The sequence below is a fragment of the Companilactobacillus bobalius genome (assembly GCF_009764355.1).
In genome coordinates this window covers 1-54,039 of sequence record NZ_LNUA01000058.1, presented here as the reverse complement: position 1 = coordinate 54,039, position 54,039 = coordinate 1, and the positions used below count along the sequence as shown (strand labels likewise).

Below are 54,039 nucleotides of genomic sequence, written 5' to 3'. Positions count from 1 at the left end.
AAAATGATGTTTCTGGTTATGAAGCAACTTCTACTTCAACCGATGCAACACATATAACAATCATTAATAAGCACACACCTAAATCAGTAACTCCTTCTGATAACAAACGTACCTTCACTGTTATTAAGAAATGGGCTGACGACAACAATGCCGATAGTACTCGTCCAAGTGAAATCAAAGTTCAATTAACTGCTAATGGTAAAAACGTCGGCGATCCTGTCACTTTAAATGCCAAAGGCGGATGGACCAAAACTTGGTCAGATCTTGATAAACAAGAAAACGGCAAAGATATTACATATTCAGTCAAAGAAATTAAAGTTCCTGGCTACACAACAAAGACTGTTACAAAAGATGGTCTTGCTACAATTACTAACACTTTGAATCATGTAACACCACCCGTTGATAACAAAACTAATTTGACCGTTACAAAGACTTGGAACGATAAAAATAACCAAGATAAGATTCGTCCCGATCAAGTTAAAGTTCAATTATTAGCTGATGGTAAAAACACTGGTGATCCCGTTATTTTGAATGCAGATAATGATTGGTCATACACCTGGAATAACCTTGATAAGAACGCTAAATATTCTGTTAAGGAAACTCCAGTTACAGGTTATACTACCGAAGTCAAACAAGTCGATGACAACAATATTTCCATTATTAACACTCATTCGACTAACACACCAGTAAATCCTGGTAAGCCAGGCAACCCTGACAAACCAACGACACCAACAAATCCTACAATTCCAACTACTCCAACAGAACCTGAGCAACCTACAGAACCAAGCAATCCTAATACTTCTACCGATACTGATTTGATTCCATCAGAATCTAATAACAATGAATCTACATCAACAGATTCAACTCCATTACTTCCTGACAATCCTCTCACACCGGCAAAAGCTAGTGATCCTAATACTTCAAACGAAGATGTCACGAAAGGTTTATTACCACAAACCGGCAATCAAACCACTTGGATACTTAGTTTGCTTGGTCTAATTGTTTTGATTGGTTTAGGATTTTATGAATTGATTAGAAAATTAGCTTAAACAAAAAGCTGACCGAAAACGGTCAGCTTTTTTAGTATGATAAAATCTATTCATTTTTTAAATCTACTTCTTTATTGTACTTTTCACGTAAAGCCTTAATTCTAGCTTCGACAACTTCATTATGATTGATTTTAGCAAATGCCAAAGACTCGCTCAATAATCCTTCAATTTCTGTGTGTGGCTTCTTTTCATTAATAGCAATCACAGCTGAAAGGAACTTTAACCTTGGTAGATAGTAAGTAATATGTTGTTCCGAACAAAGTCTTATTCCCCGTGAGATCAATTCATTACTCTTCTCGTAATCATTAACCTTTATATAAAACTCTGCCGTATAAAACACAATTGTCAAAATTCTTAAATAAATATTGATGCCATTTTTCTGAAAAGTTTCATCTTTGTGAACATCAATGTAATTCCAAACCTTTTCAAAGAAGAAACTAGCCTCTTTAATCAAACCCATTTTAGAATAAAAGATACCTAATCCTACATACGCTAAATGAGTATAGATAGTTTGATGTCTTTCGTCCAAATCTTCTAAAATTCGCGCAAAACAATAGAAGGCGTCTTCAAGCTTATCATTTGTTAACGCGTTAAATAATCCCCGTTGATAATAATATTGCATTTTTAGCGCATTATTATGAATTTCATCTGCGTTAATTCCAGATAAACTTTCTGAAACATTCGAATAATCTTCCATCATCAATTCACTTTCGGCTTTATCCAAAATTGATTTCATATGAGTTGTAGAAGCTATTGAATTCTTATACAGATCATCTACGGAAAGTCCCAATCTCTCACATAATTTACTTAAAATGGTCAACGAAGGTATTCGACCATTATTTTCAAATTTACTAAGAGTTGATTGCGTGCAAATGCCTTTACACAGTTTTACTTGGGATATTTTCAGCGATTTTCTCCGCTCAATAAATATATTAATATCCATAATCTCATCCTATTATTTTTAAATCCTAAAAATATTTTGTGCGGGATATCAAGGTTTTTGACCACCTTATATTCCGCACATTTTGAGATTTAAAAACTTCCTTTACTTATACACTATCATTATCTAATTTATACCTTAAATTGTAAATACATATCATTATATTTATATTGAATCACATTTAATTAATTTTTATTTTAAATTATGAATAACACAACTCATATTTCACCTATCCTATTCATATATGACAAGTAACTTACTTAGTGAAAAAATAAATGACAATTTCATTAATCTGCGGTATCATATAGTCCATGTAAAAAAAACATCTTTTCACATATTATGAACACATTGTATGGAAAGAAGAAGTGAAGTTAATATGGCAAAGAAAAACTTAAGTCGGAGTCTATCATCTAGACAAATGCAAATGATTGCCTTAGGTGGAACAATTGGAGTTGGATTATTCATGGGATCCGCTTCAACCATCAAATGGACCGGCCCCTCTGTCCTATTAGCTTATGGATTAGCCGGCGTCATCCTTTACATGGTAATGCGAGCTCTTGGAGAAATGTTATACGTTGATCCTTCAACCGGTTCGTTTGCCAAATACGCAACTGAATATCTACATCCCGTAGTTGGATATTTAACTGCTTGGAGCAATGTCTTCCAATATTTAGTAGTAGGTATCAGTGAAGTTATTGCGGTCGGAACCTATCTAGAATTTTGGTTCCCAACTATGCCAAAGTGGATAGCTGGTGTAGTAGTTGTTGTTACATTATGCCTGGCTAATCTTTCATCTGTCAAAGCATATGGTGAGTTGGAATTTTGGTTTGCCTTAATCAAAGTTTTAACAATTATTATGATGATTATTCTAGGATTCTTCGTTATCGTCTTTGGAGTTGGTAACCACGGTCATCCCGTTGGTATCAGTAATCTTTGGACTCATGGCGGTTTCTTCACTGGTGGATTAAAAGGATTCATCTTTGCCTTATCAATCGTTGTGGCTTCTTATCAAGGAATTGAAGTTATTGGTATTACAGCTGGTGAAGCTGAAAATCCTCAAGAAAATATTGTCAAAGCAATTCGTTCAATCGTTGGCCGTATCCTGATTTTCTATATTGGAGCTATCTTTGTTATCGTTGCGATTTACCCTTGGGACAAATTAGGTACAATTGGATCACCTTTCGTTGAAACATTTTCTAAAGTCGGAATTACTTTTGCGGCCGAAATTATTAACTTTGTTATGTTAACAGCCGCTATGTCCGGATGTAACTCTGGTATTTTCAGTTCTAGTAGAATGCTTTATACATTGGGACTAGAGAAGCACTTACCTAAATCATTCGTGAAACTGTCACGTCATAACGTTCCCTACATTCCTGTATTGGCTATTTCTATTGGTATCTTAATCGGACTAATTTTGAACTATTCATTACCCGTTTTATTACATACTTCCGGTGACGTCTTCGTTATTGTATATAGTTCAAGTGTTCTTCCAGGTATGGTACCTTGGTTCGTTATTCTCTTTAGTGAATTGAAGTTCCGTAAAATCAATAAAGATAAGATGAAGGATCATCCCTTCAAAATGCCACTCTTCCCCATCAGTAACTATCTAGCAATCATTTCTTTAGTGATAATTCTGATATTCATGTTCTTAAACCCTGAGACAACCGTATCGCTACTTGTAGGAGTTGTTTTCCTAGTTGTCATGTCAATCATCTATTTCCTAAAAGAACGCGGTAAAGTGCCTGTTGAAGACACTAAACCGGAGTCATTTTCAAACTTTGAAGAAAATGAAGACTAAATAAAAAAGCTCAATGCAGCTACTATCAACTAGTAGTGCATCGAGCTTTTTTTCGTTTTTACATAAAATCAGTAACATTTTTAACGTCATAACGAACAGACTTAGTATAGTCGCCTTCTGGTTTACCAATAGCAACGGCCGTAACTGGGATATATCTTTCACTATCCAAGCCAAAAGTTGAAGCAATTTTACCAAAATCATAACCTGACATTGGATTAGCCTCATAACCATGAGCACGAGCAACTAGTAGCAATTGCATAGCAGCCATACTACCGTCGATTGTAGCATCCTTTTCAAGGAAACTTCTGTCAGCATGTTCATACAAAGGTAAGAAAGTCTTGAAGACCTTATCGCGTTCCTCAGGACTAATTTGACCATTCTCACAAGCCTTATTCCAAACATCACGGTACTTGTAGTGTGATTGAGTATCACCTAAAACAAAGATGATAGCTGAACAACTGTCAGTCTGTGGGTAATTGAAAGGCATCATAACAGAATGAGCTTTCTTCTTACCCTCTTCATCATCACAGACAACAAAGTGCCATGATTGTAAGTTACAGGCTGAAGGAGCAGTAATAGTTTCTTCAAGCATTTCTGAAATTTCTTCACGAGAAATCTTTACATCACTTTGGAACTTTCTATATGAATGACGATCGAACATAATATCTTTAAAATCATTATTAACTAAATTCTTTGTTTCATCCATTAATCTTCATCTCCAAATATTTGTCATACTTAATTCTACCGCCTTAGTTGACCCTTGTAAATACTTTCACAAACGGTATGAATAAAGTAAGAAATATACTTAAATTCCCGTCCTCCGTAAAAATTGGGAATGCATTGGAACACTATAGGCACGATTTGAAACTAATTATTTTACACTTCGTGCAAAATAATGGATTTCCAAAGTCGGCCTTATTGTAACCGGCATAGCCGGTAACAATAATCTTATAGTTGAACGCATTCCCAATTTTTACTCCGGACTAGAGAGTGCTTCTATTTTTTAAACCAAAAAATGAAACACAATCTTAAATCCAACACTATCTTCCATCCAAATAAATATTAATCCACTATTCAATAATTCAAAAACATAAAAGACAAGAACAACACACCAGTCCGGAACAACAAGAAAATTAGCTCAGCCATGAAATTTGCCTTAGCAATTTATTGCTTAGGCAAAGGCCGAGCTTGAAGATCCATGATTTTGTGCGAAGTACAAAATTATTAGCTTCAAGTCGGCCCATGGCGTTCCAGCCAAATTTTCTTGTTGTGGAGGACGGCAAATTTCCACTATCTCCAATAGAACCATGGTTATAAAAAAGATCCAGCAACTCAACATCGAGTCACTGGATCTTTTATTTTAACTATTTAGTTTCTTTTGAAGCTTTCTTTTTCTTAAGATCGCCATGTTCACTCATTTCATGCCATTCGGCTAAACTGATCAAACTGGACATAGTCATAGGTAAGATGAAGACTAAGACAACTAATCCGATAATTACACCTAGAGCAACTTGAATCAAGGTTGTAACACCACTAGGAATCAAAGCGGCAAAGGTACCACTCAAGATAATAGCAGCACTGATAACAACCGCACCGATTGCTGTAGCAGCTCTTAACATCTGACTCTTCAAGTTAGCATCATCGTGATCATCCCTGTAACGAATCATTAAGAAGATACTGTAATCAACACCTAAAGCCATCAACATGATGAAAGTAAAGAATGGTGTATTCCAACTCAATAATGGTCTACCCAAGAAGGTTGCAGAAATCATTCTTGTTAAACTCATTGAAACAGCATAAGCAGTTAACAATGTACCAATAATCATCATTGGTTGCAAAATTGATCTAATAACAACAATCAAAGCAATTCCAATACCAATCAACATGATAATAGCTGTACGTTTAAAGTCACCATTAGCAAGAGTTCTCAAATCGTTATCTTGTGATGTTTGACCACCGATAGCAACTTTAGTTCCAGCTAATGCGCCATGTTTAACTTGGGACTTCAAATCTTTTTGCATACGTTTGAATTGGGTATTAGCTTTAGTTGAATTTGGATCACCCTTTAATACAACGGTTAGAGTTGTAATCTTATGATGATCTGCCATATATGTATCTAAGGCTGGCTTGAAGGCCTTTGACTTAATTGTAGCCTTAGGTAGATAGAAATCATCACCAATATATGACTTACGTAATTCAGTCAAATATTGATTCATGGTATCACTACCATCTGCCAAGGTTGTTAATCCATCAGAAGCACTACCAAGTCCTTGTTGTAATTGTTCAACTTGTGAAGACATTGATTGTAACTTAGTATTCAATGTTTGAACACCCGTATTAACTTGTTGACTAGCAGAGGCAACGGTACTTGCACCGCTATTCAAAGTAGAACTTGATGCATCCAATGTATTAGTACCACTAGCTAAAGTACTTGCCCCACTAGCAATTTGTGAGTTAGCACTGGCAAGACTGTTAGCACCTGATGACAATTGACCAGCGCCACTGGCAACTTGGTTAGTACCACTTGCTAGAGTTTGTGTACCACTAGTTAATTGACTAACTTGGCTTGTTAAACCAGGAAGTGAACCTGTAAATTGATTGATACCGCTATTCAAAGTACCGGCACCACTGTTTAATTGATTAATGCTACTTACTAATGTAGAAATTTGGTTAGCACTTAATTGACCACCGGTTGCTTGGCTAAGTGCACCACTACCTTGTAATTGAGCAAGCAATGGTTTTAATTGGTTAACTGTTGCAGTCAATTGATTCATTTCAGTAGCTAAAGTGTTGCTCCCTTGACTCAATTGTTGAACTTGACCAGTCAATGTAGGCAAACTAGCTGCCGCACTACCAACACTAGATGCTAATTGATTAGAGCCACTAGCAACTTGGTTAGCACCACTAGCCAAAGTCTGTGTACTTGAAGCTAAAGTATTAGCACCGCTGGCTGCTTGGCTACTACCTGAAGCTAATTGTTGAGCACCAGAGTTGGCACTTGAAACACCAGCTGTGTAGTTGCTGATACCTGATTGCAATTGTTGTGTACCAGATTGTAACTCTTGAGTACCATCAGCCAATTGTTGAACTTGACTCATGCTACCACTGATATTTGCATTACTTAATTGTGTATTAGCACTATCCAAACCTGATTTAATAGTATTTAAACCTTTTTTAGATGAGGCTAAACCTTTAGTAATAGTCTTCAATTGATCCTTCAAATACATTGAACCAATCTTACTACCACCTGGTTCAGTTGCAGAAGCGACTGTCTTAACACCATCTTCTTTTTGAAGATATTGTGTTAATTGATCGACAGCAGCTAGTTTAGATTGAGTATTCAACTTCTTATCGCTTTGAATATAAATTGTGATAGGAGCTGTCATACCTTTAGAAAAGTGCTTTTGAATTATCTCATATCCAGCTTTTGACTTATAGCTACTTGGTAATTCATCAGCATTATTAAAGTTCAAATCAGCGTTCATAGTCATGACAAATGGAATAGCTAAAATAACAATTACACCCAAGACAATAGCTGGTTGTGCCAAAGCTGTCTTAGATAATCCATGCCATAAACGACTTGAACTACTACCGTTAGAAATTTTACTTGGCCAGAATAATTTTGGACCAAGTACGGCCATGAAGAACATGTTCAATGTCAATAGAACTGGCAATAGAACAAGAACACCAATTGCGACAGCTGAAGCACTTTGATAGAACGAGAACTTAGCTAGCCACAAAACTGAAAATCCGATTAGAACTGAAATTCCTGAATAGAGAACTGTACGACCACCGTGTTTACGAGTTGACCTCATCGCCGAAACTGGATCCAGTCCCTCTGCCAATGCTCCCTTAAAGTAATCGTAGAGCAAAATATTGTAATCAGTACCAATACCAAACAAGACAACGACTAAGAAGACTTGGGTAAAGTTAGAGATTGGGAATCCGGCATGCTGTGCTAGATTCATGACAACACTCAAACTGGTAACAAAGGCTACACCAACGTTCAATAAGGAAATAATTGGTACGATTGGTGAACGGAAGACTAAGATCAAAACGATAAAGATGAAGATAACCGCAATAACTTCAGTCTTTTGAATACCTTTCTCAGTAACTGTTGAGAAGTCATCATTCAAGGCATCACTACCTGTGACGTAAGTATTAATTCCAGACGTCTTTAACTGACTATTAAGCTCTCTAACTTGATGCTTAACAGTTCCATTAGCTTTGACCGTAATCTGAGCTAACTGAGTAGTTTTGTCTTTAGAAACCAACTGCTTCTTTGTTTCAGCATTATCTGTTGGTCCCATAACATTTGTAATACTCAAACCTGATTCATTCTCTAAATCAGACAGAGTATCTTTAATTTTTTCGGTTTGATTGGAAGAAAGCTTTTGATTTCCATTACTAAAAACGGCTGTGTAGGTACGAACCGATTTATTGTTATTCGCTTTTTTCTGAATCTTATTAGCTACTTCACTCTCCACTGTGTTGGGTAGCTTTATCCCACCATTTTCTCTGACTAACTCTGAAACATTTGGCATAGCGACGATTGCAATCAAGATTACAACCAACCATACGATCAGTGCTGGCCACTGTTTACGACGAAAATCTTTCATAAAAATCACATTCCCTTAATCAAATTCAGTTATCCATACTTGGACAGTTGTAAAAATACAAATGTAATGATAAGGTTAATTACGAATTTGGGCAAGAGACAAGTCTTGTCATTTTGTCTAAACTTTGACATTTTATGAAAATTGTCCAGAATTGAGGCGCTTACATTTTGAAATACGATCCAAATATTAAACAATCACGTGGTATTGAACGCACCCAACGGGCATTTGCGACCGCTATGTTTGATTCCTTAGCCGAGAAACCTTTTGACAAAATTACAGTAAATGCTCTCTGCGAAAAAGCCGATTACCCGCGTGCCACTTTCTACAACTACTTTGATGACAAATTTGATCTCTTGAATTTCTGTTGGTTCAAATTAGGACAAGACACTCACTTGGATGTCAACAATACTCAAGAAAACAAATTAACTATTAAAGAGACCTTCGCACAGATTTATAAATTATTCGAAGATTATCAATCCCTACTATTAAGTATCATCGAGAATAATCCAATCGACAGCCCGCTGGTCAATCACTTTGTCCGCCACTTTACCGATGTCATTTACGCATCAATCAAAAATAGTGTTGATACCAAAGTTATTCATACTCCATCAGAATTAGTAGCTCAACATTGTAGTACAACAATTATCGAAATTCTGAAATGGATCTACTTAGGACAACATAAAGTAACCCTTGACGAAGCCGAAACTTACTTGACTGAACTACTCTCCGGACCGATTCATTTACAAAAAAATAAACAATAATTTCTCAATTTCACCACTCTTTGCAAAAAAGAGTACCATAGAAGTTATATTTACTATTGAAGGGTGTTTTTTATGGGCGTTTTCTTCTCAAGTATTCAAGGAATTCTAATAATCATAGGCCTTATTGCCGTTGGTTATGGTTTAACCCATTTAGGCTGGTTTTCAGAAAATTCAACACAGCTAATTGCAAAATTAGTTACACAAGTTGCTTTACCTACCTATATGATTTCAACCATTACTAAAGACTTTACTGCTGAAAAATTGATCAAACTCTTACCCGACTTAGCCATTCCAGTTTTGTCGATGACCATTTTGATCTTTGTTTCTATAATTTTAATCAAAGTTTTGAAAATTGATCCTAAACATAAGGGGTTATTTTCATCAATGTTTTTCAATTCTAATACCGTCTTCGTCGGTTTACCTGTCAATATGGCGCTATTCGGTGAAAAAAGTTTGCCTTACGTTTTAGTCTATTACATGGCTAACACAACTTTTTTCTGGACACTTGGTACTTATTTGATCCAAATGGATGGAGAAATCAAAGGTAAATTCAAATTGAAGACAACTCTTAAAAAGATTTTTTCACCACCATTGATGGGATTCATCATCGGATTGATTTTAGTCATGCTTCATATTCAATTGCCTAAGTTCTTAATGTCAGACTTTGAATATCTGGGTAATTTGACTATTCCTCTATCGATGATTTTCATTGGTATTTCTATCTATAACGCCGGTTTGAAGAATATTTCATTTCACAAAGACAATTTGGCAATTCTCTTTGGAAGATTCTTGTGTGCTCCATTATTAATGGCTGCTCTCTTCCTATTTATTCCTGCCACGCCTTTGATGAGACAGGTCTTCATTGTTCAAGCAGCTATGCCCGTTATGACCAATGCCCCCGTTGTAGCAAAGCTTTACCACGCCGATTCTAATTATGCTGCCATCATGGTTACTGAAACGACTCTATTGAGTTTGATCGTTGTGCCTATCATTATGGTTCTAATTAAATAACTTCTAGCTTGTCATTAATTTGGCAGGCTTTTTTTGTGAAATTTTATTTCTTCATTCTTCGAAAGGGCTTACAATAAAACTAATCAATTAAGAAGGAGTGAAGTATATGTTCTTTATCGATACATCTAAAAATGGAAAACCAGTTTATAATGCCATAGTTAATCAATCTTTGGACAATTACCTAGTGAATGATCTTCGTCTACCAGGCCATGGTTTGATCCTCTATATCAATAATCCTTCGGTCATCGTGGGTGTTCATCAAAATGCTTATGCCGAAGTTAACTTCCCTTACCTTGAAAAAAATAAAATTCAACTAGTCCGTAGAACTTCTGGTGGTGGTGCTGTTTATCACGATTATGGAAATCTAATTTTCGAAAATATCATTATTGGTGACGACGAACATTTTGGAGACTATGCTTATTTTGCCCAACCAATCATCGACGCTTTGCATGACATGGGCGCTACTGGTGTCGAAATGCGAGGTCGTAACGATATCGTTGTCGATGGTAAGAAATTCTCTGGTATGACAATGTTCAAAGTCGGTGATTCTTACGCCGCCGGTGGTACTCTGATGTTCGATTTGGACATGGATACTGCCAGTAAAGTTCTAACTCCTGAACAAGACAAGCTTGAATCTAAAGGTGTTAAGTCTGTTAATAAACGTATTACCAATATCAAACCTTATCTGGATGAACCTTTCAGAAGTATGAATGCCAATCAATTCAGAGAGGAATTGTTGAAACGAATCTACCATGTCGATAAACTTTCCGATATTGAAACTTATACTTTGAACGACCATGATTGGGACATTATCGATTCTCGTCTAGAAAATAAATATGACACTGACGCTTGGAATTATGGTAAGAATCCCGGTTTCACTAATTATGTTTCTAAGCATTATGACATCGGTACTGTTGCCTTCAATTTCTCTTTGAAAGATAACAAAATTTCCAACATCAAAATTTATGGTGATTTCATTACCGGTGGTGATATTACTTTGATTGAAAAAGCCCTTTTAGGAACCGAATTTACTAAAGAGGCTTTAATCTCTGCTTTTGAAAAGGTTGATTTAACAGCCAACCTAGGAAAAATTGAGCCAGCAACATTGGCTGACTTGTTATTATCTTAAAGGACATACTTTCATTATTAAAAAACAATAAAAAAGACTAGTGTAACGGCCACTTTTAATAGCTGCTGCACTAGTCTTATTTATCGTTATAACGATAAATTAATTTACAAAAGTCGTATGTTTAGCTTTCCAATCTTCCAATTTGATATTAACCCAAAATGAATAGATACCAATTGTAATGATCGACAATAAGAACCACTTAATCCAATTACCAAATAGTTCTAAACCAGTTCCATTAAAGTGCATTCGGTGGCCTTCAATTACGGTATGATTAATTTTCCATCCATAGACCAAACAAAGCGCCCAAGGATAAAGAATTCCAATCGTAAAAACTGTCATAATGAATCCGCCCAAACTCAGCAAGATCAATTCAAAAAGTCCCCCGTCAAAATACGAATATCTTCCAAACTTCATATTTTGGGATCTAGCTTGTCTCGTACTTGGTTGTTGTCCCTGATTATTCATATTTTCCCCCTGATACAAAATATATCCTGTAATTATTGTAAATCGTTTGTTCAGTTTCTTGAGCACCAGATAACATTTTTTACGGTAAATAAAAACAGCAACTATTTAGAAACATAAATACATACGTTTTATTCTAAATAGTTGCTGCTACCTTTACGAAAGACAGATTCTTTAAACAAATCTGAAAATTTATTTGTTATTTAACTGAATAATTAGGAGCTTCTTTAGTAATTGTTACATCATGTGGATGTGATTCCCTTAAACCAGCATTTGAGATTTGAACAAATTGAGCGTCTTGTAATTCCTTCAAATTATGAGCACCAACATAACCCATACCTGAACGTAAACCACCAAGTAATTGATAAATTACATCGCCAACAGCACCTTTAGCTGCGACACGACCTTCAATACCTTCGGGAACTAACTTATTAGCTTCGTTAACACCACTTTGGAAGTAGCGATCAGATGAACCATGTGACATGGCAGCTAAACTACCCATTCCACGGTAAGTCTTGAAACGACGACCTTGATAGATTTCAAATTCGCCAGGTGCTTCATCAGTACCCGCCAACATTGAACCAAGCATAACGGCGTTACCACCACCTGCTAAAGCTTTAACGATATCACCTGAGTACTTGATACCACCATCGGCAATGATTGTCTTGCCATATTCGTGAGCAACACTTGCGGCATCATATACGGCTGTTAATTGAGGAACACCGACACCGGCAACGATTCTAGTTGTACAGATTGAACCAGGTCCAATACCAACTTTAACAACATCTACTCCAGCATCGTAAAGTGCTCTTGTACCTTCAGCAGTAGCGACATTACCTGCGATTAGAGTTGCTTCTGGGAATTTAGCTCTGATTTCAGAAATCTTTCTTAAAACTCCGGCTGAGTGGCCATGAGCTGTATCAATAATAATGGCATCAGCACCGGCATCAAGTAAAGCTTTTGCACGTTCGAAAGTATCGCTAGTAACACCAACAGCAGCGGCTACTAACAAACGTCCATATTGATCTTTAGCGGCATTAGGAAATTCTTTTACTTTTTCAATATCTTTGATTGTAACTAATCCACCTAGGCGACCATTCTTATCAATCAAAGGTAATTTTTCGATCTTATGTTCTTGAAGGATCTGTTCTGCTTCTTTTAGAGATGTTCCAAGTGGTGCAGTAATTAATTCCTCACTTGTCATTACCGTACCGATTTTAACTGAGAAATCAGTAATGAAACGTAAATCTCTGTTAGTAATAATACCAACTAATTTCAAATCAGTTGTATTAGTTACAATGGGAACACCACTTATGCGGTAAGTACTCATCAATTTTTCTGCTTCACTAACTTTGTCATCTGCAGTTAAATAAATAGGGTCAATGATGACACCATTTTCAGAACGCTTAACTTTTGATACTTCATCAGCTTGTTGCTCAAAACTCATATTCTTGTGAATGACACCCAAACCACCTTGACGGGCCATTGCAATAGCCATTGGTGCTTCGGTAACTGTATCCATACTTGCACTCAAAATTGGTGTATTTAACTTAATATTCTTAGCTAGTTGAACTGATAAATCTACTTCATTTGGTAAAACATGACTCTCTGCTGGTATTAATAAAACATCATCAAAAGTGAATCCTTTTTTATCAAATTTTGTATCCCATGCCGACATGATCTTCCTCCTAATTATTTGTTTTACCTAAATATAGGTAAAATTTATAAACATGTTATCCGATTTTTCGGTGATAGTCAATCAATAAAAAGAGGCCATCGTCATAACGACAGCCTCATTCATACATTTTTATTGCTATAACTTTATAATTCCATAAATTTTGTTTTTTTAAATAAAAATCGAATCGACGTTTCTTTAAATACAATTTATATTGTATAACGTCGTTCTGTTTAGAAATATATTCATTAAGTCGATGTAGCTCGTGATTATTATTTCTCTTCAAATAGGAAGAAGTTTTCTCGTCCAAAGCGATATCATCAATCTTTTGACGATTAGCTAAGACATCCTTACAAGCAAACTCCATTCTTTTACGAATTAGGTCATTTAGAACTAGCAAAATAATTATAATTATCATTACTAGTAACAACAAGGCACCACATATTTCTGTTATCTCTACACTTGAAATACTCATAATAATCAACACTTTTATATTTATTTTAATTAAATAATATCATGATGATATTATTGTTATCAAATTCTCAGCTTCTGGACTTTTTGTGTGGTAAGATTCTTTTACACAACGTTTTAGGGGGAACTTACAATATGAGAAAATTGGTTCGGGACAAAATACCCACTATTATCAATGACGATTCTAAATTTGAAGTACTTTCAAACGACGATTACCGCCTCTCTTTACGTGAGAAAGTAGTTGAAGAAGCTACTGAAGTGAAAGCCGCTACCACTCGCGCTAACTTAGTCGAAGAATTAGGGGACCTGGAAGAAGTTATTCGCGCAATTCTTGATGATGCTTCAATTACTTATGAAGAAATGGATAGTCTTAGACACGCTAAAATCAATCAAAAAGGTAAATTTACTGAAAAATTTGCTATGATGAATACTAAAGAAGAATCATAAGCTTTTGATTCTTCTTTTTTGTTTCCATTGTATGATTTTTTAAAACAGGCTAATATAATACTTATACTTTTTAATATAGAAAGAAGATTAAAATGCAAATCTTAACTTTATTTTTAGTTGCACTAGTGGCCTTAGAACATATTGGTATTGCTGGTCTAGAAATGTTTGCTAAACCAGAACAACAAGCTAAGGCTTTCGATATGCCTCTAGACTTCGTTAAAAATGAACATGCCAAAACTGCTCTAGCTAATCAAGGCATTTATAACGGTGCCTTAGGTATCTTAATTCTCGCAATGATTCTTTTCTTCACTGGTACAACTTTGAAAATTATCATGATCTTATTGATGCTTTATGTCATCATCGTAGCAATTTACGGTGCTATGACAGCCACTAGAAAAATTATTTTTCTACAAGGATTACCCGCTCTAATAGCTTTGATTTTCGTACTCTTCTTTTACCGTTAACCAAAAGCTTCTATAATATAAGTAATTTTATAAAGAATGGATAAAAAAATGAAAAAAGATTCATTACTAAAAAGTTCCCTGTGGATTTCCATTAGTGGAATTATTTCTCGTATTCTAGCGGTTGTTTATATTATTCCCTGGAATATTTGGATCGGTCCGTTAGCTGTTAACGCGGCTAATGCCATGTACGGAAAAGTTTATAATATTTACAATCTCTTTTTGATTATCGCTACAGCAGGTATTCCTTCAGCTATTTCTAAAGAAGTTGCTGCTCACAATGCCTTGGGACGCTTTGATCAAAGTGAGAAACTCTTCAAGAAGTACAGTTTCTATATGACCTTAGTTGGTATTGGTTGTGCTGCAATTATGTTCTTCGGTGCAAAATATGTTGCCATCGTTTTAGCGGCTGGCGATATGCGTGTTGTAACGCCGATTAAATATTTGAGTGTTGCAATGCTAATTATTCCAGCTCTAGGTATTTTGAGAGGTTATATTCAAGGTTATGCCTTTATTTCCTATTCAGCCTTTTCACAAGTTATCGAACAAATTGCCCGTGTTGCTTATATGCTTTATGCCACATACACAATTATGATTTTACAAAAAGGTAACTATATCTCAGCTGTTAACCAATCAACACTTGCTTCATTTATCGGTGCCACATTGGCTTATATCTTCTTACTTTGGATTCGTGTCAAAGTCAGACGTTCAGTAACAATTGATGATATCAAAACAAAAGATGATTTACCTACCGATGAAACTATTGATATCAATTTTGGTTCGATGTTGCGTTCGGCGATTCCATTTTTGCTAGTCGATACTATCATGACTGTCTTACAATTATTCGACCAAACAACTTTCACATGGATCTATCAATTAATTCTTCATGCTAGTGAAAAAACAATTGATAATCTCTATGCGATGTTCGGATTCCAGGCTAATAAGATTATTATGGTCCTTGTTTCCCTTGCCATTTCCGTATCTGCTTCCGTTATTCCAGCTCTGTCAGCTATGGTCAGCAAGAAGGTTTCCAACGAATATATTCAAAACTTCATGCGTAAAATTGTGCAATTCACGGTCTTCATCATTCTTCCAGCTACTTTCGGAGTCATGGCTATCAGTCGTCAACTCTGGACCGCTTTTGTCTTCTACGATCAAAGTATCCTCGGTTCAAAAGTTCTGATAGTTTCATGTTTTGAAGCCTTCTTCTACTGTCTATTTATGATTTTGGAAAACATTCTTCAAGTTACTCATCATATGAAGAAATCAATGATTTATCTAGCAATCGCTTATGTACTAAAGATTGTGCTTCAATTACCATTAACTCTGGCTTTAGGTGTTTACGGACCAGTTGTTGCAACAACTATTGCTTTTGTAATTATGAGTCACTTCGCATTTAGACTGATCAACAAGCAATTTGAAATCGTTGATAGGGAATTAGGTAAGAAATTAATTCGTATCCTTATTGACGGTGTAATCATGTTAGTAGTAGTAGTAGTTGCTAACTTATTAATTGTTCACGTAATCTCTGACGCAACTAAAGTTGGAGCAATTATCGTTATTGCTATTTGTGGAATCCTCGGTATCTTAGTTTATGGTTTCCTCAGTTACAAAGATGGTTCACTCAATATTCTTAAAGATATTCGTGATACTAAGATTTACTAATTCAGATTAAAAAAGGAAAACCGCTAATGGTTTTCCTTTTTTATTTTTCTAAGCTGAGTCTACCATTTGCCACGTTATGGTTCCGTTATAGTTACCTGACTTAGTATTGCTATCCATCTTTATTTTCCAAGAACCGGCTCCGATATACTCTGATAAATCTAAATTATCTTGTCCGCCTGAGAAGCTCTCTGACTGAATTCTTGTTCCGTTTGCCAAAATTGGTTGCCACGTTCCGGAATCAGTGACGCTTGTTTGGCGTTGACGGAAGAATAAAATATTTCCCAAATCGTTGCTTAAAGTGTCACCATCACTATTCTTCATCCGTAAGTCTGGATCAGTATTATCGTAGGATACGGAAATCATGAACGGATTATCTGTCGGATGATTAACGATCAGCTCACCGTCAGTCTTAACATTATTTGCTTCCAAACTAGAACCTGCAAAGTTATGCGTTCCAAAGTCAATCATTTGTGGAACTGACGTAATACCGTCAACATTTTCAATTGAAACTTCAGCGTTATTAGAAATTAGATCATCCAAATCTTTATTGGCTACGACTCCACCTTTCAAAGTAGCGTTAGTCGTTATCTTACCAACTGCTGCCGAAGTAACTTTGGCCTTATTCTCGACAATAACTGACTCGCCAGCTTTTACTTCTCTAACAACTCCGGTATTGGTACCACCTTGCGGATAACTGTTTCCATCAGCTCCTGTAACGGTAATATCATAAGGTGTACCCAAACTGCTTGGTAAAGTACTAATCATATTGGTAGCACTAGTTAGTGGATGAGAACTATCACTTGCCACTTCAAATTTTGTCTTATAACTGATGACATCTCCCACTTTAGCAGTTGTTTGATCCGCATAATATGTTTCTTTATTAGTTTCATTTTTAACTTGGCGTGTAAAGTTATAATTGAAAGCTAATTTCTCAATTGGTACGTCGATTGAAGCTAAATATTTTTTCTGTGTTGCTCCAGATACTTTTTGATCAGTTCCAAAGAATTGTGCTGTATTTTTAATTGTTGTACCAGCACCACTTTCAACAACAGCTTCAAAAGTTATCGTTGCAGCATCGTTATCCTTTAGAGAATAACCTGGCATAACAGTTAAAATTCGATTTGTATCATCATAACTACTGGCTGGAACTGCGGTAAAGTTGGTTCCATCGTTGGATTTTTTTATTGTTGAAGTATCTATTTGCAAACCTTCAGGAATCTCATCAATCAATTTATCGTAAGACCACTCTGATCCATAACCATCATTAGTTACTTTCAACGTAAACTTCAAACGATCTCCAACTTCATTTTTACCTGTAGAATTAGTTTTATTAGTATAAGTTTTTGAAACGGATGGTGAAGCAGAAGATTGCGGCATTGCTCCCATGGTTGAAACAAAGTGAGCTGTCTGTCCCGGTTCCAAAGTAGTAGGATTCCATTTCAGTGCATACGCTGTATCAACGACTCTCGGCGAACCATCACTAGTTTTGAAAAGTGAAGTTCCGTAAGCATTATTGTCTTTCTCAGCTCCTGAACCATCAATACTACTTTGATTCTTGCTGTTCTTGAAACCATCCAACCAATTAGTCGGATTAGTTAATAAATCTCTAGCGACTCCCGTATACTGGTCAAATCCATCCTTAACTTTATTAGTAATTAGAAGAGTATATCTATCTGAGGAATCAGCTCTAGAAGTTATAATCAATCCACGACTTTCACCCATATCATAAATATATGACTGATCAGTTTTTCCCATTAGTCCTAAAGCGGTATCTTCAGCGAACATGGTTGTGAACTTCTGTGTCGTCGAACTAGGATTATAAACATACATTTCTCTTTGAACAACAGCTCCATTGTTAGGATCGGCGCGCATCAATAATTCAACTTTTAAATCGAACACTCCATAGGTCTTACTATTACGTTTCAAATCGCCAACAATTTTATAAGCAGCATTTCCATTCTGGTCGGTTCCAATATAATACTTTTTGTTCGACATCCGATTAGTTGGATCCGTCCCCGAAAATTGTGATGGCAAAACCGAATATTCCATCGCTGTAACTTTAGTCGTCGTTGAATCAGACGGTACAATCATAAAATCTGGTGACAACGATGAAGCCAGACTACGATTCGTCTCAATACTGCTCCCTGCACGATTTTGGAAAAGGGCATTAACGTATTTATCACCTTTTTTCAAAAAGACATCCATCTTAGAATATTGAACCGAATTACCACTCGCAATTGAATCCTTAATGATTGAGTCATCGCCACCATTCAAAAAATACGGTAATTCACTGGAATTAGAATTATATCCCTGGGCCAATCCAAAAGTATAACCCAAATCCAAATTATCCCCCATCGGTAACAAACCTACTTGAGTTGTCTGACTAGACGGCGCATACCAGTTATCTATCCCGTCATCTATTTCCGCAGCCTGCACATTTTGAATTGAAGACACGCCAAATATAGCCACTAGAAATAAGAGTAAACATAATATCATTTGCTGTATTCTATTGGTTTTCATATCCTCCACCTATCTAAATTAAGAATAATAATTATGATTTATTATAAATGGTAGCGCTTTATTATATTATTCAAGACAGACAAAAATATTTTTACATTTTTGATAATTAGGAATATGCCATTTTGTATCATTATTTCTATGAAAATATAAATAGAAGTATACTAATCAAGTATCAAAATATTGTTAACCAGGAGATACTACTTATGGCATATGACAAAAAATTTATGGATTTGGCCGCTCAAGAGGCTCAAAAGAATGTGGGAACACAGATTGGTGGACCCTTTGGTACCGTTATTGTTAAAGACGGAGAAATTATTGCACAAGGTCGTAATCATGTTTTAGCAAATCACGATCCTTCAGCACATGGCGAAATCACAACCATCAGAAAAGCTTGCGAAAAATTGGGAACACACGATTTGTCCGGCTGTGAATTATATACCAATGCCTACCCCTGCCCAATGTGTTTAGGTGCTATTATTTGGTCTAATATCAAAACTTGTTATTACGGAAATACTGCTGAAGATGCTAAGGACATTGGCTTCAGAGACGATTTCATTTACAAATTCCTATCCGATGGTTTGAAGGATAAAAAAGTTTTGAATCTTGAACAACACGACAGAGATACGACTATCAAGGCTTTCAATGATTTCAAAGAAGACTCATCACATACAATCTATTAACTAATCAAAAATACCTCATATCAGTTTAAATGTTATGAGGTTTTTTGATTTAGAAAATATTTCTAATCATTTTATATTCATAATTTTCAAATTATTTAAAAATATTTTTTCATTCTTTCATAAATCAATTTGACGTTGAAAACAAATAATAGTATCTTATTAGTATTGAAAACGATTACTAAGATTGAGGAGAGATTATTGTGTTAGTAGGAAGTATTGAAGCAGGTGGAACAAAATTCGTTTGTGCTGTTGGTGACGAAGATTACCGTATTAAGGATAGTGTTCATTTTCCAACGACTACACCGGAAGAAACATTACAAAAAGCAATCGATTATTTTAAACAATTTGATATTGAAGCTTTAGGAATTGCATCATTCGGTCCTATCGAACAACGTAAGAACTCACCAAAATATGGCTATATCACATCTACACCTAAGCCAGGTTGGAAAGATACTGACTTCGTTGGTAAAATGAAAGAAGCTTTTGACATTCCAATGTTCTGGACAACTGACGTTAACGGTTCAGCTTATGGTGAATATGTCATGTCTACTCTATCTAATGAAAAAATTGATTCATTAGTTTACTACACTGTTGGTACTGGTGTCGGTGCCGGTGCCATTGATAAGGGTAAATTTGTTGGTGGTATCGGACATCCTGAAATGGGTCACACACTTGTAAAACGTCATCCTGACGATCTAGATTTCAAGGGTGTTTGTCCATTCCATGGTGACTGTCTAGAAGGATTAGTTGCTGGTCCTACATTTGAAGCTCGTTTAGGTATCAAAGGACAAGATGTTCCTTTGACAAATCATGTTTGGGATATTATGGCTTACTACGTTGCTCAAGCAGCTCTTCAAGCTACACTTATCCTTAGACCTGACAAGATTGTCTTCGGCGGTGGTGTTGTTAGCGAACTATTCCTAGATAAAGTTCGTGCTCAATTCAAAGACTTACTAAACGATTACGTTGAAGTACCAGATTTGAAGAAATACATTACAATGCCTGTAATTAAGAACAACGGTTCAGCTACATTAGGTGATTTCGCCTTAGCTATCCGCGAATTACAAGAATAATTTTTACTAGAAAAGACAGTAAAAAAAGGATTGAAAACCAACTCGTTTTCAATCCTTTTTTTGTTATCCATTTCTTTTTCTGAAAATAATAAATTTGCTAAATACGTAATTTAAAATGATAACAACTACATTATCTAAAATTTTGACGATTAGCGCATTGCCATGCAATAGGGAAACACCAATAGTCATAATACTTTGATCAATTACCCACGAAGCTGCTCTGAAAAGGAAAAATGAGAACATTTCCTTAAAAAAGTCTTTCCAAGTTGCCGTATGAGAATTAAAGACCCATAGTTTATTTGTTACATAGGCAAACAATACAGAAAGCCAGTATGCTAATACATTGGCAAACTGATAATTCCATCCCAAGAAGTGCCATAAAACATCGAAAGTAATAATATTAACTAAAGTTGTCAAGACTCCAAAGAAAGCATAAGGAATCATATCTTTATATTTATTCCATAGTTCTTTTAACATTTATTCAGATCCTTAATGGTTTAATTTCCAATTTTTATAGCTTAATCCTAAGAAGTAAGCAATTACTTCAAAAGCTGAAATAAAGAAAGTTACTGGCCAATTTGTTACAAAAGCTAAGTATAAACCTAGCCAAACTCCGGCTAACGACAATCCAACTGAAACCATAATCAATTTTGGCACCGAATGTACTAAATACTTGGCCGTCGCTCCTGGCAAGGTCAATAATACAAAGACTAATAGTGAACCAACGATTTGAGCTCCAATACTGACGCTCAGAGCCAAAGTTACTAAGAAAGCAACTGATAGTAATCTTGTTTTCAAACCGGCAGCACGAGCGCCAATATGGTCGAATGAATCAAATGATAGTGGTTTATAGAAAATAATGAAGACAAATATGACGAATAACGCCAGAATCATTAATTGATTAACCTCTTTAGAACTGATGCCGACGATACTACCAAACAAGATGTTAGTAGCATAACTACTCGACTCTGAGGACAGCGACAAGAACAAAATTCCTAAACCAATGAACAACGACGATATTGCACTGATCGACGCTTCTCGTCTAGATGATTCACTACTCAAACTACCGACTGCCACTGAACTGATCAATGTAAAGATAATCATCCCTGCTAAAGGCGATATCCCAACTAAAATTCCAAAAGAAGCTCCGGCAAAGCCAATTTCGGATAATGTATGAGAAAGAAAAGACATATTTCTAGAAACAACGAATACACCAACTAATCCAGCAGTGATGGCGATGAAAGTACTAGCAATAAAAGCTTCTCTCATAAATTCATATTCAAACATGCTTAGCCTCCCATCTCAAACATATCTTCTGAAACATCTTTAACATCAACTTCTTGTAATTCATGATCTCTGAAAAAGAGTGCTCGATGTGTATATTTTTTAGTTAATTCATAATCATGTGTAATGAAAATGACCGTCAGTTTTTCATTTTGATTCAATTCAGCCACTAGATCCATCAGTTGCATCTTAACTTCAACATCCAAACTAGCAGTCGACTCATCCAGAATCAGTACTTTAGGATCATTCAAGAGTGCTTGAGCCAAATAGGCTTTTTGTTTTTCCCCTCCTGAAGCTAATCCTAAGGGTCGATCTTTCAAAGCTGTTAGTCCCGTTTTTTCAAGAATTCTTTCAATCAATTGATTATCTGATTGACGCTTTTTGGGACTCAAAGTGAATTTGAGATTCAAGCGGACGAATTGTTCGATATTCAAAGGATAATCGATATCAATATTTCTAAATTGTGGTACATAACCGATAGTTTGCTTGTGATCAACGATTAGGTCACCACTAGACTTCTTTTCCAAACCCATAATCATTTTGACTAAAGTAGTTTTACCAGAACCATTTGGTCCAATCAAACTGATAAAGTCACCATCATTGATTTGAAAATTTAAATTTTGAAAAACCAATTGTTTACCAAAACGTTTGGTTAAATTGACTGCCTTAATAACGATTATTCCTTCACTATCCTTTCAATCTGACTAATATTTTGATCCATCCAACTATAATATCCCAAATCACTTGGTAATGTTTCCGTGAAATAAATAATTGGCACATGATGTTTCTTTGCTAAAGTGGTCATCTTAGTAATAATTCCACTGGTTACTTGCTTATTAACGACTAAGAAACTAACTTTATGATTATTCAAACCAATCTCCATATTTTTCACATCTTTAATAGACGGATCAGTGTCTTCTTCGATGGCTTTAGCAAAATGTTGATTAGCAATTGTCACGTCTAGATCTTTCAAGAGATAGTAAGGTAGTGGTTCAGTTACATAAGCCTTTTTACCAGCCGTATATTTCTTCAATGCTTTTTCTCTTTGGATTAAACGATTCAATTTTAAATAATATTCCTTAAAATTAGCTTGATAGTACGCACGATTTTTCGGGTCGACTTTGGCCATATGCTTATAAACTGCTCGACTGAGTTCTTGGACATTCTTAACTCCAAACCAAACATGCTCATTATCGCCATCTTTCTTTTTCAAGACATCTCGAGAAAAATCGATCATATTATTTTCTTGGCTATTAGCAGCCACAATTTTTTCAACCCAATCATCGTACCCCAAACCATTAGCGACAATCAATCGTGAATCAGCAACTTGTTTAGCGTTGTTGCTTGAAGCTGAAAAGCTGTGTGGGTCGACATTGACGGATTTAATTATTGATTCAACTTGATACTTATCACCGACAACACTCTGTATCGGTTCCTTATAAGTATTAACTGTTGTCGTTATGATTTTTTGTGACGTATCACGACGACTACAGCCCCCTAATACTATCAATAGCGAAAACAAAGCTAGTAAAATAAAATTTCTTTTTCGCATTCTTTCCCTCTATTCAAATAATTGCCAAACTAAAACAGAGGCCTGAACAAAACATAGTTTTGACCCGACCTCTGAAAAATATAACTAATTCTTATTATAAAGGCAAGTGATTTCAGATTACCAAATTTGGAAATATTGACCATTAGCTGGTACTAAGTAACTGCCAACTGGAGAGTCTGAATTCTTGCTATAAATATTTATTTGATAACCATTAACATTATTCCAAGTAACTTTACCATTCGCAACATATTGTGTATTAGCTTTATCATACGTTGTGCTTAACTTATCAGCTAAGAAAGAAGTGGCTTGATCTGCTGTCGTAATATTAACCCCTGTTTGTGATGATTGTGCTGTATTCTGATTTTGTGATGATTGGTTATTATTTGTGTCAGTACTGTTGCTATTATTATCAGATTTTGTTGAACTTTGATTTGTTTGTGTAGAATCATTGTTCTTATTTGTTGTGTCAGTATTATTGTTGTTACTATTACTGTCACTGTTATTATCATCATTAGTTGCTTGGTTATCATCATTTGATGAAGACGAAGTAGAACTTGATTGGTCAGACTTCTCAGATTTCTCTGGAGTTGACTTCTTAGTACTCTTTTCTGTTTGTTCAGATCTAGTATTTGACTTTGTACTTGTAGCTTGTTGACTACTGCAACCTGCTAATAAAACCCCTGACAAAATCACTGTAAAAAGCGATAATCTCTTAAACATAGTATAAAAGTACCTCCTTGTACTTGTTATTATATAGGAATGACGTATTTTATTGCAATGTTCCACGAGAAACATTACCGAACCGTAAGAATTAGACAGAAAAATAGCCACAATAATCTGTTTTTGATTATTGTGGCTATTATTTTACGGTAAATAACCAATGTTCTATGCAATATAGTGGAAACGAGCTACATAAGTCAGATTCTAACCGGGCTTATTCCGCTCTCTTTATCCATAAATTTTCGTATAATCAATTTTTTCGCCATTACGAATTTTTTGGCCAAGTTCGATTGATTTATCAACAATAATTCCTTGTCCATCAATAACTTGATAAGGATGATCTGGGGCTTTTTCTTGAGCATACGATAACTCAGTACATCCCAGGACAATAACATCGCAATCAAATTTATCATGCATTGTTTGTAAGATTTTGTGATACTTTGGAGCATTCATCTTACCCTTAATTTTGATGTCATCATAAATCAAGCTTTCAACTTCATCTTGCACTGCTTGATCACCAAGGCTTAATTCAAAACCGGCATTCTTAATTTCGTCTTCATAGACGTGATCAGCAATTGTTCCTTTAGTAGCAATCAAACCGATTCGCTTAGCTTTAGGATATTTATTCTTCATTACACTAATAGCCATATGTGGCATGTGAATTAGTGGAATATCAGTTGCTGCTTGTAATTCTTTATAGTAATAATGAGCTGTATTACAAATAATTACCATAAATTCAGGTTTCAATAAACTTTGTTGTTTAATATCTTCTGTCAATGGAGGTAAAAAGCTGGGTTTACTGTGATCTAAAATATGTGCAGTTCTATCAGGCACACTTGAATGATTGACCAAAATATAATCTAGATAATCTTGATCCTTATTACTAGGTGTCCTCTCATTTAACAAATGTATATAGCTTTCAGTGGCAAGGCTACCCATACCGCCAATTACTGTAAAGAATTTCTTCATGTTTCTAACCTTCGATATCCTTCAAAATTTTCTTAGCTACAACTGGATCACTTGGATAAGGTACATCGACACCCTTAGTCTTTTGATATGGATCATTACCTTTTCCGGCAAGAACGATAATATCTCCATCTCCACTTGAGGTAATCATTTCACGAATAGCTTCTTGACGATCGATTACCGTCTTAACTTGAACTTTTTCGTGGTCAATTTGATCATCGATTTCCTTACAAATTTTAGCTGGATCTTCAAATCCAGGATCGTCTGTTGTCAAAATCGCTGAATCAGCTAGTTCCGTTAGGACTCTAGCAAAGCCTGCACGTCTAGAAACCCCTTTGTCACCAGGGCTACCAACTACAACTTTAACTTTTGATTCAGGATATTCACGCTTAATGAAACTCAATAGAGCGTTCATACTAGCATAGTTGTGGGCGTAATCTACAAAGATTGTCCCGTGGTTCTTGGTATTAATGTGTTCCATTCTCCCCGGGACGAACGCTTTTTTTAAACTTTCAGCGATCACCTCGTTATCAATACCCATAATTTTAGCCGCTGTAATAGCAGCACCAGCATTTAACTCGTTGAAGTCACCAACAAGACCTAATTCATAAGTATATTCACCGTGGTCTTGTAAATCTTCAGCTTTGTCACTTTCGGCTGTATAGGTAAAGACGGAATCATTTAAATTGGATTCTTTGTTGCGAATACTAAAGTCAGTGTCACCGACTTCATCTTTAGCAAATTTGTAAATATCTTTGTCATCACTTGTCTCTTTGGCTGCGGCTAAAACTGTATCATAGTCGTTTGTTTGACGATTAATGATATTTACTTTGGAGTTGATCATCAATTGCTTCTTACAATTCAAATAATCAGCATAAGTTGGATGTTCATTAGGTCCGATATGATCTGGAGTGATATTCAAGAAACCACCAATATCAAATTTCAAACCATAGACACGGTTCTTCTTGTAGGCCTGTGAAGACACTTCCATAACCAAGTACTTCATTCCATTATCAACAGCCCTTCTCATATCATGGAATAATTCCATTGATTCGGGAGTTGTTAAATCTGATTTGAATTCATCACTTGGATTTGGTCCGACGATTCTATCAACAGTTGAGAACAATGCAACTTTCTTAGGATAAGCACTGTTCAAAATGTCATATGTGAAGTATGAAGTTGTCGTTTTACCTTTAGTACCTGTGAAGGCTACGATAAACAAATCATTTTGCGGATTACCATAAAATTCGGCACTCAATAATGCCAAAGCCTTTGATGCATCCTTAACGATTAAACGATCAATATCAGTACTATATTCCTTTTCAGCAACATAGATCTTGGCACCATTCTTAATTGCTTGGTCTAAATATTCTGCTTTGAATTGATTTCCCTTGCAGAAGAAAATTCCATTGGCTTGGTCTTCTCTAGAATTGTAACTAATATTTGTTACTTCGAGATTTTCATCGCTTACTGAATCAGAAACTAGCAAGTCATGACTTTTCAAAATCTCAATAGCTTTACTTACTTTCAAACTCATTCTTTCACCTGCTCCTAAAATAGACGTTTCCATAGATGATTAAAAAATTCAACGATCTGATCCCACCAAGACTTCTGGCTAGTCTTCTTGTGTATTATTTTTTTAACATCTGCCTTTTTAAACGGAAGATAACCACTAGCAGTATTAGCAGCAATTAATTTTACCGTTTGCTTGTTGCGTTTCGCAGTAAAACCTAAGTCGTTACTACTTTCATTATAGCTTAAATTTTCAACATTAAAATTCTTTGGTACCCAAATATAACTAGATTGATTAATTTCATACTTTTTTTTGTTAATAGTAACTTCTGAGCCCTTTTTCAAGGTTTCTTTGTATTCAAAATTATCTTTCACATAGCGAGCTAATTTCTGTGCACTACGGAATCTCTTATCGACATCATTACTTTCACCCTGAGCATTCATCACGATTGTGACAATACGAGTCCCATTCATAGGTAACGTTCCTACAAAAGACTCACCAGCTTGCTTAGTTGTACCAGTCTTTAAACCATCAAACTCATAACCTGCTTGATAATCACGTTGTCCTTTTAATAATAGATTCAAAGAATTATAAGTTTTAGTTTCATTATCGGCAGGAAAATCCAATTTAGCCATTGAGGTTGTTTGCAAAATTTCTGGATACTGGTCCAAAACATGTTTGACGATCACACCAATATCATTGGTTGACAGTTTATTTTCTCCATCAGCACTACCGAGATACATGCTAGAATCCAAATCAGAGTTATTCAATCCTGAAACATTATTTATTTCAGCATCCTTGATACCCCAATTTTTCAAAGTCTTTCTCATCATTTTGACAAAGGCTTGCTGACTGCCAGCCACTTTATCCGCCAACATCATCGCTGCTGAGTTAGACGAAACGATCCACGCTGCTTGATACAATTGCTTAACAGTATAAGAACGACCAACATCCAATTTAACATTGGTTAATTCATTATCCTTAGTCATATCAGCCTGTGCTTGAGTTGGTTGCAGTGTATCTTGTTCAGTAATTTGACCTTCTTTTAAGGCCTTAGTTACCAAATAGAGAGTAATTATTTTGGTAATTGAACCAATAGCAACTTTTTGATTTGCATTCTTGCTGTAAATAACTTGGCCACTATTTTCATCAAAAGCCAGTCCAGCCGCCGCATTCAAATCCAGACTGGGTTGCGAATCAGCCTGAACAGTTGATGCAAACAAAGGTAATGTCAAAATCACTAACGACATTATCAATGCTAATTTTTTAAAGAACTTTTTCATTATTAAACCTCGCAAATCAATCTTTATTGAGTAATTGGAAAATGACTGATAAATGATGTCTTTTCCTTGTTAGATGTAACTGCTATTGTTCCACCGTGTAATTTCACCATGCTCTGGGCAATCGCTAGTCCTAGACCGGTTCCCCCAGTCTTCTTTGATCGTGAATCTTCAACTCGATAGAATCGGTCAAAGACATGTTTTACAGATTCCTCAGGAATAGCCGGACCATTATTAGCCACCGTTACAACGACTTCATTATTCTTTTGTTCGGCCGTTAACCAAATATGAGTGGCTCCTTTACCGTATTTAAAGGCATTCATGATGAGATTATTGAAAACACGACCCAATTTTTCGGTATCGCCTTTCATCATAATCTTATCTGGATGTGAATTGACGATTATTTCCATCCCACGTTTGTTAGCTTCCAATTCAAAATCAGCTGATAATTGATCTAGCATCTGTGCCATATCAAATTGAGTCATATTGAGACGACTCGTTGCATGTTGCACGTTGGCAAATTCAAACAACGAGTTAACTAAATTTTGCATCTCCAATGATTTCTTATAAGCAATGTGGGTATACTTCAAGATTTGTCCTAAATCGTTATAATTCTTACTCTCAATCAATCCTAAATAACCAATAACTGAGGTCAAAGGTGTTCTAATATCGTGACTGACATTACTGATCAACTCATCCTTACTCTTCTCAGATTGTTCCTGCTCTTTAGAACGACGATTCATGTTCGAGATCAATAAATTATAATTATCAATGATTCCTTGTAAATTCTGATTCACTTTTACCCCAATTGGTTGCGGTAAATTAGCTGTAGCGCTCTTTTGTAAAATCTGTTGAACTTGGTGCAATTCGAGACGATGATACATAGTCAAAGCCATCATAATGGTCAAAATCAGTTGTACCAAAAGGGTCAAAACTAAGATCCAAAGTTTATCACTGATAAGATTGGATAGATTAGTTTTGACATTTTCGACAAATCCACTTTTGCCGATAGCTCCTATTAAAACTATATTGATAATCTGAAATAAAAGAAAGGTGCCTATTCCTTCTAAAAGGAGGACACCTTTTTCTTTTACATTCAGTTTGATTCTTTTATTCAAAATCAAACCTCCACTTTGTAGCCAACGCCCCAAACGGTTTCAATAACTTTTTCACCATTAGTTGCTTCTTCTAGTTTGTCGCGCAAATGACTGACATGAACCATAACGGTTTTTGCCGAAACGACGCTCTCTTGTTTCCAAACTCTTTCAAAAATTTCATCCGCTGAAAAGACACGATTTGGATGGCTAGCTAGTAAATAGAGCACTCCAAATTCTAATGCCGTCAACTGCACTTTTTGATTAGAATCAGTTACTACTTCATGTGAATCTTTATAGATAGTAATTGGTCCTACTTCCAATTTATCTGGAACATTCTTGGCTGTTTGTTGAGAACTACGACGTAACAACGAACGAATTCGTGCCATTATCTCTAATGGATTAAAAGGCTTCGTTACATAATCGTCAGCACCCGTGATAAGACCTTGAATTTTGTCCATATCAGTCGTTTTGGCAGAAACAATAATAATTGGAATTTGTGAGTTTTTACGAACTCGTTTAACGACTTCAATACCATCGATTCCAGGCATCATGATGTCCAAAACCATCAACGCTATATCGCTATGAGCTGCTAATTGGTCTAAAGCTTCTTGACCAGAATTAGCTGTCACAGGTTCATAACCTTCATTTTTAATATAAATACTAAGTAGTTCTACAATCTCTTTATCATCATCAACCACTAAGATTTTCATTTAATAGACCTCTCAAGCGTACATATATTTACAAGTATACAACTAGTTAGTATTATACAATAAGATAGAACTAGATTACTAATTAGACCGTGAAAGTGAGTTTTTATGGATTATTTAAAAAAACGTTTAAAATTTATTTTGATTATCATTTTTTCAATTGCTGTGATTGCATTCGTTCAATATGAATTACATTTTGATCACAACTTAAACATCAAAAAAGTCGGTATGATGATGACTATCCTGCAGGCTGCCGCTGGTGGTTATGGTTTATATGGTCTAGTGCAGTTTTTCCGAGTTAAATAAAAATCTCTCAATCCTTTTGGATTGGGAGATTTTTTGATTTTGAATTTCTATTTAACTTCTATTTAGAATAACCACTGTTCTTTGCCGAATAGTGGAAACGAGTTGCACAAGGGCAACTCCTTCCGGTTAAGTCAACTTTCTCAGCCGGCGCTTCGCCACCGGCTGAGAAAGTAGTCTTAATCCTCGGGAGCTGGACGCCCTTGTTCCACTCTCTTTAGAAAAATGTCTTTTCTTTGATTCCCATGTAACGACGGAAAGCAAAACGGATACCATATGCTACTACTGCAGCTACAAAGTAACCTACTGCATTAAGTGTTGGATTAATTGTTGTTGGTACAAATGCCATTGCTCCTAAGAAGACAAACATCAGTACTAAACCTAGTGCCAAGTAACCAATTGTTTTACCCCAACCAGGTCTCTCTGATTTTGGCATTCTCATTTGGTTGTTGAACCATGTTAACAATGCACCCCACATTAATGACAAGACGATCAATGTTAAGACACCTGTTTGATTATTAGGATCTGTCTTCTTCGATGTCAATGCAACGACTCCGTATAACAATCCAAACAAAGCAAAGAATAACAAAGCTGTATCGATCCATAGTCCCCAGAATGGTGTTTTCTTAGGCTTTTTAACTGGATGAGCAATCTCTTTAGCCTTTTGAGTAACTGGTCCATAAAGTTGATTAGCAGGAATTCCTTTAATCTGATTATCAATCATTTCAGGTAACATTCCATCGATGACTTCTTTGGCTTCTTCTTCTTTGAAACCATCGTCAAGCAAGCGTTTGTTAAGTTTAAAAACATATTCCGCATTTTTATTACTTAACTTTTTACTCAAATCATCAGTATCTGCACTGTAAATTTGGCTTGTGACTTCTTCTTTTTTCTCATTTTTAGCTGAAGCAACTTTTTGCTTTTCAGCAGCCTTTTTATTCTTTTCTCTTAAATCCTCTGACATTTTGCTCCCCCTGGATTAGACATTGAAACGAAATTCGATAATATCACCATCTTGAACTTCGTAATCCTTACCTTCAACACGTAATTTTCCGGCTTCCTTAACAGCCTTTTCACTACCTAGTTCGTCTAGATCACTAAAGGCCATTACTTCGGCACGAATAAATCCACGTTCAAAATCAGAATGAATGATTCCGGCAACTTGTGGTGCTTTCATTCCTTCATGGAAAGTCCAAGCACGTGTTTCCTTACCACCTGCAGTAAAGAATGTTCTAAGACCTAACAACTTGTAACTAGCTCTGATCAACTTATCAAGTCCTGATTCTGTAACACCTTCAGCTTCAAGGAACTCTTTTCTTTCGTCATCATCTAATTCAGCAATTTCTTCTTCTGTCTTAGCTGAAACACCAATAACTTGAGCATTTTCTTTCTTAGCATAGTCTTCAATCAACTTGTAATACTTTGAACCTTCAGGGTCAGCCATATCATCTTCAGCGATGTTAGCAACATACAAAACAGGTTTTGATGTTAATAGGAATAATCCCTTAACAATCTTTTGTTCTTCTTCATCGAAGTCAATTGATCTAACAGCTCCACCTTTTTCAAGTACTGGCTTAATTTTTTCTAGAACAGCGAATTCAGCTTGAGCTTCTTTATCTTTAGCACTCTTAGCTGCTTTTTCAACTCTTGTGTAACGCTTGTTGATACTATCAAGATCAGCGATACTTAATTCCAAATTAATTGTTTCAATATCATCTAGTGGATCAACTTTACCAGTTACACTTGTGATATCGTCGTCATCAAATGCACGAACGACGTGAACGATAGCGTCAACTTGTCTGATATTTTCCAAGAACTTGTTACCAAGTCCTTCACCTTTACTAGCACCCTTAACGATACCAGCGATATCAGTGAATTCAAAAGTAGTATGAATTAATTTTTTAGCAGGAATCAAAGAATCGATTCTTGATAGACGTTTATCTGGTACTTCAACCATTCCCACGTTAGGGTCGATTGTTGCGAAAGGATAGTTAGCCATTTCGGCACCAGCCTTTGTAATAGCGTTAAATAAAGTTGACTTACCAACGTTTGGTAGTCCTACAATTCCGGCAGTTAAAGCCATTAGTTATTCCTCATTTCTTTTAATAAAATTAGGTGGCATTAATTGATCTTTAGTCAAATAATGTTGCTCATTTTCCGTTTTCACCTGGTCGGCTTGAGTTAATACTTTTTTGAATTTCTTTTTAAATTCAGCACGTGGAATCATAACGATGTGACCACAGCCTAAGCACTTAACTTTAATATCCGCACCCATTCGGATTACTTCCCAGCGGTTAACCCCACAGGCATGGGGCTTTTTCATTAAGATAATATCTCCAAGTTTAAACATACAATTCCTCTAATCTAAATGGATTCCTAATATGTCTAAAATACGGTTCAAATCATCCGTATTCGAGAAATCAATTTCCAGTTTTCCATGACCGCTCCGATTCTCTCTAACAACAACAGGAGTGTCAAATCTTTCCACCAATTTTTCTTCAGTAGCTTTGATATATGGTGATTTTTGAACAACTCGTTTCTTTCTTTTACTATCGTGTTTGGATTCGGTAGCTAATTGTTCCAATTGACGAACAGTCAAATCTTCATCGACAGCACGTTTAGCGAGTTTATCAATCTGTTCTTTATCTTTCAAACTAAGCAAGGTTCTAGCTTGTCCCATTGATAATTTACCGTTTTGTACTAATTTCTTAGTTGCATCAGGTAAATTCAATAGACGTAAGTAATTAGCGATATAAGGACGACTCTTGCCCAATCTTTGGGAAACTTGTTCTTGTGTCAAATTCAATTTTGTTATCAAAGTTTGATACGCATCTGCTTCTTCTAATGGCGTTAAATCTTCACGCTGTAAGTTTTCCAAAACTGCAATTTCCATCATACCTGATTCGCTTAAAGGACGAATAATTGCTGGAATAGTAGTTTTCTTAGCAATCTTACTTGCTCTAAAACGACGTTCACCAGCGATAATTTCAAAACCATTAACACTTTCACGGACGATGATAGGCTGAAAGACACCATTCTGTTCGATTGAACGAGCTAGTTCATTTAAAGCATGTTCATCGAAGGTTTTTCTAGGTTGATATGGATTAGGACGAATGTCATCGATTGATAGATCAACTACAGTTTCACTATTTTCATCGATTGCTTCGAATTCGGAGAAGATTGCGTCAATTCCTCTTCCTAAACCCTTTTTATTTTTGCTTGATGCCATTACGCTTTAACACCTCCTTAGCAAGATCACGATAAGCTTGTGCACCTCTTGACTTGTCGTCGAAATCAACGATTGGTAGTCCATAACTTGGAGCTTCAGCTAAGCGCGTATTTCTAGGTACGATTGATTTATAAACCGAATCGCCGAAATATGATTTCACTTCATCTACAACTTGAGCGCCCAAGTTAGTTCTAGCGTCTAGCATAGTGATCAGAACACCTTCAATAGCAAGGTTTGTATTAAAGTGCTTTTGAACTAAGCGAATTGTATTCAATAACTGACTTAATCCTTCCAAAGCGTAATATTCACTTTGAACAGGAATAATGATTGAATCACTGGCTGTAAAAGCATTGGTTGATAATTGACCCAATGAAGGCGGACAATCAATCAAAATAATGTCATAATCAGCATCCACTTCTGCAAGTCCAGCACGTAAACGAGTTTCACGAGCCATCATCGAAGTTAGTTCCATTTCCGCACCAGCTAATTGGATTGTCGCTGGCACGATATCGAGATTCTTATGTTTGGTATGGATAATGGTCTTTTTGAGTGGATATTCATTAACTAAAACGTCATAAACATCTTTTTCTACACTGGCCTTTTTGATTCCCAATCCACTTGTAGCATTTCCTTGAGGATCAGTATCTACTATTAATACTTTTTGGCCCAGATCAGTTAAACATGCTCCCAAATTGATGGTGGTTGTGGTTTTTCCGACACCACCTTTTTGATTTGCAACAGATATTTTTCGTGCCATTTTATTCCCCTATCTCTAGAAATTGCTCAACAATTTCACAAAATATTATCTATGGTAATCACTTTTTGGCGCTTTTGCCATAACTATATAATCTTATCATTTTTACAATATTATTTAATAGTTTGGAATTATTTCACGAGCGGTTTTTTAGTTGGAGTACCGGGTTTTCGAGGATACTTTTTAGGTGTCTTAGAAATTTTTTCAACGAAGATAAAGTTACGAATACCGGCATCATTTGGCAATTCAACTGATTCTTGTTGTTTAATTGCTCCACCCAAAGTTTCAATAGCGTATTGTGCATTTTTAACTTCTTCAGGGGCTTTTTCAGATTTCATAGCTACGAATTGACCACCGACTTTTACCAATGGCAAACAGAATTCTGTCAAAACATTCATGGCTGCCACTGCTCGAGCTGTCACAACATCAAATTTTTCACGGAATTGAGGATTCTTACCAACCTCTTCGGCACGACCATGAACCAAACTGACATCAGTTAGATTGAGTTTATTAACTAATCCCTCCAAAAATTTAATTCGTTTGTTTAATGAATCAACAATCGTAATTTTTAATTTAGGATTGATAATTTTTAGTGGCAATGATGGGAACCCTGCACCAGATCCAACATCGCACAATGTTAATTCCTCATTTAAGATTTTTTCATCAACAAAACCGAGTACGATTGAATCATAAAAATGTTTCAAGTAGACTTGGTCTTCATCCGTAATTGAAGTTAAATTCATTACCTTATTAGTCTCAACTAGTTCATGAAAATAAGTCGCAAATTGTTCCTTTTGAACACTGCTCAATTCAATACCCTTTTGGGCTAAAGCTTCAAAAAATTCTTCCGGTTTCATTAAATACCTCCACTCGTGAAACAGTGTTTCACACTCTCTAATCGTATATTAATGCGCCACTTAATTCAATGATGAGTTCAATAAGTCTAGTTGAAATATAGTTGCATTTGCAACAATAAAAATATATACTAAATTTAATTTAAACCTCTGAGGGGAGAGCTTATGATAATTGTCAAACATACTAATGAATTGAAACCAAATGAATTAATTGAAATCTTCAAGCAACGAGTAGCTGTTTTTGTCGTTGAACAAAATTGTCCTTATCAGGAAGTTGATGATGATGATTTTGACGATTTGCATGTTTGTTTAATGGAAAACAATAAGCTTAAGGCTTACACCAGAATTATCGACAAAGGCGATCACATAACTTTTGGACGTGTGCTTGTAGTCAAAGAATATCGTAAAGATGGCCTTGGTCGTCAAATCGTTCAGGCTACAATCGATGAAATTAAAAAGAGATTCCCTAACCAACCAATTCAGATTCAAGCCCAAGCTTATTTGCAAAAATTTTATGAAAGCTTTGGCTTCAAAGCTATTTCCACAGTTTATTTGGAAGATAACATCCCCCATTTAGATATGTTGCTAGAAAATAATTAGAGGTGTTCATAATGAACTTAGTTACTTTACCGGTAAATATTGAAGAAATTGATTACGCAGAATTACCTAAATTACAAAAATTGAGTGTTGAAACTTTCAATGATAGTTTCCGCCATTTCAGAGCATCTAAGGATTTTTCCAATTACACTTTAAAAAATTATAATTATGGTCAGCTAGCAAAAGAGATGCTTAACCTTCGATCAAGGTTTTATTTCATTTACTACAATCATAAATTAGCTGGTTATCTTAAACCCAATTTTGCGACTGAAGCTTTAGAAATTGATAGATTCTATTTACGCAAAGATTTTGAATATATTGGTTTGGAAAAACAATTATTAGAGTTCACATTAAAGAAGGCCAAAGAACTTCGTCAACATCATATTTGGAGTCGTATTTGGGAACATGATGATTCAGTACTTCATTTTTATAAACAATTTGGTTTTCAAAAAACTACTAGTCGTAATTTTTCATTAAATGGTGTATTACAAAAAGATCTTATTATGGAATTGAATCTATAGAAAAAGACGGTACAAATCACATTCGTGAAATGTATCGTCTTTTTTTGACTCAATGAAGTATCCAAAGTGGCTGCTTCATTTGCCCCTGCCAAGGAACTTAATTATAACTCATCCTTAGCACATATGTTCACAGCCATCAGGTAAACAATCACAATTTACCTTCTCTGGAGCTGTTTTCACTTTATTATCCAGCGTTTTCTGTAATAATTCAATATCGCTCTTACTAATATCTAATGAGTTGATCAACTCATTTAAAACTGAACCCGTCTTATGAGCACAGAAATCATTGAACAAACTATTAGCGTATTCATCCATCGTCTCTTGTTCGGAAACAGTTGTCGAATAGATATAACGACCGTTTTCTTTTTTACGGCTAAGAAATTCTTTTTTAGTTAATCTAGTTATTAACGTTTTAATCGTTGAGTCAGACCAATCCTGCTTTTGTTGCATCAGATTGATAATTTCCGTACTAGTCACGTGCTTCAAAGTCCACACGATACGCATAATTTGCCATTCCGCTGAAGAAATTTCAACTTTTTTCTGTTCTTTCTTTACTGCCACAGTATCCATCAAAATCTTCCTCTCTTAACAAATTAATTATATAACATAACGTTGACTAGTTTGTGAATATTTTTTGAATTCAGGATTTATTTAGTTGTCCTTCGTCATAAACTTCAACACAATAATCCTTCTTGCCGCAGACTGGACAAGTTAATTTGCGTGCTCTGATATTATGTTTGGCCCAAAATGCTTCTTTTATACTTGGTTTAAATTCGGCTCCACAGTTAGGACAAATATAATTAGTCTTTTGAAAATAGTATCTAGTTACCAAAGTAGCACAGATAATTAAAAGAACAATCGCAATTAAAAATGGCCACCACTGACCCTTAATGATTCCCCAAGCCAAAGTACCGTATTCCAAAATATTAAAGGGAATCCCATATAGAACCATTCTCAAATGAACTTTACGCAATTCTTTCTTGTTTTTCATAACATCTTCTATGTCATCAATTGTATTTAATGATACCTGATCGATTTGAGGTAAATTTTTTCTTAACTCTTCGATTGTTTTCAATTGTTCACGCGAATCTCTTAAAGTATCTTTAATAGCTTTTTGCTGCTGCTCCAAAAGTAAATTCAAAACCACAATTGAATTTTTACTATTTAGAATTTCAGCAATTGCTTTTAACGGTAAACCTAACTTCTTCAATAAAAGAATTAACTTTAATCTACTCAAATCCACATCGGTATATATTCTGCGGCCACTTTCAGCAACTTTACTAGGCTTTAGTAAGTCCTTTTTATCGTAATATTGTAGTGTCCGGACAGAGACTGAAGCTATTTTAGCCAATTCACCAGTTGTATATTCTGACATAGATTTTCACCTCTTTCTATAATCACTTTTACCTTATTACCTGAGGTCATTAGCAAGTACTTTTTCTCTTTTATTTCATAACGGCGTTATGCAATTAAACAACCTAGCTGATTAATTGCCTTAATTTTTGAAAAGTCATAAAATAGTTCGATAGATGATAAATTCAATTAAATTTAAATAAAGGAGGAAAGGATTACGAAATATAGTTTTTTTGTTCAGCCACAGATAAACAAAGATGATGATTCAATTTTCGGTTACGAGGTTCTTTTGCGTAAAGAAGACAATGGTTCTTGGCATTTACCAGAGGACTTTACGGAACTTTCGATTGAACGACAAACTAAGTTGCTCGAAGAAACTGTTAAATCTTTGGAGAAAAATACTGGCAAAGATGATCGGATGATTTCCTTCAATTTAAATCATGATCAAACTAATGATCCAACAACAATTGATGAGATTATTTCTTTAAAGAAAAGAATTGCTCCTGTTTCACTCACAATTGAACTAACTGAAGCTGTTCCCTTAGATAAAGTTAAAAAATTGAGTTCACTATTACATCAAAATAGTATCTCTTTAGTTATCGACGATGTCGGGACTGGCTCTAATACTTATGAAAATGTTAAACAGGCATTACCCTATGTTGATCGAATCAAGTTTGCAATGCAAAATTTTCGCATGAGTGGTCACGCCGAACTAATCCCTAAGTATCTTGATTTTTGGGTTAAACAGGCCGAAAAGTATTGCTTAGATATGGTAATCGAAGGTGTCGAAGATTATAAGGATCAAATTTTAGCTAAAAAATATGGTATCGATATTCAACAAGGATACCTTTATGGAAAACCAGCAATGGTTTAATTATGTTAAAAAATAATAGCCTCAATAACTCGGTTTTGAGTTATTGAGGCTATTTTAGCTTGTTTTATTTTTTACGATAATGCATCCCATGAAGGTAGAACAACTGGTTCTTGATCAAGTTCAGCTAATTCTTCATCGTTTAAATATTTCTTATTAATAACGACTTCATAAGTATTATCTTTGAACCATTTTTCATCCATCAAATAATAACCATGAACTCCGTTATCTTCACCCCAAGAATTTTCAACTTTCCAACGGTTAGGTTGACCATGCAAAATGTTAACACCGGTGATGGTCATTGCGTGAGAAACTTCAGCTTCTCCATAGTCAAGAGCGAGTCCCTTTTCAATTTGACTATCCATGCCGAACAATTCGTCATATTGATAAAGATCACCCAATAAGTAACCATTCTTACGGTCTGATTGCTTCAAAACATCATTACCGAACCAAACCAATTGATTATTCTTCAATTGTTGAATAGTTAATTCTTCAAGACGTTCCATCGGTAAGTTCAAGAAGACATGCTCTTTACCGCCAATAACGTTATTTTGGTTCTTAATTGAATAAACTTGATGATATTTCTTACTCTTTTGAGGAGAATTCTCAATTGTCACAAAATCATCCAAGTTAGTTGTAAAGTAGTTATTAAAGAATTGTTTTGGTGTGATATTTTCTTCTTCAATCAACTTATCATTATCAGTTTGCAATGATAGTTCAAAACTCTTTGGTGGCAAGCCGAATGAGTATACACAAATCTTGTAAATTTCTGACAACATTTCGTTGACGCGTTTATCAATATCTGCTTGAGCAGCTCCATCCTTAACTAATTGGCGTAGTTCAATTCCATTTTTGCGCAATAATTTATTAAGGACGGCGTCGAATTCACGTGTATTTTCTGAAACAGCTGTTTCTGGCATAACGTAGTTAGGCACTACACCATACTTACTAATCAAGTTAGCAGCAGAGCTCCAAAAACCACCATCACCATTAGGACCACTGAAAACATCATTTACCTGACGATCTTCAATTGGTAAATCGGCTGATTCTAGAACCTCTTGATAAAAGGCATTAGATTTTTCTAGTCGATCCCAAAATGATAAATAATTTTGAGACAATTCAAAATCTTTCATATTGTTTCGTAAAGCAAATTCGGTTCTCAAAGTATTAAGTGCAGCAAATAGCCAGCAACGTCCGGATTGCTTCTGGTTAGAGACCTTCCCTGAGTTGACCATAATATTAAATGAAGGATTCAACTTCGTTTTTACTTCTGGATCTTCTGAAGCTTTGTAAATTCCAACCTGTGCTACAGAATTTTTCAAAACATTATTACTTGCATCTTGATTTAAGTTCTTGTTAAAATCTGCTAAAATCTCTTTATTGATTTCTTTTGTCAATTCCATCACCTCGTTACTAAACTATATTACAATTATTTAACTAAATTACAATGTTTCTAATCTAAATTGGAGAAATTATGTCTGAAACTATTAAAATTGCTTACTTATACGAAGATTTAATGAATACTTACGGAGACAGTGGAGATGTTAAAATTCTCAGCTTTCTTCTTAAAGAACAAGGTTATGATACTCAAGTTGATAACATCAGTTTGGATATGGACTTTAACGCCTTTGATTATGACTTCCTTTTCTTTGGTGGTGGTCAAGATTTCGAACAATCAGTTGTCGCAACTGACTTACAAAGACATCGTCAAACTATCAAAGATTATATTGAAGATGACAAGCCAATGCTTTGCATCTGTGGTGGTTACCAGTTTCTCGGAAAGTACTATGAAACAAGTGGTGGCAAAACCATCCAATGTCTCGATGTCCTACCCCTACACACAGTTTTCAAAGCCGACAGTCGTATGATCGGTGATACTGAGTATAAGACTGAATGGGGCACTGTAAAGGCTTTTGAGAACCATAGTGGCCGTACTTACTTCGATGATAAGAAAATGCTTAAACCTTTCGGAACAATGATCCAAGGCTATGGTAACAATCCTGATGACAAACAAGAAGGTATGCGTTACAAGAATGTTATTGGCAGTTACTCACACGGACCAATTTTAAAGAACGAAAATGTTGCCCGTGCCATTGCAGATAAAATCGTTCAAGCTCATAAAGAACGCATGGCAGCTACAAGCAACAAATAATTTGAAAACATAAAAAAGATTTTAATCAAAAAACGGCCTCAATTAAGCATTCAAGATATATTCTTTACTTGAATCCCTTATATAGAGGCCGTTTTTATATATTATTAATTATCCAAAAATTTATTAGTTTTCAATATAGCACTAGAAATAGCTGGGGCAATAATGATAGCCGCAATCATTTCTGGAACACCATTGGTTCCAACAATTACTAACAATAACTTATTCAAAAGGTCAGTTTGAGTAGCATAGGCTTGTGCCATAGTACTTGCATACATCAAACGCATCAATCCTAATACTAGGCCGGTGTTAACTAAAGAACCAACTCCGGAAGCTATGGCCATCCCTAAAACTTTTTTACTTGTATGATGTTTGAACCACAAATAGATCCACCCAGCAACCAATCCGACAGCTACTCTGGGCAAAACGGCCACAACTGGATTAGTAAAAACTGTTGTATCAATAATTGAAGTTGGATTAGTGAAAGCACGGATAATCGTTCCAATTCCCCAGACTAGACCTACAATTGCTCCATCTTTAGGTCCCAAAACAATAGCAGCTACGATAACAGTAATATGGATAATCGTTATATTAATAAAACCGGTTGGTATGAAACCTAAAAAAGGCACCATTGATTGCACAAGAATAATCGCCATTAAGATTCCTAAAATTGCTGTGCGATAAGCTTTTCTTTTTTGCAAATGTCTTCACGTCCTATTTTGATTTTCTTAATTTTACCTGATTACACTGTAAAGAACAAAAAAATAACTATTCTGAAATAATTATTTCTCTACAAAAAAAATCCGATTTGACCAGATATTAAAAATATATCTGAACTAATCGGATTTTTTGATTATTGGATCAATTACTCTTCGGCTGCATCAACAGCTTTAATAACAGCATTTCTAAAACCATATTCTTCTAGCGCAGCCACACCGCGAATTGTTGAGCCACCTGGTGAAGTAACCTCATCTTTCAAGGCAGAAACATTTAGTTCTGATTGTTTAGCTAACTTACTAGCACCAATAGCCATACCGATAGCAGCATCATAAGCCAACTTACGATTTAAACCATGCTTTACACCTGCATCACTCAAAGCTTCGATGAAGACATCCAAGAAGGCTGGTGAACAACCAGCAACTGTTCCGAGAATTCCTAGTTGATTTTCAGGGACTTCAACTAATTGACCTGTATATCCCATGATTGAAGCAACTTTCTTCTTATCAGCGTCCTCAAAATCGTTTGAGTAAGTGATTCCAGTAAACCCTGCTCCAACTTTAACCGGAGTATTAGGAATGGCATGAGCAACCTTGGCATCACCTAATACCTGTTTCAAATGAGAAATTGTAGCACTACCGGTGAAAGCTACAACCAATTTGCCTGCTACAATCTCTTTTAGTTCTTTCAAAACACCGTCCAAAGCATTAGCTCCAACGGCAATGAAAATAACATCAGTATCTTCTAATTGTTTAACTTTTTTAACTACTTGGAATCCCAACTGTTCACCTAAAAGGTTGGCATGGTTAGAATGACCACCTTTAACAATTATTTCATCCGCATTAAACCCATTTTTAATAAAGCCCGTTATAACGGCTCCACCGATACTACCGGCTCCAATAAATCCAATCATAAAATCTTCTCCTTTATACGGTCTATTGGCTTTATTATAAACGAAAATGATTTTGAAATAGTAACAATATCCATTCTTAATTAGTTTCGATTTTTTCATAATTAATGTATGATTAATTTTTTAGGAGGATATAAATATATGCAAAGGTATAAAACAAGGTATGAATTAAAAACTGAAGTAAAATCACTTTTACAGGGTAATTGGTCCAGAGCAGTTCAACTTTACTTAATTCCGGTCATTGTTATGATCATTAACATTAATGTCAGCCGTTCTAACTCAACTGATGCCATGAAAGATGCTGTTTATAACAATGGTGGTGCTTTTTCAAGTTTACTCTCAACCAGTTTAACTTCTTACATTATCAGTTTAGTTGTTTTATTAATCTCACTATCGAGTGCTTTCAGAGGATTAGATTGGATTGAAGATCCTCAACTAGATTTTCAACCCATCAAAAGTAATTTCACCTATTTCAGAAGTCCTGATTGGTGGAAACTAATTTTAATCTATATTCTCGTAGGTATTTTTTCATTCTTATGGACCTTATTATTAATTGTTCCTGGTATTATCAAGATGATGGCATACTCTCAAACTTACTTTATCTATAAAGATCTCAATGATCGTGGTGAAGCTGATGGGCTTACATTAACTGATTACATTACTCGTAGTCGTCGATTAATGGTTGGTAATAAAGGTCGTTACTTCGTAATGCAACTTAGTTTCTTAGGATGGTGGATTCTAGGTAGTATCACATTGGGTATTGGTTTCATCTGGATCTATCCATACTACAAATTGACTATGGCTAACTTCTATCGTGACTTAGTTGATAAAAATGCAGCAAATAATATTTAATGAAAAAAGAGCAAATCATTTGATGATTTGTTCTTTTTATATAACGCCGTTATATCTATTTGGTGTACTTATAAATGACATCCCGTAACAATTGGACAACCTCAGTATTAGCCTTATCGTCATAATATTTAGCAAACCGTTTATCTTCTACATACAGGTCAACTAATCCTCGATGCATTTTCTCATTATATTTAGGCCACGTATAAGTTAACCATTGCTTATGTTCTTCAAAAATCTTTTTAGCCAAATCTGAATTCAAGTCTGGATGTTTTTTCAATTCAACTAAATTCTGAATCAATTCTATCTCTAAGTTATTCATAGCTTGATATTTTTCTTCACTCAACTTAGCAAACTTATCATTAGAAGTATTAATGACTTCTTCACCGTAATCCTTACGAATTTCTTGACCAAATTTTTGCTCATTTTCCTTTATTTTTATCTGTTTGAAAGTATTGAATTTCTCAGTATCAGTCATTTTAATTTCTCCTTGGAAACTCTTAATAGTCATATTGATATTTGTTAGGAGATCATCCAACTCATCGCGCTTAGCTTTTAAAAGTTTTTGTTGCTCTTTTAAAGCTTGTAGTCGTGAAAAATCAGGATCATTGATTAGTCGTTTGATTTGATCTAATGGGAAGTCAAGAGCCCTGTAAAAGAGAATCTGTTGCAATTTATTTACGTTTTTTTTATCATAAATTCTATAATTCTTTTCATTAACTTCACTGGGTTTCAACAAACCAATTTGATCATAATATCTTAATGTACGCGTACTCACACCAGCCAATTGTGCTAATTTTTTTATTGTATATTTCATAAATAAATCTCCTAACAATTTCGATTTTAAGGGATTACGTTACGTCAAGGTCAAGGGAAATATGATAAATCCCCCTCACAAATTCACGCTTTCTGTTAATATAAAGGAAACAATTAATTAGGTGGGTGACTAACATTGAATAAATTTATTCAAGTACTAACTATTGCTGGTTCTGACTCTGACGGTAGTGCCGGTGCACAAGCTGATCTAAAGACTTTTATGGCTCGTGGCGTTTATGGTATGTCAGTTTTAACTGCTGCCGTTGCCGGTAACTCTTACGGTATTCACGATAGCGTAAATATGCCAGCCAAGTTTATTAATAGCCAAATCAATGATATTAAAGATGATTTTAAAGTTTCTGCTTTCAAGACAGGTATGCTTTCTGATTCTGAAATCATTCACACTGTCGCTGAAGCCATCAAGGATAAGCCTTTTGGTGCTTTTGTTCTTGATCCAGTTATCATCACAAAACATGGAGCCATGCTTTTAGAAGCTGAAGCTTACCAAACTTTGATCGATGAATTGTTCCCATTAGCCGATTTAATTACTCCTAATTTTTACGAAGCTAAAAAACTTTCTGGATTAGAATTGAATAATAAAGAAGAAATTATTAAGGCTGCGCATAAATTACGCAATTTAGGACCAAAAAATATTATGATAAAGGGTGAACATAGTGACGACTCAATCAGTGAAGTTGAAGACTACGTTCTACTAGAAGATGGCGAATCTTTCTGGATCTCTGAACCCTTTGTAAAAACTGATCATATCAACGGTACTGGTGATACACTATCATCATGTATCGTAGCTGAAATTGCTAAGGGCAAGAGTATGGAAGATGCTATCAGAATTGCTAAAACATTTACTTACAATGCTATTAAAAATGAAATTGATGTCGGACATAAATATGGTCCTATTAACCATTTTATAAAGGATGATATACAATAGTATTTGTTAGTAAAATCGGAGGTTTCTTTATGGTAAGAATAACAAAAATTTCTGCCGGTATTTTATTGCTTATACTATCTATTATCCTAATGGTTAAGTCCGGATTTGAAGGCTTTATTGCTGCTCTAGTTGGTACAGGTGCCATTGGTGGTGCCGCTGGTATTTTGATGGCAATAACTTATATTATCTCGGCTGCAATTTACATCTTAACTAACCGTACGTATAGTATGGTTCCTGATATCGTAGGCTTTATCATCCTGATTCTTGGTGGACTAATGGGCCTCTTCAATGCCAACATGCCTGGTGCAGGTTTTCTAAAAATCTGGGCTTGGGTTGGTATCATTATTGGTGCAATCGATTTGATCATCGTTATCGTTGATACGATTCTCCATCCAATTCCTGAAGATGAACCTGAGGATCCTACTAATCAGTATGGAAACAATCCATATGATCAAAATCCTATGAATCAAATGAACCCAGAGCAATATAATGCACAACCGAACAATTTTAATCAACAAAATTATGGCTATAATCCTTATCAAGCTCAAAATAATCAAAACTTCAATCAACAACCTAATCCTAATCAACAATATCAGGGACAATATAACCAACAACCTATGAATCAACCGGGATTCAATCAACAAGCTCCAAACCAGATGAATCAGAATCCTAATGCAAATTTCAACGGTAATGGTAATTTTCAACAACCTATGAATAACGGTTATAACAATCAACAACAGTTTCCAAATCAATCGATGAATAATAATCAAATGTCCAATAAACCAATGAATAATGGTGGTCGCAATAATCAACAACCACAAAATAATTTTGGACAATCTCAGAATCAACAACCTATGAACGGCAACAGACGTCAATTCAATAATCAAAATTATGCACCTCAAAATAATCAAAACTTCAACCAACCAAGACCTAACTTACAACAGAGATTTGGCAATCAAAACCAAACTCCAAATGGGCAACAACAATTAGGTCAACCACAAAATCCTTATGGTCAAAATCCAGGAAATAATGGAAATGTTGGCTCAAGAAGTCGTAGTAATCGTCACAATTAATAAAAAGACACCAATTCACTTATCTGAATTGGTGTCTTTTTATTAATGGATCAACGGCACAATAACATTGGTCCATAACCATGAAATTGGCATAATAACTATCATGATAGGAATCATATCCGCGGTTGGAAACATTTTAATTTTCGTAATCCGAAAACCACTGGCTAACATTAAAACTCCCCCAGTGGCTTTAAAATCAAGAATCATATCAGGCGTAGTTAATGGAACAATGAAATTAGCAAGAGAAAATATTATTGTTAGAATGATAATCTGTGGAACGGCTATTAGTGAAACCACTGCACCTAAATTAGCACCAAAAATAACAGCTGCAAAAAAATCAAGAATGGACTTCGATATCAAAATTGTCGCATCACCATTAATTCCCTCAGTAAGGGTACCGTAAATTCCTGTACCACTAGCACAAAATAGAACGATCACAGTTACTAACGTAGTCTCAAAAGTTACTTGATCCATCTCTGATGGTGCATTAATAAATTTCGAAATGAAATGTTGCATTCCTTGGGCACCACGATTGATAGCTTTTCCCAAATGAAAAATAATTCCTAAACTAGTTCCAAGTATGACAGCAAAAACAACGGCTGCTAAATTTTTCATAGGAGCAATTGCATAAATTCCCATACAAATCGAACAGAGACTGAAAGTCATATTAAGACCTTCTTTAAAACTATCCGACATTATTTCACCGCCTAAGGCTCCAGCAATTCCACCGAAAAGGATGGCACAAACATTCGTTATAATCCCGATTGGCATAGAAAGACTCCTTGCATTTAATAAAATATAATCACAAGTAAAAGTCTAATAACCATCAAAACAAAGAACAATTCTGTTTTAGTGTTAAACTATTCAGAATAATAATAGTTAGGAGTATACGGTGGATACTAAAAAATTGGCAGTTTTCCTTGATTTGGCAAAGACACAAAATTACAGTTTAACAGCTCAAAGAATGTTTTTATCACAATCAACAATTTCAAAATACATCATGATTTTGGAAAAAAATTGGAACGTTAAATTGTTTGTACGCGCTCATCGCCAAATCAAACTAACTCGAGTTGGAAAATTAATTTTGCCTAAAGTAAAGAACGTTTTGGAAAAAGAAGCTGAATTAAACCAACTAATTGCAAGCGAAGCCTGGTTAGAAGAACGTCCATTAGTTATTCAAGGCATGCCCTCTTTATCCCAATATCAAGCATTTCATATCATAACTGACTTTGCCAAACGTTATCCAAAAATAAGATTACAGTTTAGCGAAGAAAACGTTGATAAATTGGAACATTCACTGGATCAAAAAAATGTCGATATTGTATTTACGAGAATCTTTGATAATGATTTTCCTTCTTATGATTTAATTGTCAGTGAGATGGACAGACTTGTTGTTTTAGTACCCAAAAATAATCATTTGGCTGATCAAGACTACATCACCCCCGATATGCTCAAAAGGGAATCACTATTACTTTTAAGTAACACAATAAGCATGAGTAATCCTCTTTATTCAGCTTTTCAAAACCTGCAATTACGTCCACGTGTCACTTATAACGGTCAAAGAATCGATTTGATTCTTGAAATGCTTAATCAAGGCGATGGTATTTCAATAGTAATGGACAAATCATTCGATCTTACAGGTTTTGATAATATTAAAGTCGTGCCGCTTGTACCAAAGATTACTAGTCAACTGGTATTCATGAAACAGCACGATAACACATCTAAAATTGTCGAGTTATTTTGGAACTTTGCAATAAAAGCCAACCAATGTCTTACTAATTAAGCAATTTAATCATTCCAATATCGTTATAACGGTAATATGTTAAAACAAAGTATCTTTTCGTAAAAATATCTTGCCAATAATGATGATAAAAACGATTTCAAAGGACTATATTTTAATTAGGATATTATCTTATATATGTATTTTTATTTAAGCAATCATCGTTCATTCATTGTTTTATTTATGTCACTGTTTTCAACGATGGAACCGTTTTTTCACAAGTCAAATGTGTTGCTTATAATATTAATTAATCATATGATAAATCTGTATATATTAGGGTTCTTATTATGTGTTCTAAGGAGGTTTTTACCATGCTTACTTTGGGTTTAAGCATTGTCTCTTTGGCTCGTTTTCAATTTGCGATGACAACTGTCTTCCATTTCTTCTTTGTTCCATTTTCAATCGGAATGGGCTTTTTAGTCGCTATCATGGAAACTATTTACGCCGTTAAAAAAGACAAAGTTTATTTAGATATGGCAAAGTTCTGGGGAAAGATTTTTCTCCTAAGTTTTGCTGTTGGTATAGTTACCGGTATTATTCAAGAGTTCCAATTTGGTATGAATTGGTCTGAATACTCACGTTTTATGGGTGATGTATTTGGTGCCCCACTTGCTATTGAAGCTCTTCTTGCTTTCTTCATTGAATCAGTCTTCATCGGAATCTGGATGTTCACTTGGGATCGTTTCAAACCAGGTGTTCACGCATTTATGATTTGGATGACATCTATTGGTACCATGCTTTCCGCTATTTGGATCTTAGCTGCCAATAGTTTTATGCAACATCCTACAGGTTTCAAAATTAACAACGTAACACACCGAATTCAATTAACTGATTTTGGTGCTGTGGTTAGAAATCCTCAACTTTGGAAAGTCTTCCCACACGTTATCTTAGCTGCCTTTATGACTGCTGCTGTAGTTATTGCAGGTATGAGTGCTTGGGGTCTTTTACGTAAGAAGAAAGATGAAAATCACTTCTTCAAGACTTCATTACGTTTTGGCCTATGGGCTAGTTTGATTTTTGCGCTTCTTTCAGCCGGCGCTGGTGATCTTCAAACACAACAAATCATCAAAGATCAACCAATGAAATTTGCCGCTACTGAAGGTATTTACGAAGATACTAAAGATCCTGCACCTTGGACAATTGTCGAATTGATCGATGCTAAAGATCATAAGGCAAGTGGCAAGATTGAAGTTCCAGGTGTTCTAAGTATCTTGGCTTATCATAAACTCAGTGGTTCAGTTAAGGGTATGAATTCCATTAACAAAGAATTACATGCTAAATATGATAAAAAATTTGGTAAGGACATGAACTACTTCGTTCCACCTAAGACTTTATTCTGGAGCTTCAGAGTTATGACTGGTATTGATGCTTTGATTATGCTGATTGCTCTAGTTGGATTGATCTTCTCACGTAAGAAGAAAGATACAATTGAAAATCACAAGTGGATGTTAGTTGTTCTTGGTATTGCTATCTGGCTACCATTCATCGGTAACTCTGCCGGTTGGTTTATTACCGAATTCGGTCGTTATCCTTGGATTGTTTACGGACTATTTACAATTGCTCAAGCTGTTTCACCAACTTCAACTGTTGCTAGTCTATTATTCAGTAATATCGTTTACTTCTTACTATTTACACTCTTGGGTGGCGTTATGGTTTGGTATTGCAGACAAACACTTCATCACGGTCCATATTATGAAGAAGTCGATTCCAAGCAAAACGTTGATCCATTTGCAAGGGAGGCTTTTGGAAAATGACTCTAAGTACATTATGGTTCATCATAATCGGACTCCTGTTTTCAATCTTCCTCTTTCTTGAAGGCTTTGACTTTGGTGTTGGAATGTCAACTAGATTTCTAGCTAAAGATGAACAAGAGAGAGCTGCTTTAATGTCAACTATTGGTCCCCATTGGGACGGTAACGAGACTTGGTTAGTAACTGCTGGTGGTGCAATGTTTGCCTCACTACCACTTTGGTACGCAACCTTATTCTCAGGTTATTACATTCTCTTCTTATTAGTCTTAGTTGGTTTAATCCTTCGTGGTGTTTCATTTGAATTCCACAAGCATGCCGAAACTAGAACTGGTAAAAATCTATGGATGTGGGCATTCTTTGCTGGTAGTATTATCCCACCATTCTTCCTATGTATGATTCTTTTGAGTATGGTGCAAGGTGTTCCTATCAATGCCAATGGCGATGCCTTTCCTAAATTCTTCGATGTTGTCAATCTATTATCTGTTGTTGGTGGTGTCGCAGGTGTACTTCTATCACTCGTTCACGGTCTCAACTTCATCAGATTAAGAATCGAAGGACCATTACGCGAACGTGCTCGTAAATTAAATCAAATTCTATATCCAATTCTCTTCTTAGGTGAAGTTGTCTTTGCTGTTCTTGTATTCTTACAAACAGACTTTTTTACTAAGAGATTTGGAACATCTCTTTTCATCACAGCTCTAATTGTTTTGTTCTCACTATTAGGTTACTATGGAGTCCTAAAGGATAGAGAAGGCTGGAGCTTTGTTGGTAGTGGTTTATCACTCAGCATGGTCATCGTCTTATTGTTCAATGGACTATTCCCACGTGTCATGATTGCTACAAATCCAGCACACAGTATATTAATCAAAAACGCTGCTAACTCACAATACACGTTAACAATTATGACAATTGTTGCATGTATCTTAGTTCCAATTGTGGCTATATACTTCATCTGGTCATACTCTCTATTTACAAAGAGAATAAATCCAAGGGAAAATGCGGTGAAATATTAATGATTGATAAGCGTTTATTTCGCTTACCAGGAACAAAAAAACTTCTATTGATGCTTGCAGGATTAACTCTCTTGCAAGCATTTGTTATTTTATTCCAAGGTAAGTACTTAGCAGAAGCACTAGTTAATTCGTGGGAACAAAAATCGTTACAGACCATCATTAATCCGATGATCTTGTTTGCAATTGCTTTTATTTTGAGACACTTCTTTACACTAATTAATACCAAAATCGTTGAAAGTTATGCTAGTAAAACTTCTGAGAATATCCGCTCTCAGTTGCTAAACAAGGTTTACGAAGCTGGGCCAGAAATGATTTCTGATGAAGGTACTGGTAATTTAGTTACCTCTTCCCTTGATGGAATTGATCTAGTTGAAAATTATTTCAAATTGATTTTTACCAAAATGATGAATATGTGCATCATTCCGCCTGTTTTATTGATTTATATTTACATGCAAAATATTGCTTCAGGAATTACTTTAACAATTATTGTTCCTCTAGTAATACTCTTCATGATTATTTTAGGATTGGCCGCCCAAGCTAAAGCCGATTCTCAATACAAACAATATACAATCCTTTCCAACCACTTCTTAGATGCTTTAAGGGGTCTACCAACTCTAAAAATGTTGGGTCTAAGTAAGCGCTATGCTAAGAATATTTACACAGTTAGTGATGAATATCGTCGTCGGACCATGAATACCCTCAGAATTGCCATCTTATCAACTTTTGCGCTCGATTGGTTAACTACATTAGGCATCGCTATTTTAGCCGTCTTCCTCGGTTTAGGCCTAATTAACAACAGTTTTCCACTCTTCCCTGCTTTAGTTACTTTGATCTTGGCTCCTGAATACTTTTTACCATTACGAGATTTCTCTGGAGACTATCACGCCACATTAAATGGTAAGAACGCTTTAAATTCTATTTTTGAAATTCTAGAACGTCCAAGTAAATCCGAAAGTACTGAACTTAAAGCTTTTGATTGGAATCAAGACTCACAAGTTGACATTCAAAACCTACAATTCTCATACAACGGAACTGGTCAAAATGAAGTCAGTCTAGATATTGATGAATTGAATCTTCACGGTTATCAAAAAATCGGTGTTATCGGTAAATCTGGTTCTGGTAAAACGACTTTAATCCGTACTATTGGTGGTTTTATCGTACCTGAAAAAGCTGATATTAAAATCAATCAAGAAAAAGTCGCTAATTTCAAGCAAGCCAACTGGCAAAATAAGTTAACCTTTTTGCCACAAGATCCTTATCTATTCGCCGGTTCTATTGCTAAGAACATTGCTTTTTACCGTCCTGACGCTTTACAAGAAGAAATCGAACAGGCTGCTTCAGATGCCGGTTTAGATGAATTCATCGCTACCCTTAATGATGGTTATCAAACTCTCATTGGTGAAGGTGGACGTGGTATCTCAGGTGGTCAACAACAACGTATTATGTTAGCTCGTGCCTTTCTGGCTAATGATCGTCACGTTTTGATTTTCGATGAACCAACGGCCCATCTGGATATCGAAACTGAATATGCCCTCAAAAAACCAATGGAAAAACTATTCCAAAATCATTTGGTAATCTTTGCCACTCACCGTCTGCACTGGATCAAAGAAATGGATTATGTCGTCGTTATGGATAATGGAACGATTGCTGAACAAGGTACTCCTAGCGAGTTAAGTAACCATAACGGTGCTTATTCACAATTAATCAAGAACATGCGGGGTGATCAACTATGAATTTCTTTAAAACATTCAAACATGATACTTGGGTCAAACCTTACATCAAGCAGTACAAGGGACTTTTGATTACCGCCTTACTTTTAGGACTACTGACATCTTTCTGCGCTGCAGCTTTAATGTTCACTTCTGGTTACACAATTGATAAAGCGGCTACTCACCCGGTCAATATTCTCTTGATTTACGTACCAATTCTTTTAACAAGAGCTTTTGGTATCGGACGGCCTGTCTTCAAATACGTTGAAAGACTAAAAAGCCACAATTGGGTTTTACGAGTTACTTCGGATTTAAGAACTAGACTTTATAGAACCCTTGAAAGTGACGCTTCTTTCTTTAATGAACACCACAAGACTGGTGATATCATGGGACTTTTGTCTGAAGATATCAGCCACTTACAAAATTTATATTTAAGAACTATTTTTCCAGCCGTAATAGCTTACTTGGTAACAATCATCGCTTCAATTGCTTTAGGAATCTTTAATCCGTCCTTTGGCTTCTTCGTTTTCTTATTACTATTTATCGAAGTTTTTCTAGTTCCATTATTTTCTGTAACGATTGAAAGCGCCAGAAGAGCCTACCAAAAACAAGTTAAAAGTGATCTCTACGTTCAGTTGACCGATAACATTATGGGAGTTGATGACTGGATTATTTCTGGTCGTAAAAAAGATTTTCAAAATTTAACTACTAAAAATATCGGTGACTTGGATAAGTCAAAAAACAAATCCAAAGCTTTCCGACGCAATCGTGACTTTGCTTTACAACTATTTTTCGTTGCCTTAGCAGTTTGTTTCCTAATCTTTACCAACTTAACCATGACTCACAATCAAGAACAAGCTAACTTTGTTTCAGCTGTTGTTTTAGCCATTTTCCCACTGTCAGACGCCATTATTCCTGTCAGCCAAGGATTTGAGGAATGGCCACTCTATAAGGATTCCATTCTTCGTTTGAACACTTTGAAACCAATTCAAAATCATTTACCTGAACAAGTCGATTTGAAGCCCGAAGACTTTCAAGAATTAAAATTGGATAACGTTAACTTCGAATATGATGCCGACTCACCAATCCTAATTAAGAACTTCTCACAAACGATTACTCGTGGCGAAAAATTAGCTCTCTTAGGTCCTAGTGGTATTGGTAAAACAACCATCTTACAATTGATTCTCGGTGATTTATCACCTCAAAAGGGACAAATTACCATCAATGGTATGAACGTTAATAAGATTCAAAAGAACCGAGAAAAAATCTATTCCGTACTAAATCAGAAACCATTCCTATTCAATACTACCTTGATGAATAATGTTCGTTTAGGTAATGAAAATCGTTCTGACACTGAAGTTAAAAAAGCTTTGGAACGTGTTGGACTAAAGGATTTAGTTGAATCATTACCCGATAAATATAACACCATTGTCGGCGAAAATGGTTCTCACTTCTCTGGTGGTGAACAAGAAAGAATCGCCTTAGCACGTATTCTATTGCAAGACGCACCGATCGTTTTACTGGATGAGCCGACTGTTGGATTAGATCCAATTACCGAAAATGATTTATTAAAGACCATTTTTAAAGTACTAGATGGCAAGACCATCATTTGGGTCACACATCATTTACAAGGTGTTAATCATGTTGATCAAATTGTCTTCATCAATAGTAAAGAAATTGAAATGCAAGGTTCACCAAAAGAACTCTATCAAAATAATCAACACTTCCGTGATCTTTATCAGATGGATCAAGGATTATAGTCGTTATAACGTTACATCCATTGATAACAATTTTTAATTAAAAGAACGGCCTCTATTAAGTATTCAAGCTATGCATACTTGAATCTCTTAATAGAGGCCGTTCTTATTTATTATTTAGATTTCACAATGAACTTAACAAAGTAGGATTTAGTCCGGAGCAACAAGAAAATTGGCTCAGCCATGAGATTCCCTTAGCAATTTATT

General features: G+C 35.4%; 51 protein-coding genes and 1 pseudogene. 23 read left to right on the top strand and 29 right to left on the bottom strand.

What is annotated here, in order from left to right; genetic code table 11:
• A partial coding sequence (locus ATN92_RS13065; protein WP_158106798.1) for a Cna B-type domain-containing protein occupies nt 1-1,049 on the top strand: 1,049 nt, incomplete at its 5' end.
• Between the two features lie 46 nt (nt 1,050-1,095).
• Here ATN92_RS13065 and ATN92_RS13060 read toward each other — a convergent pair.
• Nucleotides 1,096-1,992, bottom strand: coding sequence for a helix-turn-helix domain-containing protein (locus ATN92_RS13060; RefSeq protein WP_056955013.1), 897 nt, complete (start codon nt 1,990-1,992; stop codon nt 1,096-1,098).
• 373 nt (nt 1,993-2,365) lie between these two features.
• Here ATN92_RS13060 and ATN92_RS13055 point away from each other — a divergent pair, with 373 nt between their 5' ends.
• Nucleotides 2,366-3,787, top strand: a complete 1,422-nt coding sequence (locus tag ATN92_RS13055; RefSeq protein WP_056955015.1) for an amino acid permease — start codon at nt 2,366-2,368, stop codon at nt 3,785-3,787.
• A gap of 58 nt (nt 3,788-3,845) precedes the next feature.
• On the opposite strand, the gene ATN92_RS13050 is transcribed toward ATN92_RS13055, so the two are convergent.
• Entirely contained in the window at nt 3,846-4,493 is a 648-nt protein-coding gene (locus ATN92_RS13050; RefSeq protein ID WP_056955017.1) for a nitroreductase family protein, read from the bottom strand.
• A gap of 721 nt (nt 4,494-5,214) precedes the next feature.
• A pseudogene (locus tag ATN92_RS13045) lies at nt 5,215-8,406 on the bottom strand (MMPL/RND family transporter); the annotation flags it as partial.
• A 167-nt stretch (nt 8,407-8,573) separates the two neighbouring features.
• On the opposite strand from ATN92_RS13045, the gene ATN92_RS13040 reads away from it, so the two are divergent.
• From ATN92_RS13040 to lplA, 3 genes are all read left to right on the top strand, one after another.
• Nucleotides 8,574-9,167: a TetR/AcrR family transcriptional regulator gene (locus ATN92_RS13040; RefSeq protein WP_056955019.1), complete on the top strand. Its 594-nt coding sequence runs from the start codon at nt 8,574-8,576 to the stop codon at nt 9,165-9,167.
• A 72-nt stretch (nt 9,168-9,239) separates the two neighbouring features.
• Nucleotides 9,240-10,178, top strand: coding sequence for an AEC family transporter (locus tag ATN92_RS13035; RefSeq protein WP_054642681.1), 939 nt, complete (start codon nt 9,240-9,242; stop codon nt 10,176-10,178).
• A 106-nt stretch (nt 10,179-10,284) separates the two neighbouring features.
• Nucleotides 10,285-11,307 carry a lipoate--protein ligase gene (gene lplA, locus ATN92_RS13030; RefSeq protein ID WP_056955021.1) on the top strand — a complete coding sequence of 341 codons (1,023 nt, stop codon included), beginning with the start codon at nt 10,285-10,287 and terminating at the stop codon, nt 11,305-11,307.
• A gap of 99 nt (nt 11,308-11,406) precedes the next feature.
• Here the strand turns inward: lplA and ATN92_RS13025 are convergent, their stop codons facing one another.
• Nucleotides 11,407-11,721: a DUF898 family protein gene (locus tag ATN92_RS13025; RefSeq protein ID WP_056955200.1), complete on the bottom strand. Its 315-nt coding sequence runs from the start codon at nt 11,719-11,721 to the stop codon at nt 11,407-11,409.
• A 247-nt stretch (nt 11,722-11,968) separates the two neighbouring features.
• Nucleotides 11,969-13,447: an IMP dehydrogenase gene (guaB, locus tag ATN92_RS13020; protein WP_056955023.1), complete on the bottom strand. Its 1,479-nt coding sequence runs from the start codon at nt 13,445-13,447 to the stop codon at nt 11,969-11,971.
• A gap of 603 nt (nt 13,448-14,050) precedes the next feature.
• On the opposite strand from guaB, the gene ATN92_RS13015 reads away from it, so the two are divergent.
• The 3 genes from ATN92_RS13015 (at nt 14,051) to ATN92_RS13005 (ending at nt 16,488) form a co-directional block, all read left to right on the top strand.
• Nucleotides 14,051-14,362 (top strand): nucleoside triphosphate pyrophosphohydrolase, encoded by a 312-nt coding sequence (locus tag ATN92_RS13015; RefSeq protein ID WP_056955026.1) that lies wholly within the window; start codon nt 14,051-14,053, stop codon nt 14,360-14,362.
• A 92-nt stretch (nt 14,363-14,454) separates the two neighbouring features.
• Nucleotides 14,455-14,826, top strand: coding sequence for a DUF1304 domain-containing protein (locus ATN92_RS13010; RefSeq protein WP_056955028.1), 372 nt, complete (start codon nt 14,455-14,457; stop codon nt 14,824-14,826).
• A gap of 48 nt (nt 14,827-14,874) precedes the next feature.
• The gene (locus ATN92_RS13005; protein WP_056955030.1) at nt 14,875-16,488 is read left to right on the top strand and encodes a polysaccharide biosynthesis protein; all 1,614 of its coding nucleotides are present in this window, start codon (nt 14,875-14,877) and stop codon (nt 16,486-16,488) included.
• A 48-nt stretch (nt 16,489-16,536) separates the two neighbouring features.
• Here the strand turns inward: ATN92_RS13005 and ATN92_RS13000 are convergent, their stop codons facing one another.
• Complete coding sequence (locus tag ATN92_RS13000) at nt 16,537-19,008, bottom strand: isopeptide-forming domain-containing fimbrial protein (protein ID WP_082604613.1); 2,472 nt, start codon at nt 19,006-19,008, stop codon at nt 16,537-16,539.
• Nucleotides 19,009-19,211: 203 nt separating this feature from the next.
• Here ATN92_RS13000 and ATN92_RS12995 point away from each other — a divergent pair, with 203 nt between their 5' ends.
• Both ATN92_RS12995 and scrK read left to right on the top strand, forming a co-directional pair.
• Nucleotides 19,212-19,688, top strand: coding sequence for a nucleoside deaminase (locus ATN92_RS12995; RefSeq protein WP_056955033.1), 477 nt, complete (start codon nt 19,212-19,214; stop codon nt 19,686-19,688).
• A 200-nt stretch (nt 19,689-19,888) separates the two neighbouring features.
• Complete coding sequence (gene scrK, locus ATN92_RS12990; RefSeq protein WP_056955035.1) at nt 19,889-20,761, top strand: fructokinase ScrK; 873 nt, start codon at nt 19,889-19,891, stop codon at nt 20,759-20,761.
• 63 nt (nt 20,762-20,824) lie between these two features.
• Here scrK and ATN92_RS12985 read toward each other — a convergent pair whose 3' ends face one another.
• The 10 genes from ATN92_RS12985 to ATN92_RS12940 all read right to left on the bottom strand — a co-directional run bounded on the left by ATN92_RS12985 (nt 20,825) and on the right by ATN92_RS12940 (nt 29,883).
• On the bottom strand, nt 20,825-21,238 hold the full coding sequence (locus ATN92_RS12985; RefSeq protein ID WP_056955037.1) for a GtrA family protein: 414 nt from the start codon (nt 21,236-21,238) through the stop codon (nt 20,825-20,827).
• A 12-nt stretch (nt 21,239-21,250) separates the two neighbouring features.
• Nucleotides 21,251-22,048 carry a metal ABC transporter permease gene (locus ATN92_RS12980; protein WP_054642695.1) on the bottom strand — a complete coding sequence of 266 codons (798 nt, stop codon included), beginning with the start codon at nt 22,046-22,048 and terminating at the stop codon, nt 21,251-21,253.
• Nucleotides 22,049-22,050: 2 nt separating this feature from the next.
• The gene (locus ATN92_RS12975; protein ID WP_234032601.1) at nt 22,051-22,677 is read right to left on the bottom strand and encodes an ATP-binding cassette domain-containing protein; all 627 of its coding nucleotides are present in this window, start codon (nt 22,675-22,677) and stop codon (nt 22,051-22,053) included.
• 44 nt (nt 22,678-22,721) lie between these two features.
• Complete coding sequence (locus tag ATN92_RS12970) at nt 22,722-23,597, bottom strand: metal ABC transporter solute-binding protein, Zn/Mn family (protein ID WP_056955041.1); 876 nt, start codon at nt 23,595-23,597, stop codon at nt 22,722-22,724.
• A gap of 117 nt (nt 23,598-23,714) precedes the next feature.
• Nucleotides 23,715-24,317 carry a hypothetical protein gene (locus tag ATN92_RS12965; RefSeq protein WP_056955043.1) on the bottom strand — a complete coding sequence of 201 codons (603 nt, stop codon included), beginning with the start codon at nt 24,315-24,317 and terminating at the stop codon, nt 23,715-23,717.
• Between the two features lie 228 nt (nt 24,318-24,545).
• Entirely contained in the window at nt 24,546-25,286 is a 741-nt protein-coding gene (locus ATN92_RS12960; protein WP_056955045.1) for an aspartate/glutamate racemase family protein, read from the bottom strand.
• Between the two features lie 4 nt (nt 25,287-25,290).
• Complete coding sequence (locus ATN92_RS12955; RefSeq protein ID WP_056955202.1) at nt 25,291-26,820, bottom strand: UDP-N-acetylmuramoyl-L-alanyl-D-glutamate--2,6-diaminopimelate ligase; 1,530 nt, start codon at nt 26,818-26,820, stop codon at nt 25,291-25,293.
• A gap of 14 nt (nt 26,821-26,834) precedes the next feature.
• The gene (locus tag ATN92_RS12950; RefSeq protein WP_056955047.1) at nt 26,835-28,079 is read right to left on the bottom strand and encodes a D-alanyl-D-alanine carboxypeptidase family protein; all 1,245 of its coding nucleotides are present in this window, start codon (nt 28,077-28,079) and stop codon (nt 26,835-26,837) included.
• 23 nt (nt 28,080-28,102) lie between these two features.
• Complete coding sequence (locus tag ATN92_RS12945; RefSeq protein WP_082604614.1) at nt 28,103-29,194, bottom strand: sensor histidine kinase; 1,092 nt, start codon at nt 29,192-29,194, stop codon at nt 28,103-28,105.
• Between the two features lie 2 nt (nt 29,195-29,196).
• Entirely contained in the window at nt 29,197-29,883 is a 687-nt protein-coding gene (locus ATN92_RS12940; protein WP_056955051.1) for a response regulator transcription factor, read from the bottom strand.
• 105 nt (nt 29,884-29,988) lie between these two features.
• Between ATN92_RS12940 and ATN92_RS12935 the strand changes: the two genes are divergently transcribed.
• Complete coding sequence (locus ATN92_RS12935) at nt 29,989-30,186, top strand: hypothetical protein (RefSeq protein WP_056955053.1); 198 nt, start codon at nt 29,989-29,991, stop codon at nt 30,184-30,186.
• A 214-nt stretch (nt 30,187-30,400) separates the two neighbouring features.
• Here ATN92_RS12935 and ATN92_RS12930 read toward each other — a convergent pair whose 3' ends face one another.
• From ATN92_RS12930 to rsmG, 6 genes are all read right to left on the bottom strand, one after another.
• Nucleotides 30,401-31,147 (bottom strand): DUF1129 family protein, encoded by a 747-nt coding sequence (locus ATN92_RS12930; protein WP_056955055.1) that lies wholly within the window; start codon nt 31,145-31,147, stop codon nt 30,401-30,403.
• Nucleotides 31,148-31,162: 15 nt separating this feature from the next.
• The gene (ychF, locus tag ATN92_RS12925; protein WP_054642703.1) at nt 31,163-32,266 is read right to left on the bottom strand and encodes a redox-regulated ATPase YchF; all 1,104 of its coding nucleotides are present in this window, start codon (nt 32,264-32,266) and stop codon (nt 31,163-31,165) included.
• A 3-nt stretch (nt 32,267-32,269) separates the two neighbouring features.
• Nucleotides 32,270-32,533, bottom strand: coding sequence for a DUF951 domain-containing protein (locus tag ATN92_RS12920; protein WP_056955057.1), 264 nt, complete (start codon nt 32,531-32,533; stop codon nt 32,270-32,272).
• Nucleotides 32,534-32,542: 9 nt separating this feature from the next.
• Entirely contained in the window at nt 32,543-33,412 is an 870-nt protein-coding gene (locus ATN92_RS12915) for a ParB/RepB/Spo0J family partition protein (protein ID WP_054642704.1), read from the bottom strand.
• Nucleotides 33,393-34,169, bottom strand: a complete 777-nt coding sequence (locus ATN92_RS12910) for a ParA family protein (RefSeq protein ID WP_056955058.1) — start codon at nt 34,167-34,169, stop codon at nt 33,393-33,395. The genes ATN92_RS12915 and ATN92_RS12910 overlap by 20 nt, the downstream gene beginning before the upstream one ends.
• 128 nt (nt 34,170-34,297) lie before the next feature.
• Entirely contained in the window at nt 34,298-35,023 is a 726-nt protein-coding gene (gene rsmG / locus ATN92_RS12905; protein ID WP_056955060.1) for a 16S rRNA (guanine(527)-N(7))-methyltransferase RsmG, read from the bottom strand.
• 162 nt (nt 35,024-35,185) lie between these two features.
• On the opposite strand from rsmG, the gene ATN92_RS12900 reads away from it, so the two are divergent.
• Entirely contained in the window at nt 35,186-35,620 is a 435-nt protein-coding gene (locus ATN92_RS12900; protein WP_056955062.1) for a GNAT family N-acetyltransferase, read from the top strand.
• An 11-nt stretch (nt 35,621-35,631) separates the two neighbouring features.
• Entirely contained in the window at nt 35,632-36,138 is a 507-nt protein-coding gene (locus ATN92_RS12895; protein ID WP_056955064.1) for a GNAT family N-acetyltransferase, read from the top strand.
• 114 nt (nt 36,139-36,252) lie between these two features.
• Here ATN92_RS12895 and ATN92_RS12890 read toward each other — a convergent pair whose 3' ends face one another.
• Together ATN92_RS12890 and ATN92_RS12885 are read right to left on the bottom strand one after the other, a co-directional pair.
• A complete protein-coding gene (locus tag ATN92_RS12890; protein ID WP_056955066.1) occupies nt 36,253-36,708 on the bottom strand; it encodes a CopY/TcrY family copper transport repressor in 456 nt (151 codons plus the stop codon).
• A gap of 70 nt (nt 36,709-36,778) precedes the next feature.
• On the bottom strand, nt 36,779-37,513 hold the full coding sequence (locus tag ATN92_RS12885) for a MerR family transcriptional regulator (protein WP_056955068.1): 735 nt from the start codon (nt 37,511-37,513) through the stop codon (nt 36,779-36,781).
• A 177-nt stretch (nt 37,514-37,690) separates the two neighbouring features.
• On the opposite strand from ATN92_RS12885, the gene ATN92_RS12880 reads away from it, so the two are divergent.
• Entirely contained in the window at nt 37,691-38,365 is a 675-nt protein-coding gene (locus tag ATN92_RS12880) for an EAL domain-containing protein (RefSeq protein WP_321197788.1), read from the top strand.
• 71 nt (nt 38,366-38,436) lie between these two features.
• Here the strand turns inward: ATN92_RS12880 and ATN92_RS12875 are convergent, their stop codons facing one another.
• The gene (locus tag ATN92_RS12875) at nt 38,437-39,765 is read right to left on the bottom strand and encodes a C1 family peptidase (RefSeq protein ID WP_234032600.1); all 1,329 of its coding nucleotides are present in this window, start codon (nt 39,763-39,765) and stop codon (nt 38,437-38,439) included.
• Nucleotides 39,766-39,836: 71 nt separating this feature from the next.
• Between ATN92_RS12875 and ATN92_RS12870 the strand changes: the two genes are divergently transcribed.
• Nucleotides 39,837-40,514: a type 1 glutamine amidotransferase gene (locus ATN92_RS12870; RefSeq protein WP_056955071.1), complete on the top strand. Its 678-nt coding sequence runs from the start codon at nt 39,837-39,839 to the stop codon at nt 40,512-40,514.
• A gap of 104 nt (nt 40,515-40,618) precedes the next feature.
• Here the strand turns inward: ATN92_RS12870 and ATN92_RS12865 are convergent, their stop codons facing one another.
• Both ATN92_RS12865 and proC read right to left on the bottom strand, forming a co-directional pair.
• Nucleotides 40,619-41,212: an ECF transporter S component gene (locus tag ATN92_RS12865; RefSeq protein ID WP_082604615.1), complete on the bottom strand. Its 594-nt coding sequence runs from the start codon at nt 41,210-41,212 to the stop codon at nt 40,619-40,621.
• Nucleotides 41,213-41,376: 164 nt separating this feature from the next.
• Nucleotides 41,377-42,141: a pyrroline-5-carboxylate reductase gene (gene proC / locus ATN92_RS12860; RefSeq protein WP_056955073.1), complete on the bottom strand. Its 765-nt coding sequence runs from the start codon at nt 42,139-42,141 to the stop codon at nt 41,377-41,379.
• A gap of 138 nt (nt 42,142-42,279) precedes the next feature.
• Between proC and ATN92_RS12855 the strand changes: the two genes are divergently transcribed.
• Nucleotides 42,280-42,990: a DUF975 family protein gene (locus tag ATN92_RS12855; protein WP_056955074.1), complete on the top strand. Its 711-nt coding sequence runs from the start codon at nt 42,280-42,282 to the stop codon at nt 42,988-42,990.
• A 55-nt stretch (nt 42,991-43,045) separates the two neighbouring features.
• On the opposite strand, the gene ATN92_RS12850 is transcribed toward ATN92_RS12855, so the two are convergent.
• Nucleotides 43,046-43,804 (bottom strand): MerR family transcriptional regulator, encoded by a 759-nt coding sequence (locus tag ATN92_RS12850; RefSeq protein WP_056955076.1) that lies wholly within the window; start codon nt 43,802-43,804, stop codon nt 43,046-43,048.
• 135 nt (nt 43,805-43,939) lie between these two features.
• Between ATN92_RS12850 and thiD the strand changes: the two genes are divergently transcribed.
• Nucleotides 43,940-44,749: a bifunctional hydroxymethylpyrimidine kinase/phosphomethylpyrimidine kinase gene (gene thiD / locus ATN92_RS12845; RefSeq protein ID WP_056955079.1), complete on the top strand. Its 810-nt coding sequence runs from the start codon at nt 43,940-43,942 to the stop codon at nt 44,747-44,749.
• A gap of 29 nt (nt 44,750-44,778) precedes the next feature.
• Nucleotides 44,779-45,822: a hypothetical protein gene (locus ATN92_RS12840; protein ID WP_056955081.1), complete on the top strand. Its 1,044-nt coding sequence runs from the start codon at nt 44,779-44,781 to the stop codon at nt 45,820-45,822.
• Nucleotides 45,823-45,864: 42 nt separating this feature from the next.
• On the opposite strand, the gene ATN92_RS12835 is transcribed toward ATN92_RS12840, so the two are convergent.
• Nucleotides 45,865-46,593 (bottom strand): DUF554 domain-containing protein, encoded by a 729-nt coding sequence (locus ATN92_RS12835; protein ID WP_056955083.1) that lies wholly within the window; start codon nt 46,591-46,593, stop codon nt 45,865-45,867.
• A 121-nt stretch (nt 46,594-46,714) separates the two neighbouring features.
• Here ATN92_RS12835 and ATN92_RS12830 point away from each other — a divergent pair, with 121 nt between their 5' ends.
• The 5 genes from ATN92_RS12830 (at nt 46,715) to cydC (ending at nt 53,835) form a co-directional block, all read left to right on the top strand.
• Nucleotides 46,715-47,605 carry a LysR family transcriptional regulator gene (locus ATN92_RS12830; RefSeq protein ID WP_056955085.1) on the top strand — a complete coding sequence of 297 codons (891 nt, stop codon included), beginning with the start codon at nt 46,715-46,717 and terminating at the stop codon, nt 47,603-47,605.
• 308 nt (nt 47,606-47,913) lie between these two features.
• Nucleotides 47,914-49,356 carry a cytochrome ubiquinol oxidase subunit I gene (locus tag ATN92_RS12825; protein ID WP_056955087.1) on the top strand — a complete coding sequence of 481 codons (1,443 nt, stop codon included), beginning with the start codon at nt 47,914-47,916 and terminating at the stop codon, nt 49,354-49,356.
• The gene (cydB, locus tag ATN92_RS12820; protein WP_054642718.1) at nt 49,353-50,366 is read left to right on the top strand and encodes a cytochrome d ubiquinol oxidase subunit II; all 1,014 of its coding nucleotides are present in this window, start codon (nt 49,353-49,355) and stop codon (nt 50,364-50,366) included. Before ATN92_RS12825 ends, cydB begins: the two co-directional genes overlap by 4 nt.
• A complete protein-coding gene (cydD, locus tag ATN92_RS12815; RefSeq protein ID WP_056955089.1) occupies nt 50,366-52,099 on the top strand; it encodes a thiol reductant ABC exporter subunit CydD in 1,734 nt (577 codons plus the stop codon). The genes cydB and cydD overlap by 1 nt, the downstream gene beginning before the upstream one ends.
• The gene (cydC, locus tag ATN92_RS12810) at nt 52,096-53,835 is read left to right on the top strand and encodes a thiol reductant ABC exporter subunit CydC (protein WP_056955091.1); all 1,740 of its coding nucleotides are present in this window, start codon (nt 52,096-52,098) and stop codon (nt 53,833-53,835) included. The genes cydD and cydC overlap by 4 nt, the downstream gene beginning before the upstream one ends.
• The last annotated feature ends 204 nt before the right edge of the window (nt 53,836-54,039 follow it).

Bases quoted from the DNA above. Each gene is read 5' to 3' on its own strand.
- ATN92_RS13060 (WP_056955013.1), bottom strand. From the start codon at position 1,992: ATGGATATTAATATATTTATTGAGCGGAGAAAATCGCTGAAAATATCC.
- ATN92_RS13055 (WP_056955015.1), top strand. From the start codon at position 2,366: ATGGCAAAGAAAAACTTAAGTCGGAGTCTATCATCTAGACAAATGCAA.
- ATN92_RS13050 (WP_056955017.1), bottom strand. From the start codon at position 4,493: ATGGATGAAACAAAGAATTTAGTTAATAATGATTTTAAAGATATTATG.
- ATN92_RS13035 (WP_054642681.1), top strand. From the start codon at position 9,240: ATGGGCGTTTTCTTCTCAAGTATTCAAGGAATTCTAATAATCATAGGC.
- lplA (WP_056955021.1), top strand. From the start codon at position 10,285: ATGTTCTTTATCGATACATCTAAAAATGGAAAACCAGTTTATAATGCC.
- ATN92_RS13025 (WP_056955200.1), bottom strand. From the start codon at position 11,721: ATGAAGTTTGGAAGATATTCGTATTTTGACGGGGGACTTTTTGAATTG.
- guaB (WP_056955023.1), bottom strand. From the start codon at position 13,447: ATGTCGGCATGGGATACAAAATTTGATAAAAAAGGATTCACTTTTGAT.
- ATN92_RS13015 (WP_056955026.1), top strand. From the start codon at position 14,051: ATGAGAAAATTGGTTCGGGACAAAATACCCACTATTATCAATGACGAT.
- ATN92_RS13010 (WP_056955028.1), top strand. From the start codon at position 14,455: ATGCAAATCTTAACTTTATTTTTAGTTGCACTAGTGGCCTTAGAACAT.
- ATN92_RS13005 (WP_056955030.1), top strand. From the start codon at position 14,875: ATGAAAAAAGATTCATTACTAAAAAGTTCCCTGTGGATTTCCATTAGT.
- ATN92_RS13000 (WP_082604613.1), bottom strand. From the start codon at position 19,008: ATGAAAACCAATAGAATACAGCAAATGATATTATGTTTACTCTTATTT.
- ATN92_RS12995 (WP_056955033.1), top strand. From the start codon at position 19,212: ATGGCATATGACAAAAAATTTATGGATTTGGCCGCTCAAGAGGCTCAA.
- ATN92_RS12985 (WP_056955037.1), bottom strand. From the start codon at position 21,238: ATGTTAAAAGAACTATGGAATAAATATAAAGATATGATTCCTTATGCT.
- ATN92_RS12980 (WP_054642695.1), bottom strand. From the start codon at position 22,048: ATGTTTGAATATGAATTTATGAGAGAAGCTTTTATTGCTAGTACTTTC.
- ATN92_RS12970 (WP_056955041.1), bottom strand. From the start codon at position 23,597: ATGCGAAAAAGAAATTTTATTTTACTAGCTTTGTTTTCGCTATTGATA.
- ATN92_RS12965 (WP_056955043.1), bottom strand. From the start codon at position 24,317: ATGTTTAAGAGATTATCGCTTTTTACAGTGATTTTGTCAGGGGTTTTA.
- ATN92_RS12960 (WP_056955045.1), bottom strand. From the start codon at position 25,286: ATGAAGAAATTCTTTACAGTAATTGGCGGTATGGGTAGCCTTGCCACT.
- ATN92_RS12955 (WP_056955202.1), bottom strand. From the start codon at position 26,820: ATGAGTTTGAAAGTAAGTAAAGCTATTGAGATTTTGAAAAGTCATGAC.
- ATN92_RS12950 (WP_056955047.1), bottom strand. From the start codon at position 28,079: ATGAAAAAGTTCTTTAAAAAATTAGCATTGATAATGTCGTTAGTGATT.
- ATN92_RS12940 (WP_056955051.1), bottom strand. From the start codon at position 29,883: ATGAAAATCTTAGTGGTTGATGATGATAAAGAGATTGTAGAACTACTT.
- ATN92_RS12935 (WP_056955053.1), top strand. From the start codon at position 29,989: ATGGATTATTTAAAAAAACGTTTAAAATTTATTTTGATTATCATTTTT.
- ATN92_RS12930 (WP_056955055.1), bottom strand. From the start codon at position 31,147: ATGTCAGAGGATTTAAGAGAAAAGAATAAAAAGGCTGCTGAAAAGCAA.
- ychF (WP_054642703.1), bottom strand. From the start codon at position 32,266: ATGGCTTTAACTGCCGGAATTGTAGGACTACCAAACGTTGGTAAGTCA.
- ATN92_RS12920 (WP_056955057.1), bottom strand. From the start codon at position 32,533: ATGTTTAAACTTGGAGATATTATCTTAATGAAAAAGCCCCATGCCTGT.
- ATN92_RS12915 (WP_054642704.1), bottom strand. From the start codon at position 33,412: ATGGCATCAAGCAAAAATAAAAAGGGTTTAGGAAGAGGAATTGACGCA.
- ATN92_RS12910 (WP_056955058.1), bottom strand. From the start codon at position 34,169: ATGGCACGAAAAATATCTGTTGCAAATCAAAAAGGTGGTGTCGGAAAA.
- rsmG (WP_056955060.1), bottom strand. From the start codon at position 35,023: ATGAAACCGGAAGAATTTTTTGAAGCTTTAGCCCAAAAGGGTATTGAA.
- ATN92_RS12900 (WP_056955062.1), top strand. From the start codon at position 35,186: ATGATAATTGTCAAACATACTAATGAATTGAAACCAAATGAATTAATT.
- ATN92_RS12895 (WP_056955064.1), top strand. From the start codon at position 35,632: ATGAACTTAGTTACTTTACCGGTAAATATTGAAGAAATTGATTACGCA.
- ATN92_RS12890 (WP_056955066.1), bottom strand. From the start codon at position 36,708: ATGGATACTGTGGCAGTAAAGAAAGAACAGAAAAAAGTTGAAATTTCT.
- ATN92_RS12885 (WP_056955068.1), bottom strand. From the start codon at position 37,513: ATGTCAGAATATACAACTGGTGAATTGGCTAAAATAGCTTCAGTCTCT.
- ATN92_RS12875 (WP_234032600.1), bottom strand. From the start codon at position 39,765: ATGGAATTGACAAAAGAAATCAATAAAGAGATTTTAGCAGATTTTAAC.
- ATN92_RS12870 (WP_056955071.1), top strand. From the start codon at position 39,837: ATGTCTGAAACTATTAAAATTGCTTACTTATACGAAGATTTAATGAAT.
- proC (WP_056955073.1), bottom strand. From the start codon at position 42,141: ATGATTGGATTTATTGGAGCCGGTAGTATCGGTGGAGCCGTTATAACG.
- ATN92_RS12855 (WP_056955074.1), top strand. From the start codon at position 42,280: ATGCAAAGGTATAAAACAAGGTATGAATTAAAAACTGAAGTAAAATCA.
- ATN92_RS12850 (WP_056955076.1), bottom strand. From the start codon at position 43,804: ATGAAATATACAATAAAAAAATTAGCACAATTGGCTGGTGTGAGTACG.
- ATN92_RS12840 (WP_056955081.1), top strand. From the start codon at position 44,779: ATGGTAAGAATAACAAAAATTTCTGCCGGTATTTTATTGCTTATACTA.
- ATN92_RS12835 (WP_056955083.1), bottom strand. From the start codon at position 46,593: ATGCCAATCGGGATTATAACGAATGTTTGTGCCATCCTTTTCGGTGGA.
- ATN92_RS12825 (WP_056955087.1), top strand. From the start codon at position 47,914: ATGCTTACTTTGGGTTTAAGCATTGTCTCTTTGGCTCGTTTTCAATTT.
- cydB (WP_054642718.1), top strand. From the start codon at position 49,353: ATGACTCTAAGTACATTATGGTTCATCATAATCGGACTCCTGTTTTCA.
- cydD (WP_056955089.1), top strand. From the start codon at position 50,366: ATGATTGATAAGCGTTTATTTCGCTTACCAGGAACAAAAAAACTTCTA.
- cydC (WP_056955091.1), top strand. From the start codon at position 52,096: ATGAATTTCTTTAAAACATTCAAACATGATACTTGGGTCAAACCTTAC.